The sequence below is a fragment of the uncultured Brachyspira sp. genome, from assembly GCF_910578695.1.
In the GTDB taxonomy this organism is placed as follows: Bacteria; Spirochaetota; Brachyspiria; order Brachyspirales; family Brachyspiraceae; genus Brachyspira.
In genome coordinates this window covers 1-57,671 of the sequence record NZ_CAJTQJ010000001.1, presented here as the reverse complement: position 1 = coordinate 57,671, position 57,671 = coordinate 1, and the positions used below count along the sequence as shown (strand labels likewise).

Genomic DNA, 57,671 nt, shown 5'->3' with positions numbered 1-57,671 from the left:
GATTTATTATCTTATAAAAAATAATATTAATTCGGATTCAAGAAAATGATTTATGCTAAACTTTTTTATGTATTTGCAAAATTAGGATTTTTCACTTACGGAGGCGGATATGCTATAATTGCACTTCTTTTAGGTATATTAGAAGAATATAATTGGATTAGCTCTTCAGAGTTTTCTAACCTTGTGGCAATATCTCAGATAACTCCAGGTCCTATTGCTATTAATGCGGCAACATTCGTAGGCTATAAAACGGCTGGAATTTTAGGCTCTTCAGCTGCTACATTCGGAATATTTCTTCCTGCTTTTATCATTACTATGATAGTATCAAAATTTTTTTATAAATTAAAAGATAATGAACAGTTTAACAGTATAATGAATGCTTTAAGAGTATGTGCAGTTGCTTTGATAGCTTCTGCTGTTGTAACTTTTACTAAAGATGCTTTTTTTGTAAAGCTTACAGAAACTTCTATTTTAAGAAATATTGATTTTATTCAAAGCATTTTTAAATATATCAGTCCCATAGGAATATTCATATTTGCTTTATCTATTTTTCTAAAGATAAAGAAAGTACCCATTTTGGCTATAATACTAATTTCTGCAGTTTTGGGTATAATTTTATACTAATAATATTTATATTTTTTATTACGATAATTTTAATATTTAGGAAAAATTTTTTTTATGAAATTAAAAATATATAATTTTGCCAAGATAGAAGAAGCTTGCATAAAAATAGACGGCATAACTGTAATATGCGGCGATAATGATACAGGCAAAAGCATAGTAGGAAAAGTTTTATTTTCTATATTTAATTTTTATGATTATAAAAATGTTACAATAGAAGAAGATTTAAAATATAAAATATTTAATATATTAAAAAAATTAAACTTAAAAAACAAATTTGGAGTTCCGTTTATTATTCCTAGAAATAGCCTAATAATAGATAAAATATTCGACTATATCAATGATTTATCTAATAACATATCAATAAAAAATTTAATTAGCATAATAAAAAAAAATATACAAAAAGAAGACCTTATTATACTTGATGATAAAATATTTGATGAGATAGCAGAAAATATATTAGAAATTATCTCTATGAAAAATAGTAAATTAACATTAGAGATAATGAGCGATTATTTTGATAATATTTTTGAAAGTCAGATTAATAATTTATTCAATAAAAATTCAAATGCTTTATTAGAATTAGAAATAAAAAAAGAAAAAATGAATATAGAATTTAAAAGTAACGAATGTGTAAAATTTGAGTCTGATTTTAATATTATTCATAATGCATTTTATATTGATAATCCATTTATAATTGATTATATAAATGGCGATGCTGATATTGATAATTTTATTTTAAAAAAGACTATAGATGATTTTATTACAAATAATAATAAAAATGTTTTCGATTCGATAAAAAATAAAGAAATTTTAGAAAAAGTTTATAATGTACTTGACAGTGTTATGAATGCCAAAATTATAAATAAAGATGATGATTTCTATCTGCATTATAATACAAATGATATTGAAATAAAGTTAGGAAATTTATCTGCAGGATTAAAATCTTTTGTTATAATTAAAAGACTTTTAGAAAATGGTTCTTTAAATGAAAAAGATTTGCTTATATTAGATGAGCCTGAAATACATCTTCACCCAAAATGGCAGCTTGTCTATGCGGAGCTTATTGTACTTTTACAGAAATATTTTAATTTAACTATTACTATAACTACACATAGTCATTATTTTTTGGAGGCTATAAATAGATTTTCTAAAAAACATAATATAGATGAAAGAGTTAATTTTTATATTACCGAATTAGCTGAAAATCAATGTAATGCAGTATTTAAAAATGTTAATGATAATTTGGATATAATTTATAAGAAGATGTATGAACCTTTGGAAATTTTAAATAATATGAGATATGAAGAAGAAATGGAATAATGCTTGATAATGTTATTAAAAATATAGAAAATACTATTTCTAATAAATTGATTAATTTTAATATTAATGAGTTATTGTATACTATTAAAGAAACATCCTACAGTACATCAGCTGAAATGTATATGACAGATAAAAATAATATTGTTATTAATGGAGATAAATTAAAAGAAATATACAATGGATTAGGATATTGTACTGACAGATTAAAATCTACAGATGCAATTTATATATTCAAAAATAATAAAATATATTTGATAGAATTTAAAGGCGGTTCAATAAAAAAAGAATAAATATATCAAAAAATATATGATACTTATATTTTATTAAGAGATTTAGAAATAATAACAAATTTGCAGTTTTCTTTAATAAATGTACACTACATATTAGTTTACAGTAAAGAAAGATATACAGAAAAAGAAAATAAATATCATAAAAAAATTGCTGAAAATTTAAAAAATAAAAGCAGTGATGTTTCATTTAAAAATACTACATTCTTAAATATAAATATTTTTGAAAATTATATATTTAAAGAATCTTTTGCATGTAATGAGGAAGACTTTGATAATTTTATAATTAAAGAATTTGATGCTGAAGAAATTTTAAGTAGTAAATCTTTTTGAATCTTTTTTAGCAAAAAAAGTTGTATATATAATAAATATACAATATAATTAATCAACTTTTCTAAAATAAGTTTTAATAAAGGTTCAATTTATGGATATACTTGAAAATGTGAGCGAAGTTCAGAGGGAAGGGATTCTTCATACGGGAAGTCCTTTGCTTTTACTTGCAGGAGCTGGAAGCGGAAAAACTTTAGTGATTACTAGAAAAATAGCTTATCTTATTAATGTGCTTGGAGTTCCTCCTGAAAATATATTGGCTGTTACTTTTACGAATAAAGCTGCTTATGAAATGAAGCAGAGAGTATGCAGTCTGCTTCCTGATATTAAGCCCAGCAGATTATTTATAAGGACTTTTCATTCTGCATGTCTTAGAATACTTAAAGAAAACTCGCATTTTTTAGGATATAAATCTAATTTTCTTATTTTAGATGAAAATGATAAATTATCTGCCGTAAAAAAAATAATGAAAGAAGAGAAAGTTCCAAAGAGCATAACAGCAAAATTGATTGCTAAATTTATATCGAATGTAAAAAGTGAAATGAAAGACGGTATTGTTTTTGACAGGGATATTTTTGAAAATGTTTATAAAAAATATATTGAATATGAGCTTAATGAAAATGTTATGGATTTTGATGATCTTATACTTAATACTATAAAATTATTTGAGCAGGAAAAAAAAGTTTTGAATTATTACAGAAACAGATTTAAATATATTTTGGCAGATGAATTTCAGGATACTAATTATCAGCAGTATAAACTTATAAAACTATTAACTCAGGATGCAGGAAATGATTTAACTGTTGTAGGCGATGATGATCAAAGCATATATGCATTCAGAGGTGCTAATGTTTTAAATATACTCGATTTTGAAAAAGATTATCCTAATACTAAAATAGTTCGTCTTGAAGAAAATTACAGATGTCCCAAAGATATTGTTAAGGCTGCTTTAAGCATAATAAAAAATAATACTGACAGGCATGAAAAAAATGTATTTTCTAAAAAACCTAATGAGTTTAAAATAGAAAATTGGATTTGCTATAATGATTTAGAAGAGGCTAGAAGTGTAGTTAATGAAATAGAATATTTATTTGATAATGGTTTTGAGGCTAAAGATATTGTAATATTATTTAGAACTAATAGTCAGTCTAGGGCTTATGAAAAAGAATTAAAACTTCATTCTATTAATTATAAAATAATAGGAGGAGTAGGATTTTTTGAACGCATTGAGATAAAAGATTCTATTTCTTTTTTGAGACTTATGACAGGTTTCGGTGATAATTTCAGTGTAAGAAGAACTATCAATGTACCTCCTAGGGGAATAGGAGAAAAGAGCCTAAGCAATTTTGAAACTTTTGCTGGTACTAGGAAAATAAGTCTTTATGAAGCTATAGATTATATTGATGAAGCTGGTTTGACTAAAAAAACTTCTTCAAATATAAAACAATATAAAATGATTATAGAAGAATATGCTGTAAAAATAAAAGAGGATATTATCAATGAAGACGGCATTAATATAGAGTCTTTATTTTTTAATTTTTTAAACGATATAGATTATTTTTCAATATTTAAAAATGACGGAGATGAAAGAATAATAACAGCAAAAGAAAACATTAAAGAGCTTTTTAGAGGTTTTTATGATTATAAGGCATCAGAACCTAATGCATCTCTTATAACATTTCTTGAAGAGAATACTCTTTACAGAGATATAAATACAGATGATGAAAAGGAAGATTATGTAACTCTTATGACTATTCATAATGCTAAGGGATTGGAATTTGATATTGTATTTATTACAGGTTTGGAGCAGGGCGTTTTTCCTCATTATTTTTCGCTTGAGGAAGAAAAAGGAATCGATGAAGAGAGAAGACTTTGCTATGTTGGAATAACAAGGGCTAGAAGAAAACTTTATTTAACATATTCTAAAAGACGAAGAATAAACACTGGTATAGCAGAGCAGATTCCCTCATCATTTTTAATGGAAATACCTAAAAAATTAATGCTTATTAAAGAAAAGGCTAATTATTCCAGCTATATGGATATAGATGAAGATGCTTTTGATTATTGATATTTTTTTGTATTTGTTTATATCTTCTATTAATTTTTTATTATCAATATCATTATAAGAAATAACATAGAATTTCAAAAGAGTTGGTAAATTTTAAAACTCATCTTTTAATATTCCAGAAAATAAAAAATCAAATTCTTCAATTACAGCCAAATATACATCAGAATTATATTTTCTCTATTCAATTCTCTTGAACCAAATAGTATAATTTTTTTATATCATTAATTATATTTTCATCTAACATTAATCATTTATCCTTTCTAAAAAGAAACTATTAAATAATCGCTTTATATTTTTCTATCATTTTTTTATTATGAAAAACACTTTAGTTTAGGGTATATTTATCAAGTTTTGAATACTTAAAAAAAATAATTCTTACTGTTTTTATTTAAATTTTATTTCTATTATTTAAATTTTATTTCTATTATTTATCTTTATAGTAAAATATTCATATTTATAGTAAAAGCATAAATATTGATTAAAAAATAATATGTAAAGCTATGATAAAATTACAAAATAATATCTAATAAAATTCAGTATAATTAATATTAAAAATATTTTATTTAAAGCATTTTTATTTTTGAACGATAATTAAAACGATACTTTTGATTAATGGTTTTTTTCTATGAATAAATATATAATAATAATAGCTGCTGTATTGAGTTCTTCTTTATTTGCAAATAATTTTAAAGTAATATCAAGACAGGGCACTGCATCTGTAGTAGTAAATGAAGAATATGCAGATACTGATGTTAAAAAAAGTTTTCCAAATGATTATTTCTCTATATCGACAAAAGAAGAATCCTATCTTGTAATAGATAATGGGGAAAAATCAATTATACTTATGCCTAGTTCAAAACTCACTTATGAAAATGATAAATTTAATTTGGAATCAGGCTATATTTATATAAAAAGCAAGCATAATGATGATGTGCAGATGACTATAACTAAAGAAAAAAAAAGTTATAATTTTAAGGGAAAATCTTTTGCTGTTATATCTTATAATAATGAAATATCTGTTATCACATATAATAATGCTGTAAAAATTACGCCTGAAAATTCTTTGGGTGTAAGTTATTTTTTAGAACCTCATCATAAAACTTCTGTGATGCCGATATTGAATGGTCCTTATAAAATCACAGAAAATGAAAGCTCTTTGATTGAAAATGTTTCAAGACAATTAGAAAATGAAGTTGCTAATCATTTAAATGAAGATATAGACAGATATAATTTTAAAATAATGGAAGGCACAAAAAATGAAAATACAATATACAGAGTTGTGCATCCTAAAAAAGGACCTAATATATTTTTGATAGTTCCTCATGGCAGTGAAAGAGTAGGCACTGATGTTGCTATGGAAAGAATTAATATGCCTATAAAAAGAGGAAGCATTACAATAGTGCCTATTGCTGTGCCTGAAGCATACAGATTAAATAAAAGAGCTATAGAAGGCTTAGATATAAATAATAGATTTTTCGATAAAAAAATCAGCAGAACTGATACAGATAAATTAGCAAAAGAATATATGAATATGCTAGATGAATATGATATAGATGTTGTACTAACTCTTCATGAAGGAAACGGATTTAAAGAATTTTTCGGGGATTCTATTATATATGACAGCAGAAAACTAGATGATAAAGTTATTAAAGTGTTAAATAATATAAATTCAAGAATAGAGCCTATGAAATTCAAATTCAGGCAAATGTATTATCCTATGCCTACAACTATTACATTTTATGCTGCTAAAAAGAATATAGAGGCTTTCGGTATAGAACTTACTAGAAATTTAGATTATGATAAAAAAAGAATAATTATGCATACTATACTGAGTGAATTTTTTAAGATATACGAACTTGAATAAAGTTATTAATATAATAATTTTATTTAAGTATATTAAATATATATTTTTATTTCTTTTATTATTGCTAATAAAAATTATGAGCTTTGATACTCTGCCATTCTGTGAATGTCAGACGCTCATAATTTTTATAATTTATGTGCGATATTTAATATAATCAAATATAAAAAGTAAAGCAAAAAAATATGCAGTAAATTTTAATTAATAAAAAAGAACAGAGGATTTTTTATTTCCCCTGTTCTTAATATATGAAATTCTTATGCTGCTTTGAAATCAATTGTCCCATTCCTGACCTAATAACTGACCTGATTTATCAATGTATAATTCCATCATATTATTCATCTTTACTTTATATACATTGAAATGCTCCATTTCAACAGCCCATATTTCTGCCTGAGGATAAGTTCTTTTAGCTGTTGCTATTACAGCCTGAGGAACTTGATTAAGAGGTACATACCAATCAGCAAATAAAGCTGAGGTACTTAAAACTGTTAAAGCCGACAATAAGCAAATTAATTTTTTCATATTTTTATCCTTTATTTTTTAATTTTTATTTAATTATATTAGTCGTCCCATTTCTGACCTAATAGCTGTCCGTTATTATCAATATATAATTCCATCATATTATTTAATTTTACTTCAAAAATAGTAAATTGTTTTTCTATTTTTACTATAGCAGCATTAGGATAAGTTCTTTTTACAGTATTCATAACATTAGGAGGAAGTATAGTAGAAGGTACATTTCCATAACCTTTAACTTCTTTCCAATCTCCGTTAGGGAAGAATTCTATTTGAATTCCATTTGCTAAATAAACTTCTATATCGTCCCAATCTCTTTCTATAAATGTCACTTGTGTATTAGCAAAATGCTGTTTTATAAAATTTTGTGCATTCTGAGGAATAGATGATAATTGAACTCCATAACCATACTGACCGCCTCCCTGCTGATATCCTCCTTGCTGATTTTGACTTCCATCTTGCTGAGCATAAGGATCTTGATATCCGCCCTGCTGATTTCCATCTTGCTGATAAGAATCCTGATATCCTCCCTGTCCGTTATAATACTGTGCTGTTAAAACTCCTGTACATATTGATAAAACAAAAAGTATTGATATAATTTTTTTTACGCTAGTCATAATATTCTCCTTTTTTTCTTTTTTGTAAATATAACTTTATTGTAAGTAAATTATCTTTACATTTATTATTATAGGCTAATTTTATAATAATGTCAATTAATTTTACTAATTTTTTACTAAAAATTTACATTTTTTTGCTAAAAAATTAATAAAATATATTAAAAATAAAATATTATTTTTTAATTGATTTTAATGTATAATCATTATATTATATATCAATAAAAATAATTAAATAATATAATGGTATGCAGTATGAAAAAAGTAAATTTATGTTTATTAGGGGCTTCAGGTGCAGTAGGACAGGAGATGCTTAAAGTACTTGAAGAAAGAAAATTTCCTATTAATGAATTAAGACTTCTTGGAAATAGGGAAGCAGGAAAAAAAGTTAAATTCAACGGCAAAGAATATACGATTGAAAAAACATCTAAAGATTCATTTAATAATATGGATATTGTATTAGCTGCTGTTGATTCGGATTTAAGCAAGAAATTAATTCCTTTGGCTGTTAAAGCTGGAAGCATAGTTGTAGATAACAGCAGTGCATTTAGAATGGATAAAAATGTTCCTCTTATTATACCTGAGGTTAATCCTGAAGATATTAAGCTTCATAAAGGAATAATATCAAATCCTAATTGTTCTACTATAATAGCTTTGACGGCATTAGCACCGCTTCATAAATTCGGAAAGATAAAAAGAATCATAGCTTCTACTTATCAGGCTGTTTCAGGTGCAGGCAAAGATGGTATGGAAGAGTTAGAACAGCAGATTAAAGATTATACAGCAGGTAAAAAGCTGGTTAATAAAGTATTTAAATATCAAATAGCTTTCAATTTGATACCGCAGATAGATTCTTTTGATAAAAACGGATATACTAAAGAAGAGCTTAAAATGACAAATGAAGGAAGAAAAATACTTCATTCTCCTGATATGCAGATAAGCTGTACTTGTGTAAGAGTTCCTGTTATTAGAAGCCATAGCGAATCTATTACTATAGAAACTGACAAAAAAATTACTGTTAAAAAGGCTAGAGAATTATTATCTAAAGCTAAAGGAGTAAAAGTAGTTGATGATCCTTTAAAGTTTAAATATCCTATGCCTTTATATACATCTAATCAAGACGATATATATGTAGGAAGAATAAGAGAAGATATTAGTGCTAAAAATTCACTTACATTTTGGTGTGCAGGAGACCAAATAAGAAAAGGTGCTGCTACAAATGCAGTTCAAATAGCAGAACTTCTTTTACCTGAACTTGATAAAAAAGGTGAAAATACAGCAGAAAAAAAGAAGCCTGCTTCTAAAAAGGCTGTAAAAAAAGCAGTGAAAAAATAATAATTATTTTTTGATTTTAAAAAAAGAGGATATGATAAAATATCCTCTTTTTTATATTTATGAATAATTTTCTAAGCTATAAATATATTATTATTTGATAACTTCTCTAACTTTTTCTAAAACATTTTGAGCTGATACGCCGTATTTTAATTTAAGATCTGCAGATTTTCCTGATTCTGTAAATGTATCTTGACAGCCTGCTATTTTTAAAGGGGCAGTATTTGTATGTTCGGCAAGAACTTCTGCAAAAGCACTTCCTAATCCGCCTATAATACTATGATTTTCTAAAGTTACAATACATTTTACTTTTTTTGCATACTCTAATATATTTTTAGTATCTAATGGTTTTAAAGAACGCACATGTATCAAATGATATTTAATATTATTTTCCTCTAAAAGATTAGCAGAAGCTATAGCTTGTTCAAAAGAAGAACCGTCAAAGAATAAAGCAACATCATCTCCTGTTGAATTAATAACTTTATTATTAATATCAAAATCAGCCTCTTTAGGAGAATTATATATAATAGGTACAGGCTCTCTTGAAACTCTTACATAATATAATCCTTTATTATTTAAAGCATAATTAACAGCAGATTTAACATCATTTTCATCTAAAGGAAGCAGTATATTCATATTCGGTATGCATCGCATTAAAGCCATATCCTGAGTAGCCTGATGACTTGCTCCGTCAGGACCTGCATCTAAACCTGGGTGAGTTGCTATTATTTTTACATTAGCTTTAGCATACGCAGCCTGTCTTATTTGCGTCCATACAGTGCCTGTAGCAAATATAGCAAAATTAACATATACAGGAAGCATTCCTTCCAAAGCTAAGCCTGTTGCAGCACTTAAAGAACTTTGCTCGGCTATTCCCAATTCCCAAAAATTATTAGGAAATGTTTTTGCTACATCGGCAGAAGAGGTAGAAGTACCCAAATCATTATCTATAACTATAATTTTATTATTTTTTTCTATTAAACTTGTTAAATGTTTTCCTATTATTGCTCTAGGAGCAGAAGTTTTTTCTATCTTTATCATAAATTTCATTCCTTAAATAATTATTTACATATCTAAATCTTTTTTTACTTGTTCATAATCTTTATCATTGATAGTGAGAGAATGACAATTCGGATTATTTTCTAAGAAAGAAACACCTTTTCCTTTTATTGTTTTCATAATAATGGCTGCAGGTTTTCCGCTTAATTTATCCATATTATCTAAAGCTTCTACTATTTCAGACATATTATTTCCGTCTTTTACAGTTATAACATTCCAATTAAAGCTTTTAAATTTATCCTCTAATGAACCCAAATCTATTACATCATTAACAGGATCATGCGAAGATAAGCCGTTATTGTCTATAATAGCTATGAGATTATCCAATTTGAAATGTGCCGCCTGCTGAATAGTTTCCCAAATTTGTCCCTCATGCATTTCAGCATCTCCGCATAAAGCAAATATTTTATTTTTATTATTATTGATTTTTCTAGCATAAGCCATACCCATAGCTACAGCAAGCCCCTGACCTAAAAGACCTGTATTCATTTCTGTTTCAGGTATTTTATTAATATCAGGATGTCCTTGTAAATGAGTGCCTATATGCTTTAAAGTTTTTAATTCTTCCATAGAAATAATATTTTTTTCTGCTAATATAGCATACTGCATAACAACTACATGTCCTTTTGATAAAACAAAACGGGATCTATTAGGATCTTTCAAATCATTAATATATCTGTCATAAACAGCTACTGACATATCCATAGCAGATAATGATCCGCCGAGATGAGCCACATTCTTAGAATCATAAACCATTTTCAAAAGTATTTGTCTGCATTTCTTAGCTTTTTTTTCTAATTCATCTACTGAACTCATTAAATTTCTCCTGTTTTTTATTTTTTATAAAAAGTCTGTTTCTAAAAATTTTATATTATATTTATAGAACTCAGATATATAAAATATTAATATTTCTGTATTCAATCTATATGTAATAAGTGTTTTATAAAAATAAATTAATACTTAATTTTTTATATGTATATTATATAATTTGTGATTAAAAAATCAATTTTTTTGTATTTGTTAGTAAAAAAATAATCAGTTTATTTCATCATTATCTAATAAATTATTAAATACATTTAGAAGTTCTATATGCTTATTAGTATGGTATGTATTTTTTACTTGATATTTATTTTCTTCTTTTCCTATCTCTATATATGAGTTTATAAGATTCCATCCGAAATATGCTTCTATATTATTAGGATCTTCTTCTATAGATTTTTCATAATACTGCAAAGCTTCCTTATACTCTCCTGCCTCTTCTTTTTCTTTTGCCAATTTTAAATATCCTGACAAATTATTGTTTTGCGATTTTTCCATTAACTTATTCCATTTTTTATAAATATAATTTAATAAATTGTATATTATAATTGAATTTTTTTCAAAAAATGATATAAAACTAATTATAATTTTTTTAGAGTAATTTATGCTGTACGATATTAATAAAATAAATAATAGCGAAAATATTATAAAAACAAATCAATCATTAGCAGTAATTTCTTTAGTTCTTTTAAGTTTTGCTTTAGGAACAAGCGAGTTTATAGTAATAGGTGTTTTAACCGATATATCTGAAAGTTTAAAAATTACAGAAGTTAAGGCTGGAAGTTTGGTATCTATGTTTGCCTTATCATATTCTGTATTTACTCCGTTTTCTGCAGCTATTGCGGGAAAATTCAATAGATTTCATTTTATAATATCAGCAGGCATTTTATTTATAATTGGTAATTATTTATGCTCATTAGCTTTTAATTATAGCTTTTTAGTTATTGTAAGAATGATTATAGCAGTAATATCAGGAGCTTTAATATCAGTTTCAATTTCATTCACACCATATATAGTATCAAAGGAAAAAAGACCTATGACTGTGGCTTGGATTTATTCGGGATTCAGCATAGCATCTATATTCGGAGTTCCAATAGGCACTTCTATAAGCTATAAATTCGGCTGGAGGGCATCATTTATATTTATATCCGTTTTTAGTGCTTTAATACTTATTATGATGTTTTTTAGTCTGCCTAAAAATACATCTGTTCATAAAGTTAAATTGATAGGACAGTTTATTATATTTAAAGATATAAGATTTATATTAAGTACATTTACAATACTGTTCGGAGCAGCATCTTCTTATGTTCTTTATACTTATTTAAAGCCTATATTTTTAAATTATGTTCATATACCCAATAAGTATATCAGCCTTACTTTATTTATTTTCGGCATTTCAGTTTTTTTCAGTAATTTACTTTCTGGAAAATTAGCTGAACATAAAGGCATATATAAATTAAGATTTATTTTTGCAGCTCAGTTTTTATGCATGATATTTTTACCTATTGCTTTTAATAATCCATTAAGTTCTGCTTTAATTATATTGATAATAGGTTTTTTGATGTATTTAATGAACTCTCCTGTACAGCTTAATATATTAAATTTCACAGAAATAGAATATCCTTCCTGTATGACATTAGCTTCATCAAATAACTCTTTTTCATTTAATTTCGGCATAGCATTAGGCTCTTTTATAGGAAGCGTCATATTTGATAATTACGGATTAAAATGGGTTGGTTTGGGAGGTGCTTTCCTATCATTGCTTGCTTTTTTATGCGTAATTATTCTTTATAATAATAATAAATAAACATAATAAAAATAATAAATATATATTTAATTTTTTTATTTAAAATATTCAAATTTTAATATATTATTAACTCAATTTATATATCAATAATATTAATAAAAAAATAGATTTTTATAGTAATACATAATAAAATTTCTATACTATTTATTATATCAGAAAAAATAAAAATATTGGGGGCAATAAAAATGGAATTAAAAAATTCAAAAACAGCAGAAAATCTAAAAAAAGCTTTTATTAATGAAGCTGTTACAGTATGCAAATATCTTTATTATGCTGAAAAAGCCAGAGAGGAGGGAATGGAGAATCTAGCATTAGCTTATGAGAAAGCCTCAAGAAATGAAAGGGAGCATGGTAAATTATGGTTTGAGCATTATTATGGAATTTTATCTAAAGATGAGAATTTAATTGATACTATTAATGGAGAAACTTATGAATCTTCAGAGATGTATTTAAATTTTGCAGAAATTGCTAAAAAAGAAGGCTTTAATGATATTGCTGTATTATTTGAACAAGTAGCCAATATAGAAGGCATACATAAGATAATGTTTGAAAATTTTTTAAAAGGAGATGAAAGTCATTCATCAAAACTGCAATGTCATAAATGCGGATATATTCATAATGAGGAAAAATCTCCTAATAAATGTCCTGTATGCGAGCATTATACAGTAGGCGGAATCAATTAAAAAATTATATTTTACGGAGGATAGCATTGTGTATAGGAAAAGATATGAATTTTTATCAGAAATAATAGGCTCTATGATTATAGCATTATTCGGCTTAGGAGTTGTTGCTTCTGTAGTTATAGGCAGTAATGGTGCGGCTATTAATATACATATAGCTTGGGGATTAGCTGTAACATTTGGAATATATGCATCTGGAAAAATAAGCGGAGCACATTTGAATCCTGCTGTTACATTGGCATTAGCTGCAACAGGGAGATTTCAATGGGCTAAGGTTTGGTATTATATATTAGCTCAGATGATAGGATTTTTTATCGGTGCTGCTATAGTATTTGCTGTTTATTATGGAAAATGGATAGAAATAGACCCTTATTTTGAAAATACAGCAGGAGTATTTGCAACTTTTCCTGCAGTTTCAGGATTTTTATATGGTTTTGTAGACCAAGTAGTAGGAACATTTCTTTTGGTATTTTTAATATTAGCTACAGGAGATGCAGATAACATTCCTGCAGGCTCTAATTTAGGTCCTATAATCGTAGGCTTAATAATTATTGCTATTGGCATGTCATTTGGGTTTATGCATGGATATGCTATTAATCCTGCCCGTGATTTAGCACCAAGACTTTTTGCTGCAGCAGCAGGGTTTAAAAATAACGGATTTACCGATGCTTCTAATATATGGCTTGTTCCTGTAATTGCCCCTATAGTCGGAGGTGTATTAGGAGCTATTATTTATGATTTTACAATAGGCAGAATATTTGCTAAAAAATAAAATTTAATAAATTTTATAAAGGAGTTTTAATTATGGCAAAATATGTAGTTGCAATAGATCAAGGCACAACAAGCAGCAGAGCTATAGTATTTGATTATTATCAGAATATTGTATCTTCTGCCCAGAAAGAATTTACGCAAATTTATCCTAATGAGGGCTGGGTTGAGCATAATGCTTCTGAAATTTGGGCTACTCAGTTCGGAGTTTTGCAGGAAGCTATACAGATTGCAGATATTAAGCCTGAAGAGATAGCAGCTATAGGTATTACAAATCAAAGAGAAACTACTGTTGTATGGGATAAAAATACAGGAGAGCCTATTTATAATGCTATAGTTTGGCAATGCAGAAGAACAGCTTATATATGCGATGAATTAAAGAAAAAAGGATTTGATTCATATATAAGAGAAAATACAGGTTTGGTGATTGATGCTTATTTTTCAGGCACTAAAATAAAATGGATACTAGATAATGTTTCAGGCGCCAGAGAAAAGGCTGATAAAGGAGAATTACTTTTCGGTACAATAGATACTTGGCTTGTATGGAAGCTAACAGGCGGTAAAGTTCATATTACAGATTATACTAATGCATCAAGAACTATGATATATAATATTAAAGAACTTAAATGGGACGAAAATATTTTAAAAGAATTGAATATACCTATAAGTATGCTTCCCGAAGTAAAAGATTCTTCTTGCATTTACGGATATGCTAATATTAATGGAAAGGAAGTACCTATATCAGGAATAGCAGGAGATCAGCAGGCGGCATTATTCGGACAGGCTGGATTTAATAAAGGGGATACTAAAAATACTTATGGTACAGGAAGTTTTATCCTTATGAATATAGGAGAGAATTTTATATTAAGCAAAAACGGACTTATTACTACTATAGGTATAGGATATAAAGGAAAAATAGAATATGCTTTGGAAGGTTCTGTATTTATAGCGGGTGCTGTTATACAATGGCTTCGCGATGAATTGAGACTTCTTAATGATGCAAAAGATACTGAATATTTTGCATCAAAAGTAAAAGATACAAACGGCGTTTATTTAGTGCCTGCATTTGCAGGGCTTGGTGCTCCTTATTGGGATATGTATGCAAGAGGCTGTTTGATAGGCATTACCAGAGGAGTTAATAGAAGCCATATAATAAGAGCTGCCGAAGAGGCTATTGCATATCAAAGTAAAGATGTTATAGACGCTATGGCGGCAGACAGCGGAGTAAAACTTTCTTCATTAAAAGTTGATGGAGGAGCATGCAGAGATAATTTTTTAATGCAGTTTCAATCTGATATTATAAATACAAATGTTCTTCGCCCTAAAATTATAGAAACTACTGCTTTGGGTGCTGCTTATTTGGCTGGGCTTGCTGTAGGATTTTGGAAAGATAAAAATGAGATTGCAGACAGCTGGAAATTAGAGAGGGAATTTAATCCTTCGCTTTCTGAAGAAGATAGAAATAAAAAATATATGGGCTGGAAAAAAGCAGTTGAGAGATCAAGAGACTGGGCTTTATAATTAAAAAAATAAAGGAATATATATTATGTATGATATACTAATAATAGGAGCAGGAGTATCAGGCACTTCATCTGCTAGAGAGCTTTCAAGATATAAGGCAAGTATATGCGTAGCTGAAAGGGGAGAGGATGTTTGTTCAGGCACTTCAAAATCAAACAGCGGAATAGTGCATGCAGGCTTTGATGCTAAGGAAGGTTCGCTTATGGCTAAACTTAATGTTTTAGGCAATAAGATGATGGAAAAAATAGCGAATGATCTTGATGTGCCTTTTAGAAGAAATGGTGCTTTGGTAGTATGCAGTAATGAAGAAGATATGCCTAATTTGACGGCTATATATGAAAGAGGAATAAAAAATGGAGCTGAGGGGCTTCAAATATTAAGCAGAGATGAAGTTCATAAAAAAGAACCTAATATTAATGATAATATATATGCCGCATTATATGCTCCTACAAGCGGTATAGTGGATCCTTTTATTTTGAATATTGCTTATGCTGAAAATGCTTATGCTAATGGAGCGGAGTTTAAATTTGATACTGAAGTTATTAATATTAAAAAACTTTCAGACGGAACATTTGAGGCAGAAACTAATAATGGAATCATAAAAGCAAAGTATATTATTAATGCTGCTGGTGTTTATGCTGATAAATTTCATAATATGATGAGTAAAAATAAAATACATATTACTCCAAGAAGAGGAGATTATATACTTCTTGATAATGAAGTTAATAATTTAGTAACTTCAACAATATTTGCACTTCCTACAAAACTTGGAAAAGGTATTTTGGTTACTCCTACAGCTCATGGCAATATAATGCTCGGTCCTACTGCTATTGATATAGAAGATAAAGAGGGATTAAATACAACTGCCGATGGGCTTAATCAGATTATAGAAAAATCAAAAATGACTGTAAAAAATATTCCTTATAATAAAGTTATTACTTCATTCTGCGGGCTTCGTCCTCATGAGGATAATCATGAATTTATAATAAAAGAACTTGAAGACTGCGAAGGATTTTTCGATTGTGCAGGAATAGAATCCCCAGGTCTTGCATCTTCTCCTGCCATTGGTGTTATGGTAGCTGATATTGTAAGCAAAAAAGCTAATTTTGAAAAGAAAGAAAATTTTATAGAAACAAGAAAGGGTATAACTCATTTTAATTCTCTTTCCAATGATGAGAAAAATAAACTTATAAAAGAAAATCCTTTATACGGACATATAATATGCAGATGCGAAAAAATTACTGAAGGCGAGATAATAGAAGCTATAAAAAACCCTATAGGAGCTAAATCTATTGACGGAGTAAAAAGAAGAGTAAGAGCGGGGCTTGGAAGATGTCAGGGAGGATTTTGTTCTCCTAAAATAATAGAGATATTAGCACGCGAGCTTAATGTTTCTCCTATAACTATTACTAAATGCGGAAAAGGTTCTGAAATAGTTATAGGATATAATAAGGAGTAAAAATGCAGTATTATGATGTAGTTGTTATAGGCGGAGGACCTGCAGGACTTGCTGCAGCTATTTCTGCAAAAGAAAACGGCATAGATAATTTGCTTATGCTTGAACGCGATGAAGTACTTGGAGGCATACTCAATCAATGCATACATAACGGCTTTGGGCTTCATAGATTTGGAGAGGAGCTTACAGGACCTGAATATGCTTATAGATTTATAGAAAAACTTATTAATTTGAATATAAGCTATAAACTTAATACTATGGTTTTGGATATAGCTGTTAATGATGATAAAACAAAAAAAATCACATATATAAATAAAGAAGAAGGCTTAATTGATATAAATACTAAAACCGTAATACTTGCTATGGGCTGCAGGGAGCGTTCAAGAGGGGCTTTGAATATACCCGGATTCAGACCTGCAGGTATATTTTCTGCGGGTGCTGCTCAGCATTTAGTTAATATTGAAGGATATATGCCCGGAAAAGAAGTTGTTATACTTGGTTCAGGTGATATAGGTCTTATTATGGCTAGAAGAATGACTTTTGAGGGTGCTAAAGTAAAAGTAGTAGCTGAAATACTTCCATTTTCAGGAGGGCTTAAAAGAAATATAGTTCAATGCTTGGACGATTTTAATATACCTTTAAAATTAAGTCATACAGTTATTGATATTAAAGGAAAAGACAGGCTTGAAGGCGTTACAATAGCTAAAGTTGATGAGAATATGAAGCCTATTAAAGGTACTGAAGAATATTACTCCTGCGATACTTTGCTTTTATCTGTAGGGCTTATACCTGAAAATGAGCTTTCAAAGGGAATTAATGTTGATATTAATCCTATAACTTCAGGTGCTATAGTTAATGAAAGTTTGGAAACTAATATTGACGGAGTATTTTCCTGCGGCAATGTACTTCATGTTCATGATTTAGTTGATTTCGTATCTGAGGAAGCTGAAACTGCAGGAAGAAGTGCTGCTTCTTATGTTCTTAAAAATAAAAGAAAAGATGATAAAATCTCAATTTCTTTGAAATGTTCAAGCGGAGTAAGATATACTGTTCCTTCTATGATTAATACGCAGAATATAGATGATTATGTTATGGTAAGATTTAGAGTAAGCAGTATATTTAAAAATAAATTTTTAAATGTTTATTTTGACGGCGAGAGACTGATACATAAAAAGCATTTGATATTTGCTCCTGGAGAAATGGAAACTGTGAAGCTTGATAAGGCTATGCTGTCAAAAAAAGATTTGAAAACTATAGAATTTAAAATAGAAGATAATTAATTTTTAGGAGATGATTAATGAATAAAACTATAAGATTAATTTATCCTCAATGGCAGGGAGGCATAATATCTAATTGGATAAAAGAATTAAAGCCAGAAGACTCATCAAGAGGTTATTATATAGGAGCGAAATTGCTAAGCATACTTGCACCTCAAAATGATAATCATAAAAGTATAGAAGTGCCTGTTTCTTTGGATATAGAAAACAGAGAAATAAAAAACGGTATTATAGACTATGATTTTATATTATCTCAGACTAAAAATGCATTGGATATTTTAAATAAAAATAATCCTGATAAAATAATAACTTTCGGAGGCGAATGTTCTGTAAGTGCAGTGCCTTTTACATACTTAAATAAAAAATATGATAATGATACAGCTGTAATTTGGATAGATGCTCACCCTGATATTACTTTGCCTGAAGATAATACTTATGCAGGATATCATGCTATGGCAGTTAGTGCCTTAATGGGGTACGCTGATAAAAATATAAGCTCTATGCTTCCAAGCAGAATTTCGCCTGATAAAATATTATTTGTAGGTCTTAGAGATTGGGAAAGAGATGAGATAAAAAAACGTCAAAAAGAGTACGGAATAAAACATTTCTCGCCTAAAGAAACAGAAAGTTCAAGCGAATGTATAATAAAATGGATTAAAGAATTAAAAGTTAACAAAATTTTAATACATTTTGATTTGGATGTGCTTGATCCTAATGAAATAATAGCAGCTGTAGGCGTTGTCCCTAATGGAATGAAAATAAATGAAGCTGTAAGAATTATAAATGATATTGCAAAAGAGAAAGAAATTGTAGGTTTTACTATAGCTGAGCATATTCCTAGAATTGAAATAATGCTTAAAAATATGATGGCTGATTTGAGTTTATTTAATTAATTATAATAACTAAAAATTATAGAATTATAGAATTATAGAATTAAAGAATTAAAGAAAAATAAATAGTAGTATTAAAGAAAAATAAAAGGAAATAAAATTAATATGGAAAAAAAAGAATTAACTTGTATATGCTGTCCTATGGGCTGTGATTTGTCTGTAGAGTTGGAAGGAACTAAAGTTATGAGTATAATAGGTAATACCTGCAAAAGAGGCGAAACTTATGCCAGAGATGAAATAGTACATCCTGTAAGAATGGTTACTTCTATAGTAAAAGTAAAAAACGGAAAGTTAAAAATGCTTCCAGTAAAAACTAAAGAGCCTATAGACAAAGCAAAAATTAATGAATGTCTTGAGGCTTTGAAAACTGTAGAAGTTAAAGCTCCTATTCATATTGGAGATATTGTAGTAAAAAATGCTGCAGGCGTTGATATAGTTGCTGCTAGAAATGTAGATAATATAGAGTAAGTTTAATTTTTTATTTATAATTAATACTCATTTATTGACATTAATAGGTTAGTATTATATAATAAAAATATGATTATTATAAGTCTACAGTCTACAGTCTACAGTCTACAGTCTACAGTCTACAGTCTAATTTTTATAAAAAATATAAAATCATATTATTCATCTGGGATAAATTTATATTTTGCTATTGCATCTAAAAATGCAGTATCTTTTTTGTATTTTCTATTTTTTATTCATTATAAATTTATAATAAAAACCAAAGGATAATAAATATGTGGAAAGATATTTGGGAGAAAAAAGGAAAAGATATTGATTATTCTAATTTAACTCTATCAGATTTAATATCTATTGATGGTTTTGATTCATCTGGTAAAGTACTAGATGCTGATAGTTGGGTAGCGTATGCAAAACATGTTTGTATGAGTGTTAATGATATTAATAATAAAAAAAGTATATTAGAAATAGGATGTGGAGCAGGAGCTTTTTTAAAAGCTATGGAATCTTTATTAAATAAAGAATCAAAAATATATGGTATAGATTATTCTCAAAATCTTATAAATATAGCTAAACTTATTTTTAATGCGGAAAACTTTAATTGTATAGAGGCTATTGATATTGATAGATTATACAAAAATGATTATTTTGATTTAATATTTTCAAATAGTGCCTTTCAGTATTTTAAAAATAAAGAGTATGCTTTCTTACTTATTGATAAGTTATATAATTTGCTTCAAGTAAATGGGGATTTAGTATTATTGGATTTAAATAACATAGAAAAAGAGAGCGAATACCATAAAATTAGAATGGCTGGAATGACTAAAGAAGAATATGAAAAAAAATACTCATATTTAAATCATTTATTTTTCAGTGAAGAAGAAATATTTAGTTATATATCACATTTAGGTTTTAGAAAAATTATTATTGAAGAGCAAAATGTAAAAGGATATTCAAATAATGAATTAAGATTTAATATATTTGCATTATCTAAAAAATAAGCTTATTATTTCCTATATTTAAGAATATTAAAGAAATATGGCAATGATAGAGCATTTAAAGTTTTCGTATATAGGACTTATATTTTTGATATTACTATTCATACCAAATATTATTTATTTAATTAAAAAGCCTTATAAATATGTTTTTGAAAGTGAAAATGAAAATAAAATATTAAAGATACTTGAAAGATTAGGGCAATTTTTAACTACAATATGTCTTTTAATTTTTGATAATTCTAATACAAATCATACTTATTATCTTATTTCGGCATTTTTATTAATGCTTATGTATGAATACTGTTGGATACGCTATTTTTATAGTGAAAGAAAACTATCAGATTTTTACAGAAGATTCTTAATTTTTTATATAGGAATTTTCATTCTGCCTATTATGTCATTTTTAATGCTTGCTATATATGGAAAAAATATATATCTTTTAATTTCTGCTGTAATATTAGGTATTGGACATATAGGAATACATATACAGCATATAAAAAATATTGGAGTAAAATACAAGGAAAAGAATATGAACAAAAATTTTGAAAAAGAATTTAGTAAAGTAAAGCATTTGCTTGTACCTAATTTTGATTTGGATAAGCCTTTTAGAGATAAAAAATTTAATGATACAGAACTTGATATATTGGATATAGGGGAAATTAATTTAACAACAGGAAAAATAATAGCCTGCGATCCTTTAGCTTATTTATATGAAGATGACATTTCTCCTTTTATTCAAACTGTAAAACCTGATAAGTATAAAGTAACTCTTCTTATAATAAAAGATGAAGAGAGAATTTCTATGATTAAAGTTTCTTTCTCTGATAATAAGCCTAAAAGATATGAGCTTGCTGTATCTGGCGAAGAAAATTTATCTGAAGCAGAAGAAGGAGATTTTTTCGGATATCCTGTAGATGCTGGTATGGGCTGTGTATGCGATTATGAGGCGGCTAAAAAATATTTGGAATATGAAAAAAAACTTGAAGAAGAAAGCGGAGGAAATTTTGACAATAGATATGATGATTTATTTGCAGATTTATTAGAAGATAATGCTAAAAAAAATCCTAAATATCAGTCTCAATATGGCGATTGGCTTAATTGGAATATTCCTGAAAGTGATTTGAATATAGTATTATTTTCAAGCGGTTATGGAGACGGTTATTATCCTTCATATTTTGCTTATGATGAAAATGATGATATATGTGCTTTTTATACTATATTTATTGATTTGCAGGAATAATAATTGAAGAATAATTAAATAATAATTGAAGAATAATTAAATAATAATTATTAAATTGCTTCATAAATAGCTGACAATTAGTTTCGCTGTTTATAATAATTAATATTTAAGCAGTAATTAAATATAAAATCTGTACAGCATTTATTTTATATTATCTTCTTTGTCTTTATTATTATCTTTATCATCTTCTTTATCTTCATCATATACATATATGCTGCTTATATAATCCCTATTTAAAAAGAATAAGGCAATAATAATTTTAAAATATATATCAAATATATGAAGTACTATCATAGCAATAAAAAATGATAATAAATTCTCTCTATTTTCTATAGAAGCTGGAAAAAATGTTATTGCAAATACCTGCTGAAAAAAGAATATAAATCCCAATATAAATAATGTTTTAAAAAATTTCGGCTTTACTAAGTAATATGAATATCTTAAAGCATTTATTCCCCAAGTATGCCTTAAAGTACAAATATTTTTGAAAAATACAAAAAATACTATTAATGCTATACCTGGAACTATAAAAAATGTAAGCCCTAGAAATACCAATACAAAATATATAAAAGCTGTAAATAATGCAGGAATTAAAAATTTAAAACTTTTTATAATAGCCCAAGAAGCACTTTTAATACTTCCATAAATTAATCTCTCTGTTAATAATGATACCGATATAACAGATATAGTATCTAAAAACCAAGAAAATAATATATTTATATAAAAGCCAATTGCAGCATCATTTCTTAACCAATCAGCCAATTCATTCAAATTTTTCATATTTGCAGCATCAATGGCTGGTATAGGAAAATATATTCCTATTAATATTAAAGGCAGAGAATATATTAAAGCTAATATTAAAAAGTTAGCAAAATTATATCTAAATAAAGAAAAAGAAATAGTAAACAAATCTAAAGTTTCAAATTCTCTTTTTTCTAATTCCTTTCTTAAAGATGACATAAACTTCCTTATAAAAATAAAATGTATCTTTTATTATCAATATATTTAAATTAATTATTATTTAATGCTCATAATTTTTTTGTATAAATCATCAAACATTTTTAGTACTTCAATGCTCTCAGATAGATTTTGTAAATAATTATCTATATTATCATAGTTTATTGATAAAAACTCATCAAAGAATTTTTTACCTCTTCTTATGTTTGAATCTTCTGGTATATAAATGTTGCCTTTCATTTTTTTATTATTAAAGAAAAACAAAATAGGCATAATTTTTCTTGTTTTAAACTCATTAGAAAGATATGCAAAAGTCTTTATAAATTTTCTATTAATATCTACAAATTTACCAGTATCATGATCATCATTGTATTTAATTTCAAGATAATAAATAATACTAGTTTCTTTATCTTCAAAAAGCAAATCTATATCATGTTCAAATGAATTATTTATATTTTCTGTATTATTTTTTATATCATTTAGTATTTCTTTTTGCAAATTCTTAAATGCATTTTCCAATTGCTCATAAGTATTGAAAGCAGTTTGACAATCTGTTATATAATTATCTATTCTAGTTTCATTAGACTTAGAAATTTTAAATTTATTGCTTTTCTTACCGCTGTATTCATCTATAATTTTATACTTTTCTTCATTAGATATTATTATTTTCATAAGCTCTTCAATAAAATTTCCGAATTGTATATTCATACTTTGAAGTAATCCGCCGAATATTCTATATCTTTTTGGTATGAAATGCATTTTTAGATTATGTTTAGAATTAAGTTTATCTATTTTATCTTTACTGCTTGATTTTTTTATAATATTGCATACTGCTTCATTTATAATATTTTTTATATTAATATTATCATTCATTATTATCCCCTGCATAAATGTATCTTAATTCATCTATAGGCATAAATGCATCGTTATAATATGTATAAAAATAATTCCAGCCATTATATTTTGATAAATTCTGTAATTTAGCACTCATTTGATGTATAGAAAAATTTCCAAGTTCATTTTCAACATTTCCATTTTCTTTTAATTGACAAATTTCATCTCCTTTTTTTGTATATAGCTTTTGATTAGGCTTTAAATATCCTTTTTTTATAAGAGCCTTTATAGATACTTTAGGAGGTTTTACTTCATAATCAAGATTTATTAAATTTGTCATTTCTATCTCTGTATTTTTTATACGCTCTTTAGCATAATAAATATATTTATCCTCTCTTTCTATTCCTATATAATTTCTTGATAATTTTTTGGCAATAGCACCTGCAGTGCCTGTCCCAAAAAAAGGATCTAATACTATATCATAAGGTTTTGAAGAAGAAAGAATAATTTTAAATAAAAGTTCTTCAGGTTTTTGCGTAGAATGTACTTTATTTCCATATTTATCTTTTAATCTTTCATTTCCTGTACAAAGAGATATATTCCAAACACTTTTATCTTGTTTATCATTATTTAAATGCTTCATAGTTTTATAATTGAAAGTATATTTTGTATTTTTGTTTTTACCGCACCATATTAGTGTTTCATGAGCATTGCAAAATCTAGTGCCTTTGAAATTTGGAACAGGATTAGTTTTGCTCCATATTATATCATTTAATATCCAAAAACCTAAATCCTGCATTATTTTTCCTATTCGGAATATATTTTGAAATGAACCTATCACCCAAATACTTCCTGTAATTTTTAATATTCTTCGGCATTCTTTTAACCAATTAGCAGAAAAATTATCATAATCTTCAAAGCTGTCAAATTTATCCCATTCATCATCAACGCCATTAAATTTACTTCCATTAGTTCTTAAAAGTTCTCCTTCTGTCTGCATATAATAAGGAGGGTCTGCAAATATTAAATCTATGCTGTCATTTGGTATTTTTTTTAATTCTTCTATCGAATCGCCTTTTATAATTGTATTTTTTATATTATCAATTACATACATTTTTATATAAAAACCTTAAAATGAAAATGTGATATTATTTTAACTTATAGTAATTTAAATTACAAATATATTTTATTATATAAAAAGTATTTATAAATTTTATTAAATTAGCCTTTTATAAAACTTATTTTAAAAGTAATTCAAATAAAAGTATAGTATTTATTAAATAATTATATTTTTATTAAAAATTATTAATAGCATCTATTATTTCAGCACATTTCATATACATTCTAGGTATATGAAAAGGTCCTTTATACATATTTCCTTTTAAGTCAGTGGATATTCTGCCGTCTCTATGTAAATATCCGAACCATTCGCCGTATTTTTCATCAATGAATTTTTTAGTATATTCTTTAACCATATTATGTTTTTCTAAATATTTATTATCCTTAGTAAAATAATAGCAGTATAAAGCAGCAATGGCAGCTTCAGTTTGAGGCCACCAAAATTTCATATCATGATGATATTCGCTTTTAGGCTTTCCAAGTACATCCATATATTGAATAATACCGCCGTACTCTTTATCCCAGCCCCATTCCCACATCCAATCAAATATTTTAAGTCCTAATGCTTTTAATTTTTCATTATGATTTCTCTCTATTGATTCTCTTAATATAAACCATGATGATTCTATAGCATGGCCTGGGTTTAATAATCTTCCTTCAAAATGATCTTGCAAAGTGCCGTCTGCATTGCATTGTTCAAGTACTGCTTTTTTATCTTCGTATAAGAATAATTGTATATTAGATAGAAGATTATCTATGTATTTATTATAATAATCTTTATTTTCAGAATCCGCCTTTCTTAATTCCTGAATAGTAGCAAGCATTATCATAGGAGGTCCGAAAGCTATAGAAGGTCTGTTTTCTGAATTGAATTTAGGTATTAGAAGTTTGTCTTTTTGATATCTGTCTATATTATCTAATATATCTCTCGCCTTTTTAATATAGCTTTTATCTCCGCTTGCCCTTGAATATGCAGCCATAGCTATTAAGCAGAATGTTTCTGAATAGTAGTATCTTAATCTCTTTATAATAGGCTTTCCGTCTTCTGCAACTCTGAAAAACATTCTTCCGTCGCCTGCTCTGTCAAAACAATATTTCTCTAAAAAATCTATTCCTGATTTTGCCGCATCAATATATTCCTGTTTCTGTTCAAAGTCAGCATAAAGAGTTGATAATACCCAAGCAAATCTTCCTTGAAACCATACAGATTTATCAGTTTCTATAATACCGCCTTTTCTGTCTAATGCTGTATAGTATCCTCCGTATTTATTATCAAGTCCGTTCTTTAGCCAAAATGGTATAATATTGTTTTTTAACATATTAAGGTATTCGTCTTTTAACTTCTTTAAATTACTCATAAAAATTCCTTTAGATTACTTATAAAAATTATTTAGAATCAAAATAAGATTTTCTGTTAATATTAACAGATTGATATTATAAAATCAATAATAAAAAATATTTTTTGTTTTATAAGACTTATAAAATTTTTCTTTTGAATATTATTAATTGACTATTTATGCATATATTATATAATTATAAAATATTATGATAATTTTTATGCTTTAATAGTTTTATAATGAAATAAAGTTTTAAATTTTTATGGAAAATAAGAATAATAAAGAATATTATGCAGAAATAAATGAAGAAGATATTGAAATATTAGGTGAAGACGGAATATACAGAAAGTATAAAGCATATAAAAAACATCAAAAGAAGAAAAATAAATTAACATATTGGATTTTATTTATTTTGGCTGTAATTTATACTTTTTCTCCTATAGACTTGATTCCAGACAGAATACCTATAGGAAAATTAGATGATATACTGCTTTTATCTATAGCATTATATTACGGCTTAAAGAAAGCTGATTTTTCTTATAACCCCATTATTAATACAATAATAAAAAATATTATATTATCCATAGTTATTACTAGCTTTGTTATGATGATAATAATATATTTTCTTGCTGTATTATTTTGATAATAATTATACGGAGTTTTTATTATGGAGAGAATAGCATCTAATAATATAAAAGAATTAAAAGATAATGAAGTATTTGTATTCGGAAGCAATACTCAGGGGGCACATAGCGGAGGAGCTGCCAGATTTGCAATGAATTTCGGTGCTGTATACGGACAGGCATTCGGGCTTCAGGGAAAAACTTTTGCTATACCTACAGTCGATTATACTAAAAGCGGTAAAATGTCAGTATCTGAAATAAAAAAATATGCTGATAAGTTTTTGGAATTTACTTTGGAGCATAAAGATTTGAAGTTTTTAGTAACTGAGATAGGCTGCGGCATAGCAGGTTTTAAAGTTGAAGAAATGGCTGAGCTTTTCAGAGAAGCTTTAAAATCTGATTATGATAATGTATATCTTCCTAAAAGATTTATAGATTATTTAAAAAGCTGAAAAATTACATTTTTATAATTAATTTGTTTTATTATAATGTATTATATATAAGCATAATAATTAAAAAAATGATTATAATGATTAAAAAAATGAAATATTTATTATTAATAACTTTATTATTTATATTTTCCTGTGCTGAAAATAATCCTGTAAATAATTTAAATGGCATACTTTCAAAATATGAAGGAATATATCAAGGAAAAGGTAAAAAGGAATCTATTTATTATGGCACTTCTGAAGAAAAAGATATTACCTTAATAGTAAATAAAGATTCATCAGTAATATTTAAATCTGATTTCTTAGAGTTTATTTTTGATAATATTTCAAAGATAGATGATAAAAGTTATTTTTCTATGAAAAATGAAAGCAATTCTTTATTGATATTTTCTATGACATTTGACGGAAATGAAAATGTAAATGTTTCTTTGATTATACAAGAGGCAGATGAAAAATACACAGCTGATAAACTGACAAAGAAAGTTTATTAAATTATAAATAAAAAAGCCCCTTATTTAAGGAGCTTTTTTTGTTTATTTTATAACATAAAATATTATTTTTTTATTGATTTATTTCCGTCTTCTTTACTGCTCATCAATGCTTCTTCTGCTTTAAGCATTCCCTGAGTTTTTTCTGCTTTATTGAGATTTGCATTATCAGTTTTTGAAATTTCACTTTGAGAAGCATTATTCATCTCTGTCTCAATAGCAGCTCTCATATCTCCGAATTCATTATTAACTCCGTCAGAATTATCTTCATCTCCTGAAGGTCTTATAATATTAGCTTTATCTATTAAAGAAGATTCAAATACTTTAGAAGCCTCATCTTCGCTTTGTGCTTCTCTAATACTTGAAACAGCAGCAGTCTCAGAAGCCATTAAATTGCCGTTTGAATGTACTATCATAACATCTTCAGGACGAACAGTTATAAGTCCGCTATCTGTTCTTACGGCAAGGGCTACGCCTGTATCATTTTCCATAACCATTTCAACAGGTCCTAAGAATCTGTTTCCAGCCTCGTCCATAATTTCAACACTTTTACCAAGCATAGAATAACCTGTTTGGCTTGAATAAAAATTTTTCATAGATTCAAGATTTTTATTAACTTCAGTCATCTGTTCTAATGAAGAGAATTGTGCTAGCTGTGCTATCATATCTTTATTATCCATTGGAGAAAGAGGGTCCTGATGGCTCATTTGTGTTGTAAGGAGTTTCAAAAAAGCATCTTTACCTAAAGAGTTTTGCGTAGGATCTCTCTCAAAATTATGCTGCAAATTGAAAGCACCTACTTCCTGTTTTAGTATTTTTATTTCTCTGTCTGACATTCTTAAAGCATCTGCTGATATCATTTATACACTCCCTTGCAAAATTATTTTTTATATTTTTTATTATATAAACCTAATAAACATATTAAATAAGCAAATTCAATTTTCTTTCAGGCACTATATATGCCTTTATATCCGTTTTTATCTCTTCAATGCTGTCTGCATTTTCAGAAGCAAATCTATTTTGTATATTTGCTAATTCTTCTTCAAATCCTCCGTCATTATGCATATCCTGTCTAAGCATTACATCAAAGCCTTCTATATTAATACCTATTTCGCTCAATGAAGTTATAACCGTATCCAAATTTTTAGTGAAGATATCTTTAATATCTGCATTATCAACAAATATTTTTCCTATTAAATTATCTCCGTCCATACTGATTTTTAATCTTATTTTTCCTAAATATTCAGGATTAAGACTCATCAATACTTCGCTCTTTCCATTATTAACAGCAACCTGTGCTTTTTCTACAAGTCTGCCCATTAAATCTTGGAATTTTATCATATTATCAGCAATATTTGTGCTATTATGAGTTTTTGATACATTATTATTATAATGATTATATCCTTTTAAATTGGCACTGTCTGGGGAATCTTTCATATTTATTATTGTAAGTTCTACACCTTTATCATCTGAAATGGTATTATTTACAGTGCTGTTATTATTTTTAATTTCAAGAGTATCTTTTTTATCTGCATATTTATTTTCTATATGCATATCAATATTATTATTAATATCTTCTATATTTATATCGTTAATATCTTTATTTATATCATTAATATTTTTTGTTTCTATATTTTTGTCATTATCTTTATTTGAAACTATTTTTATTTCTTTATTATCAGAAGAGTTAATATTATTTATTTCAATGCTTTCTTTATTATTTTCAGTATCTTCAGTTAAGAGCATTTTATCATCATTTTCTATCATAGCCTTTAGATTTTCTAAAGATTCTATTAAATCTTCCAATTCTTTTTTATCATCTTCGCTTAATTCTTCAGCATTTAAAGATTCTATCTGTTTTTTAATATTTTCTATCTCTTCAGAATTTTTTGTATTTATTTTTTTATCTGTTTTAGCAAATATATTTTCTTCAGCATTAATTTCTTTATTATTTATTTCTTTATCTTCTTTGATTTCAGTTTTTTTGTTATTAAAAGTATTTTGTAAAATGAGTTTTGCTTTTTCTTTTGTTAAAGCTAACTTTTCTTTAGCAGATATATTATCATCAGTTATATTTTCTTCAGTATCATTACTTTCATTATAGGAAATATTTATCTCATCAGTTTGATTTTCAGTTTTTTCTTCTTCAATTTTGGCAGCTTTTTTATCATCAGTTTTATTTGAATTATTATCTATTTCATTATTTATTTTATTATCTTGGCTTTCTTTAGAATATTCCTGCTTATTAGCTTCTTCTGTGCTGTATATATTATAATCATCATAGCTATTATAATTTTCTACTGCTGCATTGCTTTCTTCATAGTTCTTTTCTTCATATTCATATTGTATATGTTTTTCTATTTTATTAGAAACACTTGAAGAATAGGAATAATCCGTTTGCATTTTATTTAACATATTAGCAAAAGAATCATCATAGCCGTAATTATTTGAACTATATGCATTATTATTTGATGAAACATTAGAATCAGCAAAAGATAATGAATTTCCTAATCCGTTTATCATAATTTACTTCCTAATTTATTATTACTATTATATTGATATTCGGAAGTATAAAAATTTACTTTATAAAAAAATGATATGCTATTGACAAATTATAAAAAAAGCATATAAGAATATTATGCTTAATATAAACAATAAATATTTTAATATTTCAGTAAATAAAAATAATACTCAAATCAAAGACGGTGATATTGTAAGATATTCTATAATGAGAAAATTGGATAATGATAGGGCATTAATAAATATTATGGGAAATAAATTGACAGCATTATTCAAAAATGGTATGACTGATAAGGGATTTGCTCTTGTAAGTAAAAAAAACGGAGAGATAACTTTAACGATACTTAAAAATGCAGAAAGTTTGAAAGAGGCTAGAGAAAGCATACAAAATAAAAATAATCAAAATAATCAAAATGTATTAATTGATATAATAAAAAATAATTCAGAAATTTCTTCTATGCTTTCTCAAAAAGGCATAAAACCAAGTAATGAAAATATCAGATATTTTGAAACTATATTAAAATATCTTCCTGATTTGGATATTAATAAAAAAAAGTTTATATTAAATGCAATGTCTAACGGAGTATATTTAACAGTAAAAGAAATAAATAGCTTTGGAAATATTTTTAAACAATTTAATGATATTATTAATGCTATAAAAAACTCTAACAAAAATACTGAAATAACCGAAATATTAGTAATGCTTGCTGACAGTGTTATTCATAGAAATGATGCTGATACAGCAGAAGATTTAAATAACTATATAAATACAAATGCTGATTTTAGTATATGGTTTATGCTCTTTGATATGCTTCAAGGCGAATTATCTTCTGATAATTCTGATATGATTACATTGCTTTTGAAAATTTTATCTTCAAATAAGAAGAATAGAAATTTGAAAGAGCCTGTATTTATGTTTCCTATGCTGTTTATGATAGATGATGAATTAAAAGAGGTATTGCTTTATATAATTAAAGATGATAATAATGATAAAAATAATAAATTTAGTTTTGTGATGTATGATAATGATAAAGAAATATGTAAAATAAATATCATAAAAAATGAGAAATATTTATTAACTATTCAATTATTTTCTAAAAAATTGTATAATAAAGTTAATAGTATTAAAGAAAATTTGTATATGGACTTGAGTAAATTTGATAATATAGATATAAAAATAGATTATGCAGGATAAAAAAAATATGAGAAATGAAAATATAAAAAATGCAGCGGCTCTATTATATAATAGAGAAATAAATAATGCTCCTATAGTTATATCTAAAGGAAATAATTATTTAGCAAGAAGAATGGTTGATATTGCAAGAAAGCATAAAGTACCTATAGTTTCTGATGAAGATACGGCTAATCATCTTATGCAGTTGGAAATAGGCGAGGAGATACCTTATTCGCTTTATGAGGCTGTGAGTATAATATTAAAATATATATATAAATTAAAGGCAGAATAAAGAATGGCAAATTTAAGTAAAATAAATATTAAAGATATAAAAGCTAAGGCAGAGAAAAAAGATATATATTTGTATAATGACTTTTTAGCATCTACAGGATATGTTGATATTAAGCCTAGTGATATGGAAAGATTTCAGAAATGGGATTTGAATGAAGTATTTATAGAAGATAATGCATCTTTGGATATTGAAGTTTCTGCTGATTTTGATAAGTTTTTAAGAGAATATAAAGTATTTAAGAAAATATATTTAAATATTATCAAAAAAACTAAAAATAATTTAGGCGGATACAGACATAATAATTTAGTTAATATTAATGAACTGAATGAGATTATAGATGAAATTTTGGACATAGTAAATAGAAATTTAAGCAGCGTGCTTCAGATTTTAAATTTAGGTAATCTGCCTAAAGTTGATGAATATTATATCAGGTCTTTGAATGTTTCTTTGATATCTATGATTATTGGGCGTGCAATGAAATTTTCAGAAAATAGGGTAAAAAAATTAGGTTTAGGAGCTATGCTTTATGATATAGGCTTGGTAAAAGTTCCAGACCATATTTTAGATAAAGTAGGAACATTCACAGCTAATGAATATGCCGAGATAAAAAAACATACTGTTTACGGCTATAAAATTATGAAAGGAAGTTTTAGGTTTGAAGAAGATTTAGCTATGATATCTCTTATGCATCATGAATATTTTAATGGAAAAGGTTATCCTAGAGGACTTTCTGGAAATCAGATAAATTTATATTCAAAGATAGTAAGCGTAGCACATGCTGTAGAAAAAATGATGAAGCCTATGAGAATATCAGCAACTAAATCAAAATCTAATAATAAATCTGCTTTCAGTATGCTGGTTGAAAAAAGTGACAGTATGAAGAAAAAAGATGTATATTTATATGATGCTGTTAAAGAAATTATGAATGGTTCTAATACTAAATATGATCCTACTATATCAAAAATTTTTGTGAGTATATTCACTATATATACTATAGGAAGCATAGTATTATTAAATGATAAGAGAAAAGGGCTTGTTTTTGCAGTTAATCCTAACTTGCCTATAAGACCTGTAATAAAAATAGTTTCTAATGAAAATGGAGAGTTTATTAAAGACGGAGAAACAATTAATTTATTAGAAACTAATCAGTTTTTTATAACAGGCATAGTTAAAGATAATAATTTTTTACAGGAGGTACAAGCGAATTTATTAGATACAGAAGAAGAAAAATAATATAAAAAATGACTGACAAAAAAATTATAGGCAATCTAGGAGAGGATATTGCCTTAAAATATCTCGAAAATCTTGGATATACTTTGATAGAGAGGAATTTCAAAGGAAAGAAAACAAGAGGAGAGATAGACTTAGTAATGACAAAAGGAGTTGTTATTGTGTTTATAGAAGTTAAATATCGAAGACAGGGAAGTTTTGGATATGCAGCTTACTCAATATCAGAACATAAAAAGAAAAAATTATATGAGACAGCTGAAGAATACTTAATTGAAAAAGGATTAAGTTTTAATCAAAAATGTTCCTTTGGGGCAGTTCTAATAGACGATACCCATTATAACCGTAATATATCTTTTATTGAAGATATTTTTATTTAGCAGGGGTATCGATATGAAAACAGCAGTAAAAATTAACCCTGAAAAAATAGATCTATATAAGAAAAAATTAAAAGATGGAAAGTATATAGATAAAGCTATAGAAAGATTGGCAGGACATTTAATAAGTGCGGTAATAGACTGATAATTTCAGCCGAATTTAACGGATTTTTTATGGATATAATTAAACGAGGAAAAACCACTCTTTTGCTGGAAAGCGATAATCTAAAAATTTTATCGGATAAATTAGATATAAATTTTGAAAATGCCGTAAAAGAGTTATTTAAAATCAAAGGCAGAGTAATAACATCAGGAGTAGGAAAAAGCGGGCATATAGCAAGAAAGGCGGCAGCTACTTTTGCTTCTACAGGTACTCCCAGCTTCTTTGTTGACCCTAATGAATGTATGCATGGCGATTTTGGTATGATTACTAAAGATGATTATTGTCTGCTTTATTCTAAAGGCGGAGAATCCCGTGAGATTATAGAGCTTGTTAATTGGCTATGCAGACAGAATGTGCCTTATATAGCAATTACAAATGAAATAAATTCAACTCTTTCTAAAAATGCTGAAATAACATTACTTACTTATGTTAAAGAGGAAGCATGTCCTTTAAAATTAGCACCTACTGTAAGTACTACAGCATCATTAGCTTTATCTGATGCTTTGGCTACAGCTATAATGGAATTAAGAGGCTTCAAGTCTGAAGATTTTGCTATATTTCACCCAGGAGGAAGTTTGGGAAGACAATTAGCAAAAGTAAAATCTATTATGCATACGGAAAATCTGCCTATTATCAATATTAATGCAACATTGAATGAAGCATTATTCAAAATAATAGAATGCAAACTTGGAATAGCTATTGCTGTAGATGATTCTAATAAATTAAAAGGCATTATAGTAGACGGGGATTTAAAAAGACTGCTTGTAAACAATGATAATATAAAAGATATATTGTCTAAAGAAGTTAAAGATATAATGAATACTTCTCCTAAAGTAATTTATGAAGATACTTTAATCGGAGAAGCACTTCATATAATGGAAGGAAAAATTACTAATTTAGTAGTAATTAATAATGATAACAATCCTATCGGCATAGTTCATATACATGATATTTTAAAGATAAAGGCTTTCTAATTTTTTAGAAAATAAGCATTATTGATTATAGTAAATAATGCCTTAATAAAAAAAATATAATAAAAAATTAATAAACAATCTAATAAAAAACAATGTACTTAAATTATTTATTTTTTATTTTTAATTATAATATTTTTTATTTAACTTAAATTAATAAATTTTGTTATAATAATCAAATTAAAATATCAATACAAATAAATATTTTTAATAAAATCAAAATTAAAATTACATTAAGAATAAAGTAAAAATAATAAAAAAATAAATTAAAAATATAATAAAGAAATAAAGTAAAAATATAATAAAGAAATAATGAAAAAAAATAAAAAAATATTCTTATTATCATATACAGCATTTATATCTGCAGTAATTTTATTTATTGTTATTTTTTCTATTCTTGGGAATATTGAAAGAGCCGGCTATTTATCAAATTTTAATCATATATTAGAAAATAAATATTATTTTACATTAAAGTTTAAGAGCAGTATTTTTAAAAATAATAAAATATATAAAGTTTATCCTAATACAAATGAAATGCCTAATAATGTTATAAATATAAAATGGAGCGGAAGCTATTATGGTAATTTAGTTCTTGATAATTCTAATATTCAATTAAAAGAAAATGAAAGAATAGAAAATATTAAATATAAATTGAAATTAAAAAAAGATGTATTTTTATTTTTGATTTTTATTATAATTATTTTTCCTCTATTTTATTTTTATATAATACCTAATATATATTATCATTATAAATCTTATATATTTTTATTTATACTAAATTCTTTTTTATATTTAATGACATTAAAGTTTATAATGCCTTCATTTTCTATGATAAAGCTTAATTTTAATATATATGATTTTTTATATTCGTATATATTCATAATGACTGCATATAATCTGCTTGCATACTATCCTTTAAATATAGATAATATAAAAAATATAAGAATAATACTTACATCTTTATTTTGTATAATATCTATATTTTCATTTTTTGTGATAGAATCAATTAGCCTTACGGTTCTTAATATGGTGATATTATTTTCTGATATGCCTAATCTCTATGCATCGCTTATAACGGTTCTTCCTATACATTTAAAAATTATTACTATCATAGCGAGCATATTATATTTTTCTTCTGTATTAATCTTTGTATTATTATTTATTTTTAATATATACAAAATATTTATAGAAAGAAGTAAAATATTATCTTTAGTTATGACTGCTTTTATAGTATTTACTTTATTTTATTTATTTTTTAAGCCTAATAATATAGATATATGGAGTATAGATTTTTTAAGAAATGCAAATAAAAAAGGTATAATAAATACTATTAATTACAGAATAAATTATGACAGACTTAATAATATAAAACCAAGCAGAGAGCTTGTATTAGAATCTATTAATTTATTAAAGGAATATGAAGCAAAAAGAGATGTATCAAAACTTTATTTAAAATCTACAAAAAATATTTTTGATGAAATAAAAAAGTTAGAAAATAATATACATTCTGTTTTAATTAATATTTCAAATTATAACAGCAATGAAAAAATAGATTATAATTATATAAAAGAATTAAAAAATAATCATTATAGTATATATACAAATTTGTCAGATGATTTAGAAAAAATAGAAAAATTAAAGAAAGATTTAAAAAGAGATGTTTATTTAATACTTTTAGAATCCTTTTATGATTATTCTCATTTTTCAAATCTCTTTGATAAAGATCCTTTTAGTAAAGAGTATAGAAAATGGGCTTACTTATCAGGAAAAACAGCACCTAATATCAATAACGGAAGTTTTTATGCTAGGCTTTCATCTCTTACAGCTTCAAGTCCTTTATATCCTAAAACACAGTCAAAAAAAATAGAAAATACCCTGCCTGATTTACTTTCTAAAAACGAATATAATACTATAGCTTTGGAAGAGGCACTTAATACTTATAATTTAAAAACCTTTTATCCTTCAATAGGATTCAAATCTCAAATATTCGGTTTAGGAACTACAAATATCAATACATATTTAAGTACGAATATTAATAATTTAGAAACTCCTATATTTGTTTTAGGCTTTACAATTTTAGGGCATACGGATTCTCATTTATCCAATGATTTGAATTTTGCTGAAAATAATAAAAAGTTTTTAGATAATTTTAAAGGAAATGATAAGCTTCATATAATAGAGACTATTGATAATTCTGCAATGACGGCATTAAACATTATAGATATAAGAGATACAATTTTAAAACATTCATCAAATGCGATTATCATATTTAAGCATGATCATCTTTATCCTTATTTAAAAGCAATAATAGAACGCTCAAGTTTAGATGAAAAAATAAAAACAAATTTTCTTAATGATTATAAGCCTTCTCCGATACTTATTTGGGACGGAACTAACGGAGCATACAAAGTGTCTGAAAATTTCACTCCTGAAAATATACCATTATTTATAGCTGTTAATTTGAATATTGATTACACAAACAGCATAATATCTCTTTTATATAAAGAAGAAATTGATGATATAATAAGCACTTATAATAGATTTTATTATACAGCAAATGATTCTCAGGCAGATAAAAGCATAGCATCAAACCTATCAATATTTAAATATGAAAATGCTCAAAGAATATTATCGCAGGATATTTTTCAAGGCAGGAAGTATTATTATGATTTAATTAAATAGCTGTTTAGTATTGACTATATATTTATTTATGCTATAATATTTCGTAAGTATTTAGGTTTTTTAATATGACTCACAACACAACACAACACAACACAACACAACACAACACAACAATCAAAAAATTATAATACCCCCTATATTTTTTATAGGCATACTCCTCTTTTGCAAAATTCTGCATTTGCAATATTTATGCTCAGAGGTATATAGTATATGGGTATAAAGAGTAAGTTTCATAATATATTTCAAAAAAATAAAAAATTTATTATTATATATACAGCTGTCATATTAATTATTATAATATCATTATTATCTCTTTCTATATTAGGAAATATTCAAAGAACAGGCTATTTATCAGGATTCAGTAAAATTTCAGATGATTCTTACTCTTGTAAAATTAATTATTACGGCAATAAAGTATTTAGACATAGTGATATTTATGGAGTATACCCTTATTTTATAAATAATGATTATTCATATAAAGCAAATGATAATAAAGGGACTCCTTTCGGAAACTTATTTACACAAAAAGAACTTCAAATTGATGATAAAATAGATATACAATACAAGCTGAGATTAAAAAATAATATAGTATTTTTATCTTTTATATTTTTAATATTACTTCCAATTTTATATTTTTGCATAAAACTAAATATTATAAAATATTATATTTTACTTTTTCTTATAAACTCTTTTGCTTATTATATAATACCTATAATACTTAAACAATTTTCTATATCTTTAATTAGATGGCATTATGCTGATATCATTTTATCATATATATTTTTAATTACAGCATTTAATCTTCTTAATAAAAAACTTTTATATACATTATTATTTGAAATTATTAATATATTTTCATTTTTTATAATTGAGCCTCTAGCACTTACATTTCAAAATAAAATACTTTTGTTTAGAGATATTCCTTATTTATATCCTGCCCTTATAATATCATTGCCTTTAAAAATGAAAATTATAACTGTAACAGCAACTATAATATATTTTTCAATTATTATATTATTAATATCATTATTTGTTTATAATTTAATAAAAATGAAAAGAAAAAAAGCTGTTTTTATAACGGTAATTATTTTTATATTTGCGGTATTTTTCAGAAAACAGAACTTAGAAATGTGGCAGACTGATTTTGTATATTTCAGTAATAAAAACGGAATAATAAATACAATAAATTACAGAATAAATTATGACAGATTAACAACTATTAAGCATTCAAAAGAAGATGTATCAAATGCTTTTAAATATTTAAGAAATATAGAAAATGAAAGAAATTATTCTAATTTGCTTACTCAAAACACTATAAATAGTAATAGAGATATATTTTTAATATTTTTGGAATCTTTTTATGATTATTCGCATTTTACAAATTTGTTTGAAAAAGATCCTTTTCCTAAAGAATATAGAGATTGGGCAGATAATTCAGGAAAAATACCTCCGAATTACGGCGGCGGCAGTTTTGATGCAAGGCTTTCAGGACTTACTTCTTCAAGTCCGCTTACTCCCAAAGTACAAAATAAAAAAAATGAATATACTTTGCCTCATATATTATTTGCAGCTGGATATAATACTATAGCTTTGGAGGAGGCTCAAAATACATATAATCTAAAAACTTTTCTGCCTTCTATATATTTTAATGAAATAGTTTTCGAATTAGGAACTAAAAATATGAGTGAATATTTGAGTACTAATATACAAAACTATATACCGCCTATATTTGTATACGGCTTTACTTATTTAGGACATGCAGGGTCTCATGCAGAAAATGATTTTAATATAAAGAAAAATAATGAAAAGTTTTTTTCTCATTTTGAAAATGCAGATAATCTTATAGAAACAATGGATAATTCTGTTATGACTGCCTTTGAAGTGATAAAAACTAAAAATATCATTCTTGAATATTCCCCCAATGCACTTATAATATTTAAGCATGATCATTTGTATCCTTCTCTTAGAAATATAATAGAAAACTCTTCTATAGATAATGATATAAAAATGAGCTTTTTAAATGATAGCAGTCCAAACCCGATACTTATTTGGGACGGAACTAACGGAGCATATAAAGCCCCTAATAATTTTGTTCCTGAAAATATACCTATGTTTATAGCTTTAAATGCCGGTATTACTAATTACAGAAGCAGTGTTATTTCTTTACTATACAAAGAAGAAATTGACGGCATAATAAGTACATATCATAGATTTTACAAAGTTACTAATGATGCTTTATTTTTAGAAAATGATATCAGTAAGGATTCTGAAATATATAAATATGAAAATGCTCAAAGAATATTATCTCAGGATATTTTTCAAGGTAAGAAGTATTATTATGATTTAATAAAAGAGCTTACTAATAATTAACTTTTATTATATATCTTAAATTAAAAATGATATTGATAAAATATTTACTAAGATTTATAATATTAAAGATAATTTTTAAGGAGTTTTATAATATGCGTTTTTTTATAGATACAGCAAATGTTGATGAGATTAGAAAAGCCAATGATATGGGAGTTATTTGCGGTGTAACTACTAATCCTTCTTTAATAGCAAAAGAGGGAAGAGATTTCAAAAAAACTATAGAAGAAATTACATCTATAGTTGACGGACCTATATCGGGTGAAGTGAAGGCTGATACTGTAAAGGCTCAGGATATGATAATTGAAGCTAGAGAAATAGCTAAAATACATAAAAATATGGTAGTAAAAATACCTATGACAGATGAAGGCTTAAAAGCTGTAAAAGTTCTTTCTAAAGAGGGCATTAAAACAAATGTCACTTTAATATTTTCAGCAAATCAGGCACTTCTTGCAGCGAGGGCTGGGGCTTCTTATGTATCTCCCTTTATAGGAAGACTTGATGATATATCTGCAGACGGTATTGAGCTTATTAAAACTATTTCAGAAATATTTGCAGCTCATGCAATAGAAACAGAAATAATATCTGCAAGCGTAAGACATCCTATACATGTTACAGAATGTGCATTGGCAGGTGCCGATATTGCCACTGTGCCTTATAGCGTAATACTTCAAATGATTAAGCATCCATTAACAGAACAGGGAATAGAAAAATTTAAAAAAGATTATGAAGCAGTTTTCGGCAAATAATTTTTTTTATTTTTTATAATCAAATACAAAGGGGGAAATATTTTAATATATTTCTCCTTTTTTATAATTTCAAAATATTTATAAAGTTTTATTAATACTTAAAAAATAAAATAAAAAACTATCTTTGACAAGATTATATATTTATGATATATTAAAAAAATATATATTATTAAAATAATCAAATTTGTCGCCGGATAAATTTTTTTTAAAAATGTTTGTATTCATACCGTAGGCCTTAGAAAGTATGAACGCAAACATTTTTTTATTATGGAGTATTTCTATGAGTTTATTAAAGTTATTTATTAAATATGTATCTTTAAATATACTTGGAATGATAGGCTTATCTTGTTATATACTTGCAGATACATTTTTTGTTGCAAGAGCAATAGGTGCGGACGGACTTACTGCTTTAAATATTGCTATACCTATTTGCAATTTTATTAATGGAACAGGATTAATGCTAAGTATGGGCTCTGCATCTAAATATGCTGTATTAAAAGCACAAAATAAAAATGATGAGGCGAATATTATATTTACTAATTCTTTAATTTATATATTGATAATATCTTCAATTTTTATAATGATAGGAATTTTATTTACATCGGATATTGCTTATATATTCGGAGCAAGAGATAATATTCTTGATATGTCAAGCATATATGTAAAGATAAGTCTTTTATTTTCTCCAATGTATATGTTAAATCATCTTCTTCTTGGATTTGTAAGAAATGATAATCACCCAAAACTTGCTATGACTTCTATGCTTATGGGAAGTTTATTTAATATTATTTTTGATTATATATTTGTATTTCCTTTGAATATGGGCATATTCGGAGCTGCCTTATCTACAGGATTTTCTCCTATTTTAAGCATATTCGTATTATCATTTTTATTTATCAAAAAAAAATATACTTTTTCTATAGTAAAGCCTAGAATTAGTTTCAGTAAATTTTTTGAAGTATCATATCTTGGAATATCTTTTTTAATAACTGAAATATCTTCAGGTTTTGTTATGATAGCTTTTAATATAATCATATTAAATATAGCAGGCAATACTGCAGTTGCTGCTTATGGAATAACTGCAAATATTTCTTTAGTAATTATAGCTATATTTACAGGAATGGGGCAGGGCATACAGCCTATAATTGGTATGAATTATAATAATTTATCTAATATAAATAAAATATATAAATATGCTTTTATTTTATTATTTTGTATTTCGGCTTTAGTTTATATGACAGGCTTTGCATTTGCAAATGAAATAACTTATATTTTTAATAAAGATAATATTGAAGAACTTCAGAAAATATCTGTTAATGGTATTCGTTTATATTTTACAGCCTTTATATTTGCAGGATATAATATTATTACCTGCGTATATTTTTCTGCTATTGATAAAGCTAAGCCTTCATTTATAATATCAATTTTAAGAGGTTTTCTATTGATAATGCCTTCAATATTTATTTTATCATTTTTATTTAAGATGACGGGTGTATGGATTTCTTTTACAGTATCGGAATTTTTAACTAGTATTTTTTCTTTTATATTTTTTATAAATTTTAATAAGCGTAAAAAATATTAAAATTGATTATTTTTTTTCTGATATATAATAACTGCATTAAATAAATGGATAATTTTATTATCAAACATAGGTAATTAATGAAGGAATTGACTAGACTATACAGAAAGATATCAATTGTATTATTCTTTATTTTAGCTTTATTTTTAAAAATACTTTCTATGCTGGGAGAAAAAGAAAGGATAGGATATTTAAAAAGCTTTTATTTAAATGCAGATAAAACTTTAGAAATAAACTCTATAGAGATAGAAGATATAAATAAATATAAAATAGAAGATAATAGTTTAGAAAATTATATACTTACTAATAAATCTATTAATAAATATAGTTATTCCTCAAAACTTGAATTTTATAGTAAAATATTTAGAAGCAGTGCTTTATATGAAGTTTATATAGATACTAATAAAGTGCTGGGAGATAATCATTTTATTAAAGAAATAAATATGGAGTCTCAAGGAAAACCTAGAATAAATTTAGTTTCGAGCAAAATAATAGATTTTGAAAAAATAGATAATATATCTTACAGCTTAAGCATTAAGAAATCATCATCATACATTATGTTTTATATAACTCTATTTATTGCTATTATTATTTATTTATTAATTTTATATTTTCGCTGAATTTAATTTTATGACATCAAGTATATGTATAATTAAAAAAAGCCTGCCATTTGTATAAACAGCAGACATTCATAATTTTTTTATTTTTTAAGTTAAGAAATTATATTTTTTACAGCATCTCTTCCTGCATTTAGTGCTTTTTCATTTGAAGGCAGAAACTCTTTTTTACGCTCTCCGAATACTTTTAAAAATGCTTTCTGAACACTCTCAAAGGATACTATATTATGAAGTGTAAGCAAAGCTCCGAGCATTACCATATTTGCAGATTTTGTATTTCCTATATCCTCTGCAATTTTATTAGCCTCAATATAAGCTGTTTTTATATCATCTCTTGAAGATTTTTTTTCTATCAAAGATGAATTTATAAGGAGTATGCCATTAGAAATAATATCTTTTTCAAATTTAATAAGCGAAGGCAGATTCATAATAACAGCAGCATTAGCATCATGCGAAATAATAGGAGAGCCTATAAGTTCATCGCTTATAATAACAGAACAGTTTGCAGTACCTCCTCTCATTTCAGGACCATAAGAAGGACACCAAGTAACATGCTTATCTTCAATCATACCTGCATAAGCTATCATCTGCCCCATAGACATAATACCCTGTCCGCCGAATCCTGCAAAAATTATTCTCTCTGTACTCATATAATAACTCCTTAAATATTAACCGTCATTTCTAAAATTGCCAAGAGGATAATGAGGAATCATATATTCTCTTATCCATTTATGCGATTCTGTAGGCGATATTCCCCAATTAGTAGTACAGCTTGTAAGCATTTCTACTATAGAAAATCCTTTTCCTGCAATTTGATTTTCAAACGCTTTTTTAGCAGCCATTTTTGCCTTTCTAATATTGGCAGGGCTGTCTAATGAAACCCTTTCAACAAAAGAAGCCCCCTCTATAGTAGCAAGCATTTCGCATACTCTTATAGGCTTTCCTGCTTTATGAAAATCTCTTCCAGCCTGAGTTGTAGTTGTTCTCTGTCCTTCTAATGTAGTAGGAGCCATCTGCCCGCCTGTCATTCCGTAAATGGCATTATTCAAAAATATTACAGTAATGTTTTCGCCTCTTGCAGCAGCATGTATTATTTCAGCTGTACCTATAGCAGCTAAATCTCCGTCACCTTGAAGAGTAAAAACTATACTGTCTGAAATAGCTCTTTTTATTCCTGTAGCAACTGCAGGTGCTCTTCCATGTGCTGCCTGCTGCATATCGCAGGAAAAATATTTAAAAGCAAGTACAGAACAGCCCACTGAAGCTATTCCCACAGCCCTTTCTAATACCCCAAGTTCTTCTAAACATTCAGCTATTATCCTTTGAGAAGTTCCATGCATGCATCCTGGACAATAATGTGTTCTTTCATCGCTTAATCCCTTAGATTTTTCAAATACTATCATATCAAACCTCCTGCAAAACTTCTTACATTATCTATTATTTCATTAGAAGTGGGTACTAATCCTCCTGCTTTTCCATAAAATTTAACAGGCACTTTGCATTCTACTGCAAGTTTTACATCATCAACCATCTGCCCCATACTCATTTCAACACTAACATACATCTTGCAATTAGGATTATCAAATGCCTTCACAGGAAAAGGCCATAAAGTTTGAGGGCGAATCATACCTGCCTTTTTGCCTTCTTCTCTTAATTTATCAACAACGCCCCTTACAACTCTTGACATAGTGCCGTAAGAAACAAATATTAATTCAGCATCATCAGTATAATATTTTTCAGCTCTTGCCTCTTTTTCTTTTATTTCATCATATTTTTTCTGCAAATGTATATTATGCTCATACAATAATTCAGGCTCTAAATAAATAGAATTAATTATATTATTTTTTTCTCTTCTGCCTCTTTTTCCGCATGCAGCCCAAGTCTTTTCTTTAATTTCATATTTGGGTTTATATACTATATCAACAGGCTCCATCATCTGCCCAATATATCCGTCAGCAGCAACATAAACAGGAGTTCTGTAATAATCAGCAATATCGAAAGCCTCCATTATCATATCAGCTGCTTCCTGCAAGTCAGCAGGTGCTAAAACAGGACAATTATAGTCTCCGTCGCCTCCTCCCTTAGTCATCATATTATAATCACTTTGAGCAGGCTGTATGCTACCAAGTCCCGGACCTCCTCTCATAACATTAAGTATAACAGCAGGAACTTCTGATCCTGCAAGATATGATATTCCTTCCTGTTTTAAAGCTATTCCGGGAGAAGATGAAGAAGTCATAGCCCTAACTCCTGCACCTCCTGCACCATAAACCATATTAATAGCAGCTACCTCGCTTTCAGCCTGTACAAATGCTCCGCCTGATTCATACATAGCTTTAGACATAAATTCAGGTATTTCATTTTGAGGTGTTATAGGATACCCAAAAAAGCATTTACATCCTGCTGCAATAGCTGCAGTAGCCATAGCTTCATTTCCTTTCATCAATGTTCTAGCCATTATTTCGCTTCCTCCTTATCAAGTCTTTCTACCGTTATGCATAAGTCAGGACACATCATAGCACAATTAGCACAGCCTATGCATTTCTCCATATCGCTAACAGCTGCAGGATAATATCCCCAAGAATTCATATTTTCTTTATCTAAATACAATATTTTAGTAGGACAAATAGATATGCAGTTGGAACATCCCTTACATTGTTCTCTATCAATATCAATTCTGCCTTTAGCCATATTTACTCCTTAATTATTGATATTAAACTTTATTACAATAGTAATATACATAAAAATAATACTTTGTCAAGAAATTATTAATAATGAAGTGAAAATAAATATAAGTTAATAAATAATATTTATAATATACGGCAATAACTGATTAAATAAAAAATATCATATATATAATAATATTTATATATATTTTTTTAGCACTTATAAATAGATAATAAAAATTAAGTATATAAAGATTAAAAAATAAAAATGGTTTTGTATTATTAATAAAATAAAAAAGGCTTATAAAATAATTAATATTTTATAAGCCTTATAATTTTATTTTGGTAAAGAGTAAAAATCATCTATTATATGGTTACAGCTATTATGATTATAATTTTTAGCATTATCTTCATAGAATCTATTTTTTTCTATGATAGTTAATATACCAAATATAGATGAATACGGATGAGATGTAAAATCTTGAGCATTTTTATCTAAAAGTTCTGATATAAATAAATGCCCTAATTCATGTGCTATTATAACCCTAATCTGTCTTATATACTCTTTATTGTCTTTAGTATTATCATATTTAGGGTATGATATTTTTGCAAATTTTCCTTTTATATGTTCAATTTGACCAAAATAATTTAATTTCTCATCCATAAATGGTTTTAATAGTATTATAAACAATGGATTTTTTGTTTTTTTTCTGATAAGGATTTCAAATAATCTTATAATATGTGCCAAATATTGACTTTCTACTATATTTTGACATTCTTTCTCAAAATATTTTTTAAATATTTGAATATCATTAAGATTGACATTAAATTTTTTAGATATATATTCTAAAATATTGCTATCTATTTTAAAATCCTTATGCATTTAATTCTTTTTCTCCATACTATCATATATTTTTAAAATAGCCCTAATATCTTCATCAAAAAAAGTTTCTAATTTTGCTTTATATTTGTCTTCAGGGCTAATATATTCAGAGGAATAATCAGTATCAGGATTGCCGATAAGACTATTTAAATATTTAGTTTTAATATCAGTATCATCTATATTATTATTATTAAAAACTAACTCTACCTCATTTTTATCTTTACACTTTTTTAGTTCATCAAGAATTTTTGAGTCTAATTCATCTTGATTATACATAAAAACTCCGATTTAATTTTTAAACAAATTAACAGCCTCATCTTTAGCACTATTAACCGCAGTAACAACAGAAGAAGAAGATATAGTAGCACCGCTTATAGCAGCTATTTCAGCCTCCTTAGCTTCTTCAGGTTTTATTCCTTTAACAACAGCTAAAGAAAGAAGAGAGCTTTTGTCTTTAAATTGATTTCTAAAAGCAGTCTCAGTTACTTTGGCGCCAAGTCCCGGAGTTTCAGCCTGTTCAGTAATGACTATATCAGTAATTTTAGTGATATCAGCATCAAAACCAACTAGAACTTTAATTTGTCCGTTGTATCCTCCTGCAGAAGAAAGCATAGCATAACCTACTACAGTACCGTCTGATTTTTTACCGACATAATATGTATAAGCAGAATTTTCAGTTAAAGGTCCTTCAAGCTCATCAGCATTTTCTATAACAGCTTTAACACCATTAATTACAGTTTTTTCATTATTTGCTATAATATCCTTTTCAAAAGAAGAATATATAAATGAAAGCAGAAAACCTGCAAGCAATGCTGTCATTGTCACTGAAATAACAGCAGAATAACCAACTTCTTTTTTCATAATTATTTACCTCCATCTTTTTGTGCATTAGCTTTATTAATAGCAATTAACTCTTTTTTACCAACAGGCATAGGGCGTGTAAGCATAGCAATTAAAGGCATAAACATATTTCCTATAAGTATAGAATACATCATATATTCAGGAGAAGAACCGAATGCTCTTAATATAGCAAGTACAGAACCTATTAAAACAGCATATATCCAAGCACCTAAATGACTTGAAGGGCAGGTAACCATATCAGTAGCCATAAAGAATGCACCAAGTGCGAAACCGCCTGCTAGCACTTGATATATAGGAGATGGTATTTTTCCGGGCATCGCTAAGCAAAGAAGCAGACTTACAAAAGCTAATGATATAAACATTCCAAGAGGAATTCTCCAATCTATAGTTTTAGTAATTAATAAATATATTCCGCCTATTAAAAGCAAAAGGAATGAAGTTTCGCCTATAGCACCTGCTGTACTTCCTAATAACATTTGTAAATAATAATGAGATTCTATTTGTATTTGAGAAGCTAAAGAACCTCCGAAATCAACAGCATTAAATTTTAAGAAAGTTAAAGGTGTTGCTGAAGTCAAGGCACCTGCAGCATCTAAAGCCTGAGTTGCTCCTGAAACAGTTAAATTTAAATCCTTAACTATATTTTCAAATACTCCTAAAAAAGGAACTCTTGCAGGAGGAGTGTAAATAGTCATTTGTGCAGGGAATGCTACCTGTAAAAAAGCTCTTCCAACTAAAGCAGGGTTGAATATATTAGAACCTAATCCTCCGAAAACTTCTTTTGCAAAAACTATAGCAACAACACTTCCTATTACAACCATAGTTACATTAGATGCAGGAGGAAGAGTCATAACCAAAAGTATAGCAGTAACGATTACAGCATAATCCGGAAGCAGAGGTTTTTTTCTCACTTTTTTTACTATTACAGTAGAAAGTATGCAGCTTATAATTGCAGCTAAATATAGTACAATAACTTTAGCACCGAATAATATTACACTATATATAACAGCAGGCATAAGAGCTATAATAACTCTTAACATTATCTTATTGGTAGTATCTCCATCTTTTACATGCGGAGATGATTCTGTATAAAATTTCATTATTATCTCCTTAATTATCTTCTTAATAAGTCTTTACCAAATCTAATCCACTGAACCAAAGGTATTTTTGAAGGACATATATAAGTACAGCAGCCGCATTCAAAACATGTTGCTATATCATAATCATTCAATTTATCTTTGATTTTTGCTTTAGCAGTATGAGCCATTTCAGTAGGAGACAATCTTAGAGGACATGCATTACCGCATCTTCCGCATTTAATACAAGGATATTCTGTTTCTTTAGGTAATTTATCTTTATTCAAGAAAAGCAAAGAGTTAGTACCTTTATTAACGCATTGATCAAGGCTAGGTATGCTTGCACCCATCATAGGACCTCCTGCAATAACAAGCACATTTTCAGCAGTAATACCTCCGCATTCTTCTGCTACATGCGAAATCGGAGTACCTAAAGGAAGCCATATATTTTTATGTTCTTTTATAGCATCGCCCGAAACAGTAACTAGTCTTTCTATAAGAGGCTTATCTTTAGCTACCGCTTCATATATAGCATAAAGAGTTGCAACATTTACAACTATAACGCCGATATCTATAGGAAGTTTGCTTACAGGCACAAATTTTCCAATTACAGCTTCTATAAGAGTTTTTTCTGCACCTTGAGGGTATCTGAGCCTTAAAGGTATAACTTCTACATTATGCTCTTTACCTATTTTAGCCATTTCTTCTATTGCTTTAGGCTTATTATTTTCTATTCCTATGATAGTTCTTTTTATAGAAGGTATAATTTTTCTTAAAATTTCAATACCTTTGAATAAATCCTGAGTATATTCAAGCATAAGTCTGTAATCGCTTGTAATATAAGGCTCGCATTCTACTCCGTTGATTATTAAGGTATCTCCGCCGCCTTTAGCAGCACCATCAACTTTAACATGGGTTGGGAAAGTAGCTCCGCCCATACCAACTATACCTGCTTTCTGAATCTTTTCGGACATTTCTTCTGCAGACATAGACATATAATCTGAACTTTCGAAATAAGACAAATTATTAGCACTGCTGTCAATATTGATAAGCAAAGCATCAGCTCCGCGTCCTAAAGGCGGAGGAGCAATCTCTGCAGATGCTATCGTTCCTGTTACAGATGAATGAACATTACCTGAAACATAACCATTGGCTTCTCCTATAAGTTCGCCTCTCTCTACTTTTTCCCCTTTCTTCTTTAGCATCTTAGCTGGAGCACCTATATGCTGAGACATAGATATTAAAATGCTTTTAGGGGGATTGGATAAAGTTGATGAAGATATATCAGCTGTATCCTTACTGTCATGCGGATGGACTCCACCAAAACGAAATTTAGCTAATTTCATATTATCAATCCTTCACTAATTAAATTATTAAACACTATTAATAATTATAATAGTATTAATTTATAGAAACTACAGCTACGGATTTTGTATAACCGCTTCCATAGCCGCATATAGCTACCTTACTGTTTTTCTTTATAAAACCATCTTCTAAAGCCATAGATAATGCCACTCCAGATGAAGCACTTAAAGATGAATTGGCATTTACCATTTTAGAATATACTATATCTTCATTTACAGATAAAGCATTAACAAAAGCATTATATGAATCTTTTGTAGAATAAGATGGTATATAAAAATTAGGATTTATATTATTGGAAGATAAAATATCTTTAACATATAATCCTGCTTTTTTAGCTTCTTCTTCAAAAATACTGCTGTTTTTTATAGAAATAAAATGTTCTTTATTTAATACACCCTCTTTAGTATAAGGCTTAGCAGTTCCTCCCATAGGAATATAACAATTTTCTAAAGCACTTCCGTCAGTTACAGAGTCAACAAAATCTATTTGAATATCAGATTTTTCATTAGTAATCAGAGCCGCCACGCTTGCATCATCAAATCTATTTTCATCATCGCATATATAAAATGATTCTGTGGCAACTACCAATATATTTTTATATCTATTACTTTCAATAAAAGCATAAGCTAGTCTTAATGCCGATAAAAACCCTGTAAAGTCGCTTTCTATATCAAAAGAAAAGGCATTAGAAGCTTTAATTTTTCCTGATAAAATACAGGCAGTAGAAGGATAAACATAATCTTTAGTAACTGTAGCACAAATGATAGCATCTATATCATTAGGACTAATATCTTTAATAACTTCATTTATTGGAATTAATGCCAAATCTGAGGCTGCCATATTAGTTTTTTTATTTTTATAAACACTCTTACAAGATTTAATATATACCATTACAAAATTCCTCTATAAAATTATATATTTAAAAAATTCTTAATTTATTAAAAAATTCTTCTTATTAAATTTATTAAAAAATTCTTCTCTTAGCTCCTGAATCGTGAAGTTCTTTCGCTATTTTTTCATTTACTTTTGCATCCAAAAATTTATACATATTAAGTACAGCATTTTTTATACCTGTACCGCTGGTTTTTCCATGTCCTACAAAAGCACCGCCATTTAAACCAAGCAGTATAGCAGAACCATAAGAATCAGAACTCATTTTAGATTTTAAACTGCCGAATACAGGCTTCATCATAAGTCCTCCCATAACACTTACAGGATTCTTCTTTATTTCGGATTTCAGCATACTTACAATTAAAGATGCTGTTCCTTCTATAGTCTTTAATACTATATTTCCGTCAAAACCGTCAGCTACAACTACATCAACTACATCGGATTTCAGCATATCATTAGGTTCTATATTGCCTATAAAGTTTATTTTTTTCATTTTTTGAAATCTTTCAAAAAATTTCTTAGTATCAGCATTGCCTTTAGAATCCTCTTCCCCTATATTAAGAAGTCCTACTCTAGGATTATTTATTTTTAAATATCTTTTTGCAAATACTCTTCCCATAACAGCAAACTGAACAATATAATCAGGAGTACAATCTACATTAGCCCCCATATCTAACATACAGAACTCGCCGTTAATTTTTGGAAGCGTAGATACAAGAGGGGGACGCATAACACCTTTTATACGGCCTACCTCTGTGAGAGCTGCCGCCAAAGTAGCACCTGTATTACCAGGAGAAAAGAAGCCTTCTGCTTCTTTATCTTTAACCAAACGAGCAGCCAATAAAACGGAGGCGTTTTTTTTATGTTTTATGCCGTTAGCGGGGCTTTCATTCATATCTATAACTTCATCAGTATGTCTGATATCTATTCTTTTATGATCGCATTTTGCTTTAGATATTGCTTTTGATATTTTTTTTTCATTGCCTACCAAGATTAAATTAATATCTTTATTTTCGGATAATGCATTTAAAACGCCTAATACCAATTCTTCTAAAGGTTTTTCTCCGCTGGCTACATCTATGGCTAAATTCATAATAATTCCTAAATTATTTTATTATCCTGCATTCTGAGTTTTCGGAGCTTTAATAACTCTGTCTTTATAAAAACCGCATTCAGGGCATATTCTATGAGGCATTCTTTCTGAACCGCATTGAGGACATATTGATAATGAACCCAAAAATCTTTTATCATTAGCAGCTTGTCTTGATCTTTTTTTGGCTTTTGATTTTCTATGCTTTGGTACAGCCATTTTCATCTCCTTAAAAAATAATTTATTTAATTATACAATTATCAAAATTTAAGATAACTATAACTAGTATACAATACAATTTTAAATTATCATACTATGAAGTACGAATTTTGTCAAGCGAAATTAACATAATATAAAATCTATTTTCTTATTATATTACTATATTTTAATATTAATGAACTTTTTTATACCAAATTTCATATTATAACAGCATCATTATATTTATTAATTGAAATTAGTTAAAATTTGATGCATTAATAAAAAATATTTTTTATAAAATCAGATTTTTTTAATTTAATAAAATTTATATAATATATTTGCTATTATATGAAATAATAAATATAAACTATTAAATATTTTTGGAATGTGCAAAAAAGTATATATTATGTCCTGCAGCCCTCATCTTTTCTTCATAAAGCGTAACTCCATATCCTTCCAATTGATGAACATATTCACTATTTAAAATATTTTTGAAATTATCTGATTCTTTATACAATATATTCATTATCTCTAATGCATAATTATCATCATCGGTTACAGAATAAAATATACCGTTATCTTTGAGTATAGGATGCATTTTATTTAGAAAATTTTTATTAAAAATTCTTCTATGGGAATGCTTCTTTTTGGGCCAAGGATCTGGGAAATTTAAATATATTTTATCAAAAAAATATTTTCCATTTAAATATTTATCTATAACATTATTAGCTTCGCCGAATATTATAGTAAGATTTTTAATATCTCTTTTATAAGCCTTTGATACAGCTTTTTTAGCAGCCTTATAAGAATATTCAATACCTACAAAATATTTATCTCTATTATTCATAGCAAGCTCAACTATAAACTTACCGTTTCCGCATCCTATTTCTAATTCTATTATATCATAACCTAATAATCTTTTTTGCAATTCATTTTCTATAAATGAATTATCTTCGCTGTTAAAATCATCTAATAAGTATTTACTCAGTATATCTTCATTAAGATTTAAATTTCTCAATTATTATTCTCTCCAAATTATTATGATAATGATATATTACTTAATTTTTATGTCAATATTTTATAATAAATGACTTATAAATATTTATATATTTTATATAATAAAAAATAAAATTTATAATTATGTTTTTTATTATATATATTATAAATTTAAAAATCACTAGGACGGAAAGTGAAAATATTTTTTAAAACTTTATTTATATACCTGTAAAATTTTTTTTTTTAATATTTGTATTATTAAAACATAATAAATTGATTAAAATACAGCCTTCATAGCAATATAATATCTTCCGTCAGTAGAGCCTTGAAAACCAAAGTATATAGGATCAAATTTTAAATAGAGAGAATATTCAAAACAAAATAAATCTTTACTCATATCAAATTTATTTTTATTATCATCATCATAATTTACAGGTATATAAAATAAAGGTCTTACAGCAATATTAATCATTTTCCATTCAAATCCAAGTTCAAATTTCAAATAATGTGCATCATTATCTCTCCAAGTATATTCTCCAAGCATATTAATCCATATTTGATTATTAAGCAAAGGAACTCTTCCCATAGCAGATAATTGTACTAAATGATGAGTTTTATTATTTAAATTTTCTTCATAAAAATTTTTGAATTTATCAGGGGACAGAGAATTTTTATTATTATACTGATATAGAAATTGGGCTTTGAAATAATCTCCGTTAATTTTGAAAGCAGCAGCTAAAGGATTTGAATCTTTTGAATACCCCTGCGAATATGATAATTCATAATAATACCCTATAAATCCTGCTCTGAAACCCATTTCATTATTAATTCTAGGCAAATACCAATGCGGAGCAAAATCTTCAGATTCACTGTCAATAACGGAAGGAAGCAGCATAAATGTAGAACCATTAATATCATTAACAGCCTTCATTCTGAAAGATAATAATATTCTAGTTAAGGCAACAGCCTCTATACCTGCATCATATAATCCTATATCTCCTCTGGCATCATTTTTATTAAACACATCAAATTTAGAAGTCATAGTTACAAAAGGAGTGGCGGAAAATATCCAATCAAAATGAAAGCTCTTTCCAATAGATAAATACATATTAGGCATACTGAAATGTCCGCTTTTCAAATTTACGCCTATTATAGTATTCATATGAATTTCTATAGTTGAAAGCTCATATAATAATCTTGAAGAAAAAGAAGTTTTTAAAGCTGATTCTCTTTTATGGCTTTCATGTATATAGTCAAAAGGCATATAGCTTTTTGTAGGTCTTACAGGCTCAATTCCTATATAGGGCCATACATTTACTATACCTTTTAATAGTTTTTGTTCTTTCTCTGTATATGGAGATTGTCCGTAAACTATTGAACAAATTATTATTAAATTTAATGCTATTAATTTTAATATTTTATTCATATTTAATATTTTATTCATAATAATAAATACTGCTGTTTCGCTTAATTTTTTATATAATTATTTTATTTTAACATATAAATAAAAAATTGACAATTGAATTTATATGTGATATAATTTTAAATAGTTTTTTTTGGAGTTAAAAATTGAAAGAATTTACTATTTTAGAAGAAAAATTAAAAGATTTTTTAGATGAATATCAATCAATTTTATTTGATAATAAGGAATTATTAAAAACAATAGAACAGCTTAAATCAGAAAAAGAAGAATTAATAGATACTTTGACAAAAGCAAGAGACAGCTTTAATATGCTCAAAGATGAAAAAACTATTTTGGAAGCAGATAAAAGAAATGCTACAGATAATTATAATTCCATAAAAGAAGATAAAGATAATTTAATAAAACAGTTAGAAGCTACTAGAATAGAAAGAGATACTCTAAAACATAATTTAGAAAATTTAGAAAAAGATTCATCTTCTTTGCTAGAAGAAAATGATAATTTAAAAAAAGAATTAGACAAAGCAGTGAGAACAATAGATGATTTAAGCAAAGAAAACAATGAACTTCAGGAAAAATTGAGTATTTTAATAAATAGAATAGATAATGTAAGAAAATCTAATTTTGAATCTAATAAAAATCATCATGCATCAGTAGTCAATAATAATACAGAAAATTTTAATAATAATTTTAATAAAGAAAATAATGCTATTGAAAATGATATGAAAGATAGAGAAGAAGAAATTAAAGAAATTAAAAAAGAGGTGAAAGAAATTAAAGAAGAGATATCAGAAATAGAAGAAGAAATTTCTGATATAGCAGAAGAAGAAAAAATAAATGATGAATATGAAGAATATAAAACGGAAATTAATTCAAATGATAATACAGCGGAAATAAAAGACATAAAAAAAACTTCAAATATTAAGGTTACAGAAGATGAAGATCCTTTCAGCAATGCATCTGATTCCAGCTGGGATAATGATATAAAATCTTTAGAGGAAGAATCAAAAGAATTAAATATTGAGGAAACTGAAGAAATTGCTGATAAAGAAGATAATTATGAATTTGATATAAATGAAGATGATCAGTATATGTTCGGAGATGATGAAGAAGAGGAGTTTTTCTTTGATAATAAATCAAAATAGAGAATAAATCAAAATAATTATAAATAGAATAAATCAAAATAATTATAATAGGTAATAATTATGGATAATATTGTAGAGGTAAATATATACGGCAGAATATTGAGTATAAAATCTCAAGATGAAAATACTGAATATTTAAAAGAAATTGCTGAGTTTGTAAATGATAGTATGAATGATATATCTGAACATTATGGTTCTAATTATCCAAGAGATACAATAGCAATACTTGCCTGTCTTAATATAGCAGATCTTTTAAAAAGAGAAATAGCAAGCAATAAAGCAGGTAATGATACTTTATTAGCTTTTAAAGAAAGCATAGCCTTAAGATCTAATGAGCTTATAAAACTTATAGATGAAACAAAAGATTCTGATTCTAAAGAAGCAAAATAATTTTTTTTATTTAATTAAATATTTATAGCTGACAGCCAAATCTATTATAAATTCAAGCTTATTATTTTTATATTTTTTGCTGAAATCAGATTCAGCTTTTATAATTACTGCATTTAATAATTAAATAAATAATTATTTTACAAAGTTATTTTTCAAAAATGAATTAAACTGACTTCTGGAATAAACAGTAATTTTTTCATTATGACTTGCATAGCTTTTAGCACTGTTTGATAATCTTACAGGAAGAATTAATATTCCGTTTTTAGCACCAGATTCATTTACCATAAGCAGAAAATCCCTAATTATAAGTTCTCCAACCTCTTTATTTTTCCATCTTTTTATAGAAATTAAAGTTAATTCTTTTTTGCTTTTTCCATTAGGATATGCTAAATAATTAACATCATCTCCATATTCATAACTTATAACATTATCAGAATATTCCTGCAGTATTGAATATGATAACTTATTTTTTATAATATCCTGACATAGCTTTTTAAAATTACTCTTGCTTAATGAATATATAACATCTATATCATTGATTCTTTTCTGCTTATTATCATCAGATAATTTTTGTTCAGTATTATATTCCTCTAGTAATTTATCAATATTCATTGTATTTTCTACAGCAACTAAAGAATTAATATGATCAAAATTACTAAAATTAGCCTCCCATAAACTAAGCACATTTTCCCATGTAGCTATTAATTCAGTATCTACATATTTATCATATCTTTCATTTGCATATTTTTCATCGTTTAACTTCATAGTATTTCTTAATTTGGTTAATTGATTAAATGCCTTATTAACTTCATTAAGATATTTAAGCACTTTATCCAAAAAGTAAACACTATATTCAAGCATATGATAAGAGTTTAATTTTGAAAAATATCTTATAGAAGAATCTATATCTTTTAAGAAATAAGAATAAAAAGCAAAATCAAATAAAATACCTGCATATTTTTTATCTGTACTGCTGTCTAAATCATATAAATTTATCATTTTTTTGTATGAATCAATAAATCTTTGATTATCAGAAAGCTTATATAATGTGTACATATACATTCTATTAATATGCAGTCTATGTTCATCGCTTATTTTATTATTAGATAATATTTGCTGCATAAATTTAATTGCTATATTAAGCTCATCAACTGAAATATACATATATACTAATAAAATTTCTAAATTACATATTTCTGATTTATCTGCATTTTCATTTGTCATTTTTTTATACAATGTTTCCAAAAATGTTATAGATTTTTTATGATCTTTTATCATAAAGAAAGATAATGCTGCTACTTTTAGCTCTTCTATACCTAAATCTTTTTTTGAGGCTATTATTTTATTAAAATGTTCGCATGCTAATTTATATTTACCTTCTTTTCCTAATATATAGCCTAATTTAATAGAATAGTATGTATTATTAGGCTCAGCTTTTGCAATTAGAAGAGAATATTTAAAACTTTTTTCTTTATCTTCTAACTGCGAATATCCTATTTCTAATTTTTTGTATATTTCTATTTCATTTATGCCGTTATTTTTGAAATATCTATTTTCTATAAGTTTTTCATATTTCTCTAATGCTTTATCTAAACTTCCATATTCTTCTTCCAGAACTGCCAGCTTATATAATGAATCAAAGTCATTTTCATTTTCTGCTATATTCTTTTCCAATTCTGTCATTAATTTTTTTGTATTTTTTTTAGGCTTATTCTTATTTTTTGAGAATATATTTTTTATCATTATAATTGTAGCTATCAATATAGCTGCAAATATTGAAGCTATTATGATGTATAGAGTCATATCATTCATTATTTTATCCTATATTTTTTATATTGTATTAATTATACAAAAAAATAAAAAAGTTTAAATATATTTTTATCATTTTTATTAAATACAAATATAATATAGAATCACTTTTTTGCAATGAGCTTTTTTATATTTTTATAATTACTGCTTTAGGAATTGTTTATGCTTTTGTATTAATTTTTTATATGGTAATTTGCTTAATACTATATTATAACTTTTATATTTTTGTATATTTAATTATTAATGAAGTTGTCAGCTATTATTAAGCGAGTTTATAGCTAGCAACAATAAAACTAGTAATTTTTTAAATGCTAGAAAGCTAAATATAAAAATTATGAGCGTCTGACATTTACAAAATGGCAGAGTTTATTAAAAATAATAATAAAAAAGCGAGCCGAAGCCAGCAAATAAATTTATTTATTTG

The 57,671-nt window shown here is 26.6% G+C and carries 60 protein-coding genes (1 of these 60 running past the window's edge); 34 read left to right on the top strand and 26 right to left on the bottom strand.

Annotation, left to right across the window (positions count from 1 at the left end; translation table 11 throughout):
- The 7 genes from QZ288_RS00300 to QZ288_RS00270 form a co-directional block, all read left to right on the top strand.
- Positions 1-49, top strand: partial view of a chromate transporter gene (locus tag QZ288_RS00300; RefSeq protein WP_295153745.1) — the final stretch only. The gene continues 554 nt to the left of window position 1, outside the view; only the last 49 of its 603 coding nucleotides appear in the window; its start codon lies off the left edge, out of view; it ends in the stop codon at positions 47-49.
- A complete protein-coding gene (locus QZ288_RS00295) occupies positions 46-624 on the top strand; it encodes a chromate transporter (RefSeq protein ID WP_295153743.1) in 579 nt (192 codons plus the stop codon). The genes QZ288_RS00300 and QZ288_RS00295 overlap by 4 nt, the downstream gene beginning before the upstream one ends.
- 54 nt (positions 625-678) lie before the next feature.
- Complete coding sequence (locus tag QZ288_RS00290; protein ID WP_295153741.1) at positions 679-1,944, top strand: AAA family ATPase; 1,266 nt, start codon at positions 679-681, stop codon at positions 1,942-1,944.
- Positions 1,944-2,234, top strand: coding sequence for a hypothetical protein (locus QZ288_RS00285; RefSeq protein WP_295153740.1), 291 nt, complete (start codon positions 1,944-1,946; stop codon positions 2,232-2,234). Before QZ288_RS00290 ends, QZ288_RS00285 begins: the two co-directional genes overlap by 1 nt.
- Positions 2,235-2,294: 60 nt before the next feature.
- On the top strand, positions 2,295-2,564 hold the full coding sequence (locus QZ288_RS00280; RefSeq protein WP_295153738.1) for a hypothetical protein: 270 nt from the start codon (positions 2,295-2,297) through the stop codon (positions 2,562-2,564).
- A 91-nt stretch (positions 2,565-2,655) separates the two neighbouring features.
- Entirely contained in the window at positions 2,656-4,629 is a 1,974-nt protein-coding gene (locus QZ288_RS00275) for a UvrD-helicase domain-containing protein (protein ID WP_295153736.1), read from the top strand.
- Between the two features lie 625 nt (positions 4,630-5,254).
- On the top strand, positions 5,255-6,493 hold the full coding sequence (locus QZ288_RS00270; RefSeq protein WP_295153734.1) for a hypothetical protein: 1,239 nt from the start codon (positions 5,255-5,257) through the stop codon (positions 6,491-6,493).
- Between the two features lie 270 nt (positions 6,494-6,763).
- Here QZ288_RS00270 and QZ288_RS00265 read toward each other — a convergent pair whose 3' ends face one another.
- Together QZ288_RS00265 and QZ288_RS00260 are read right to left on the bottom strand one after the other, a co-directional pair.
- Positions 6,764-7,015 carry a PepSY-like domain-containing protein gene (locus tag QZ288_RS00265; RefSeq protein ID WP_295153732.1) on the bottom strand — a complete coding sequence of 84 codons (252 nt, stop codon included), beginning with the start codon at positions 7,013-7,015 and terminating at the stop codon, positions 6,764-6,766.
- A 38-nt stretch (positions 7,016-7,053) separates the two neighbouring features.
- A complete protein-coding gene (locus QZ288_RS00260; protein ID WP_295153730.1) occupies positions 7,054-7,626 on the bottom strand; it encodes a PepSY-like domain-containing protein in 573 nt (190 codons plus the stop codon).
- A gap of 252 nt (positions 7,627-7,878) precedes the next feature.
- On the opposite strand from QZ288_RS00260, the gene QZ288_RS00255 reads away from it, so the two are divergent.
- Complete coding sequence (locus QZ288_RS00255; RefSeq protein ID WP_295153728.1) at positions 7,879-8,958, top strand: aspartate-semialdehyde dehydrogenase; 1,080 nt, start codon at positions 7,879-7,881, stop codon at positions 8,956-8,958.
- Positions 8,959-9,048: 90 nt separating this feature from the next.
- On the opposite strand, the gene QZ288_RS00250 is transcribed toward QZ288_RS00255, so the two are convergent.
- The 3 genes from QZ288_RS00250 to QZ288_RS00240 form a co-directional block, all read right to left on the bottom strand.
- Entirely contained in the window at positions 9,049-9,996 is a 948-nt protein-coding gene (locus tag QZ288_RS00250) for a transketolase C-terminal domain-containing protein (protein ID WP_295153726.1), read from the bottom strand.
- A 24-nt stretch (positions 9,997-10,020) separates the two neighbouring features.
- The gene (locus QZ288_RS00245; protein ID WP_295153724.1) at positions 10,021-10,830 is read right to left on the bottom strand and encodes a transketolase; all 810 of its coding nucleotides are present in this window, start codon (positions 10,828-10,830) and stop codon (positions 10,021-10,023) included.
- A gap of 219 nt (positions 10,831-11,049) precedes the next feature.
- Positions 11,050-11,331, bottom strand: a complete 282-nt coding sequence (locus QZ288_RS00240) for a tetratricopeptide repeat protein (protein WP_295153721.1) — start codon at positions 11,329-11,331, stop codon at positions 11,050-11,052.
- Between the two features lie 106 nt (positions 11,332-11,437).
- Between QZ288_RS00240 and QZ288_RS00235 the strand changes: the two genes are divergently transcribed.
- The 10 genes from QZ288_RS00235 (at position 11,438) to QZ288_RS00190 (ending at position 21,932) form a co-directional block, all read left to right on the top strand.
- Positions 11,438-12,640 (top strand): MFS transporter, encoded by a 1,203-nt coding sequence (locus QZ288_RS00235; protein WP_295153719.1) that lies wholly within the window; start codon positions 11,438-11,440, stop codon positions 12,638-12,640.
- 185 nt (positions 12,641-12,825) lie between these two features.
- Positions 12,826-13,323, top strand: a complete 498-nt coding sequence (locus tag QZ288_RS00230; RefSeq protein ID WP_295153717.1) for a ferritin family protein — start codon at positions 12,826-12,828, stop codon at positions 13,321-13,323.
- Positions 13,324-13,351: 28 nt separating this feature from the next.
- Entirely contained in the window at positions 13,352-14,092 is a 741-nt protein-coding gene (locus QZ288_RS00225) for an MIP/aquaporin family protein (protein WP_295153715.1), read from the top strand.
- A 32-nt stretch (positions 14,093-14,124) separates the two neighbouring features.
- Entirely contained in the window at positions 14,125-15,609 is a 1,485-nt protein-coding gene (gene glpK, locus QZ288_RS00220) for a glycerol kinase GlpK (RefSeq protein WP_295153713.1), read from the top strand.
- Between the two features lie 25 nt (positions 15,610-15,634).
- Entirely contained in the window at positions 15,635-17,068 is a 1,434-nt protein-coding gene (locus QZ288_RS00215) for an NAD(P)/FAD-dependent oxidoreductase (RefSeq protein ID WP_295153711.1), read from the top strand.
- A 2-nt stretch (positions 17,069-17,070) separates the two neighbouring features.
- A complete protein-coding gene (locus QZ288_RS00210; RefSeq protein WP_295153709.1) occupies positions 17,071-18,345 on the top strand; it encodes an FAD-dependent oxidoreductase in 1,275 nt (424 codons plus the stop codon).
- Between the two features lie 17 nt (positions 18,346-18,362).
- On the top strand, positions 18,363-19,235 hold the full coding sequence (locus tag QZ288_RS00205; protein ID WP_295153707.1) for an arginase family protein: 873 nt from the start codon (positions 18,363-18,365) through the stop codon (positions 19,233-19,235).
- A gap of 102 nt (positions 19,236-19,337) precedes the next feature.
- A complete protein-coding gene (locus QZ288_RS00200; RefSeq protein ID WP_295153705.1) occupies positions 19,338-19,700 on the top strand; it encodes a DUF1667 domain-containing protein in 363 nt (120 codons plus the stop codon).
- A gap of 272 nt (positions 19,701-19,972) precedes the next feature.
- Positions 19,973-20,695, top strand: coding sequence for a class I SAM-dependent methyltransferase (locus tag QZ288_RS00195; RefSeq protein ID WP_295153703.1), 723 nt, complete (start codon positions 19,973-19,975; stop codon positions 20,693-20,695).
- Positions 20,696-21,221: 526 nt separating this feature from the next.
- Complete coding sequence (locus QZ288_RS00190) at positions 21,222-21,932, top strand: DUF4241 domain-containing protein (RefSeq protein ID WP_295153925.1); 711 nt, start codon at positions 21,222-21,224, stop codon at positions 21,930-21,932.
- A 141-nt stretch (positions 21,933-22,073) separates the two neighbouring features.
- Here QZ288_RS00190 and QZ288_RS00185 read toward each other — a convergent pair whose 3' ends face one another.
- From QZ288_RS00185 to QZ288_RS00170, 4 genes are all read right to left on the bottom strand, one after another.
- Positions 22,074-22,892, bottom strand: a complete 819-nt coding sequence (locus QZ288_RS00185; protein WP_295153701.1) for a hypothetical protein — start codon at positions 22,890-22,892, stop codon at positions 22,074-22,076.
- 57 nt (positions 22,893-22,949) lie between these two features.
- On the bottom strand, positions 22,950-23,762 hold the full coding sequence (locus tag QZ288_RS00180) for a HinfI family type II restriction enzyme (protein ID WP_295153699.1): 813 nt from the start codon (positions 23,760-23,762) through the stop codon (positions 22,950-22,952).
- Complete coding sequence (locus tag QZ288_RS00175) at positions 23,755-24,837, bottom strand: site-specific DNA-methyltransferase (protein ID WP_295153697.1); 1,083 nt, start codon at positions 24,835-24,837, stop codon at positions 23,755-23,757. Before QZ288_RS00175 ends, QZ288_RS00180 begins: the two co-directional genes overlap by 8 nt.
- A gap of 181 nt (positions 24,838-25,018) precedes the next feature.
- On the bottom strand, positions 25,019-26,200 hold the full coding sequence (locus tag QZ288_RS00170) for an AGE family epimerase/isomerase (protein WP_295153695.1): 1,182 nt from the start codon (positions 26,198-26,200) through the stop codon (positions 25,019-25,021).
- A gap of 241 nt (positions 26,201-26,441) precedes the next feature.
- Between QZ288_RS00170 and QZ288_RS00165 the strand changes: the two genes are divergently transcribed.
- The 3 genes from QZ288_RS00165 (at position 26,442) to QZ288_RS00155 (ending at position 27,742) form a co-directional block, all read left to right on the top strand.
- Complete coding sequence (locus tag QZ288_RS00165; RefSeq protein WP_295153693.1) at positions 26,442-26,822, top strand: DUF1232 domain-containing protein; 381 nt, start codon at positions 26,442-26,444, stop codon at positions 26,820-26,822.
- A 24-nt stretch (positions 26,823-26,846) separates the two neighbouring features.
- On the top strand, positions 26,847-27,254 hold the full coding sequence (locus QZ288_RS00160; protein WP_295153691.1) for a hypothetical protein: 408 nt from the start codon (positions 26,847-26,849) through the stop codon (positions 27,252-27,254).
- An 89-nt stretch (positions 27,255-27,343) separates the two neighbouring features.
- Positions 27,344-27,742: a hypothetical protein gene (locus tag QZ288_RS00155; RefSeq protein WP_295153689.1), complete on the top strand. Its 399-nt coding sequence runs from the start codon at positions 27,344-27,346 to the stop codon at positions 27,740-27,742.
- Positions 27,743-27,804: 62 nt separating this feature from the next.
- On the opposite strand, the gene QZ288_RS00150 is transcribed toward QZ288_RS00155, so the two are convergent.
- Positions 27,805-28,599 (bottom strand): flagellar hook capping FlgD N-terminal domain-containing protein, encoded by a 795-nt coding sequence (locus tag QZ288_RS00150; RefSeq protein ID WP_295153687.1) that lies wholly within the window; start codon positions 28,597-28,599, stop codon positions 27,805-27,807.
- A 61-nt stretch (positions 28,600-28,660) separates the two neighbouring features.
- A complete protein-coding gene (locus QZ288_RS00145; protein WP_295153686.1) occupies positions 28,661-30,262 on the bottom strand; it encodes a flagellar hook-length control protein FliK in 1,602 nt (533 codons plus the stop codon).
- A gap of 115 nt (positions 30,263-30,377) precedes the next feature.
- Between QZ288_RS00145 and QZ288_RS00140 the strand changes: the two genes are divergently transcribed.
- From QZ288_RS00140 to QZ288_RS00090, 11 genes are all read left to right on the top strand, one after another.
- Positions 30,378-31,454 (top strand): hypothetical protein, encoded by a 1,077-nt coding sequence (locus QZ288_RS00140; protein ID WP_295153684.1) that lies wholly within the window; start codon positions 30,378-30,380, stop codon positions 31,452-31,454.
- Between the two features lie 7 nt (positions 31,455-31,461).
- Complete coding sequence (locus QZ288_RS00135) at positions 31,462-31,725, top strand: EscU/YscU/HrcU family type III secretion system export apparatus switch protein (protein ID WP_295153682.1); 264 nt, start codon at positions 31,462-31,464, stop codon at positions 31,723-31,725.
- A 3-nt stretch (positions 31,726-31,728) separates the two neighbouring features.
- The gene (locus tag QZ288_RS00130) at positions 31,729-32,958 is read left to right on the top strand and encodes an HD-GYP domain-containing protein (protein ID WP_295153680.1); all 1,230 of its coding nucleotides are present in this window, start codon (positions 31,729-31,731) and stop codon (positions 32,956-32,958) included.
- An 8-nt stretch (positions 32,959-32,966) separates the two neighbouring features.
- Entirely contained in the window at positions 32,967-33,332 is a 366-nt protein-coding gene (locus tag QZ288_RS00125) for a YraN family protein (RefSeq protein ID WP_295153678.1), read from the top strand.
- A gap of 13 nt (positions 33,333-33,345) precedes the next feature.
- Positions 33,346-33,474: a hypothetical protein gene (locus QZ288_RS00120; RefSeq protein ID WP_295153676.1), complete on the top strand. Its 129-nt coding sequence runs from the start codon at positions 33,346-33,348 to the stop codon at positions 33,472-33,474.
- Positions 33,475-33,503: 29 nt separating this feature from the next.
- Complete coding sequence (locus QZ288_RS00115) at positions 33,504-34,466, top strand: KpsF/GutQ family sugar-phosphate isomerase (RefSeq protein WP_295153674.1); 963 nt, start codon at positions 33,504-33,506, stop codon at positions 34,464-34,466.
- A gap of 309 nt (positions 34,467-34,775) precedes the next feature.
- On the top strand, positions 34,776-37,145 hold the full coding sequence (locus QZ288_RS00110; RefSeq protein WP_295153672.1) for a hypothetical protein: 2,370 nt from the start codon (positions 34,776-34,778) through the stop codon (positions 37,143-37,145).
- Positions 37,146-37,355: 210 nt separating this feature from the next.
- Positions 37,356-39,515: a hypothetical protein gene (locus QZ288_RS00105; RefSeq protein WP_295153670.1), complete on the top strand. Its 2,160-nt coding sequence runs from the start codon at positions 37,356-37,358 to the stop codon at positions 39,513-39,515.
- A 92-nt stretch (positions 39,516-39,607) separates the two neighbouring features.
- Positions 39,608-40,261 (top strand): fructose-6-phosphate aldolase, encoded by a 654-nt coding sequence (gene fsa / locus QZ288_RS00100; RefSeq protein ID WP_295153668.1) that lies wholly within the window; start codon positions 39,608-39,610, stop codon positions 40,259-40,261.
- A gap of 280 nt (positions 40,262-40,541) precedes the next feature.
- The gene (locus QZ288_RS00095) at positions 40,542-41,843 is read left to right on the top strand and encodes an MATE family efflux transporter (protein ID WP_295153666.1); all 1,302 of its coding nucleotides are present in this window, start codon (positions 40,542-40,544) and stop codon (positions 41,841-41,843) included.
- A gap of 77 nt (positions 41,844-41,920) precedes the next feature.
- Complete coding sequence (locus QZ288_RS00090; protein ID WP_295153664.1) at positions 41,921-42,460, top strand: hypothetical protein; 540 nt, start codon at positions 41,921-41,923, stop codon at positions 42,458-42,460.
- 92 nt (positions 42,461-42,552) lie between these two features.
- On the opposite strand, the gene QZ288_RS00085 is transcribed toward QZ288_RS00090, so the two are convergent.
- From QZ288_RS00085 to QZ288_RS00020, 14 genes are all read right to left on the bottom strand, one after another.
- A complete protein-coding gene (locus QZ288_RS00085) occupies positions 42,553-43,107 on the bottom strand; it encodes a 2-oxoacid:acceptor oxidoreductase family protein (protein ID WP_295153662.1) in 555 nt (184 codons plus the stop codon).
- An 18-nt stretch (positions 43,108-43,125) separates the two neighbouring features.
- Entirely contained in the window at positions 43,126-43,860 is a 735-nt protein-coding gene (locus QZ288_RS00080; protein ID WP_295153661.1) for a thiamine pyrophosphate-dependent enzyme, read from the bottom strand.
- Positions 43,857-44,915 (bottom strand): 3-methyl-2-oxobutanoate dehydrogenase subunit VorB, encoded by a 1,059-nt coding sequence (locus tag QZ288_RS00075; protein ID WP_295153659.1) that lies wholly within the window; start codon positions 44,913-44,915, stop codon positions 43,857-43,859. Before QZ288_RS00075 ends, QZ288_RS00080 begins: the two co-directional genes overlap by 4 nt.
- Positions 44,915-45,148, bottom strand: a complete 234-nt coding sequence (locus QZ288_RS00070; protein WP_295153657.1) for a 4Fe-4S dicluster domain-containing protein — start codon at positions 45,146-45,148, stop codon at positions 44,915-44,917. The genes QZ288_RS00075 and QZ288_RS00070 overlap by 1 nt, the downstream gene beginning before the upstream one ends.
- 312 nt (positions 45,149-45,460) lie before the next feature.
- A complete protein-coding gene (locus QZ288_RS00065) occupies positions 45,461-46,006 on the bottom strand; it encodes a hypothetical protein (RefSeq protein WP_295153655.1) in 546 nt (181 codons plus the stop codon).
- Entirely contained in the window at positions 46,007-46,282 is a 276-nt protein-coding gene (locus QZ288_RS00060; protein WP_295153653.1) for a hypothetical protein, read from the bottom strand. It lies immediately after the preceding gene.
- A 12-nt stretch (positions 46,283-46,294) separates the two neighbouring features.
- The gene (locus tag QZ288_RS00055) at positions 46,295-46,867 is read right to left on the bottom strand and encodes an FMN-binding protein (RefSeq protein ID WP_295153651.1); all 573 of its coding nucleotides are present in this window, start codon (positions 46,865-46,867) and stop codon (positions 46,295-46,297) included.
- A gap of 2 nt (positions 46,868-46,869) precedes the next feature.
- A complete protein-coding gene (locus QZ288_RS00050; protein ID WP_295153649.1) occupies positions 46,870-47,967 on the bottom strand; it encodes an RnfABCDGE type electron transport complex subunit D in 1,098 nt (365 codons plus the stop codon).
- Between the two features lie 14 nt (positions 47,968-47,981).
- Positions 47,982-49,289 (bottom strand): electron transport complex subunit RsxC, encoded by a 1,308-nt coding sequence (gene rsxC / locus QZ288_RS00045; protein WP_295153647.1) that lies wholly within the window; start codon positions 49,287-49,289, stop codon positions 47,982-47,984.
- 55 nt (positions 49,290-49,344) lie between these two features.
- Positions 49,345-50,199, bottom strand: a complete 855-nt coding sequence (locus tag QZ288_RS00040) for a 3-oxoacyl-[acyl-carrier-protein] synthase III C-terminal domain-containing protein (protein WP_295153645.1) — start codon at positions 50,197-50,199, stop codon at positions 49,345-49,347.
- 73 nt (positions 50,200-50,272) lie between these two features.
- On the bottom strand, positions 50,273-51,292 hold the full coding sequence (plsX, locus tag QZ288_RS00035; protein ID WP_295153643.1) for a phosphate acyltransferase PlsX: 1,020 nt from the start codon (positions 51,290-51,292) through the stop codon (positions 50,273-50,275).
- Between the two features lie 21 nt (positions 51,293-51,313).
- Positions 51,314-51,508, bottom strand: coding sequence for a 50S ribosomal protein L32 (gene rpmF / locus QZ288_RS00030; protein ID WP_295153641.1), 195 nt, complete (start codon positions 51,506-51,508; stop codon positions 51,314-51,316).
- Positions 51,509-51,857: 349 nt separating this feature from the next.
- On the bottom strand, positions 51,858-52,505 hold the full coding sequence (gene trmB / locus QZ288_RS00025; RefSeq protein WP_295153639.1) for a tRNA (guanosine(46)-N7)-methyltransferase TrmB: 648 nt from the start codon (positions 52,503-52,505) through the stop codon (positions 51,858-51,860).
- A gap of 255 nt (positions 52,506-52,760) precedes the next feature.
- Positions 52,761-53,909, bottom strand: coding sequence for a hypothetical protein (locus QZ288_RS00020; protein ID WP_295153923.1), 1,149 nt, complete (start codon positions 53,907-53,909; stop codon positions 52,761-52,763).
- Between the two features lie 143 nt (positions 53,910-54,052).
- On the opposite strand from QZ288_RS00020, the gene QZ288_RS00015 reads away from it, so the two are divergent.
- Both QZ288_RS00015 and QZ288_RS00010 read left to right on the top strand, forming a co-directional pair.
- Positions 54,053-55,048: a hypothetical protein gene (locus QZ288_RS00015; protein WP_295153637.1), complete on the top strand. Its 996-nt coding sequence runs from the start codon at positions 54,053-54,055 to the stop codon at positions 55,046-55,048.
- A gap of 60 nt (positions 55,049-55,108) precedes the next feature.
- Positions 55,109-55,438 carry a cell division protein ZapA gene (locus tag QZ288_RS00010; protein WP_295153635.1) on the top strand — a complete coding sequence of 110 codons (330 nt, stop codon included), beginning with the start codon at positions 55,109-55,111 and terminating at the stop codon, positions 55,436-55,438.
- Between the two features lie 132 nt (positions 55,439-55,570).
- Here the strand turns inward: QZ288_RS00010 and QZ288_RS00005 are convergent, their stop codons facing one another.
- Positions 55,571-57,250 carry a restriction endonuclease gene (locus QZ288_RS00005; protein ID WP_295153633.1) on the bottom strand — a complete coding sequence of 560 codons (1,680 nt, stop codon included), beginning with the start codon at positions 57,248-57,250 and terminating at the stop codon, positions 55,571-55,573.
- Positions 57,251-57,671 lie beyond the last annotated feature (421 nt).

Coding starts and splice junctions, on each gene's coding strand:
- QZ288_RS00040 (WP_295153645.1), bottom strand. CDS start 50,199: ATGGTATATATTAAATCTTGTAAGAGTGTTTATAAAAATAAAAAAACT.
- QZ288_RS00115 (WP_295153674.1), top strand. CDS start 33,504: ATGGATATAATTAAACGAGGAAAAACCACTCTTTTGCTGGAAAGCGAT.
- QZ288_RS00295 (WP_295153743.1), top strand. CDS start 46: ATGATTTATGCTAAACTTTTTTATGTATTTGCAAAATTAGGATTTTTC.
- QZ288_RS00155 (WP_295153689.1), top strand. CDS start 27,344: ATGAAATATTTATTATTAATAACTTTATTATTTATATTTTCCTGTGCT.
- QZ288_RS00130 (WP_295153680.1), top strand. CDS start 31,729: ATGGCAAATTTAAGTAAAATAAATATTAAAGATATAAAAGCTAAGGCA.
- QZ288_RS00245 (WP_295153724.1), bottom strand. CDS start 10,830: ATGAGTTCAGTAGATGAATTAGAAAAAAAAGCTAAGAAATGCAGACAA.
- QZ288_RS00075 (WP_295153659.1), bottom strand. CDS start 44,915: ATGGCTAGAACATTGATGAAAGGAAATGAAGCTATGGCTACTGCAGCT.
- QZ288_RS00275 (WP_295153736.1), top strand. CDS start 2,656: ATGGATATACTTGAAAATGTGAGCGAAGTTCAGAGGGAAGGGATTCTT.
- glpK (WP_295153713.1), top strand. CDS start 14,125: ATGGCAAAATATGTAGTTGCAATAGATCAAGGCACAACAAGCAGCAGA.
- QZ288_RS00110 (WP_295153672.1), top strand. CDS start 34,776: ATGAAAAAAAATAAAAAAATATTCTTATTATCATATACAGCATTTATA.
- QZ288_RS00290 (WP_295153741.1), top strand. CDS start 679: ATGAAATTAAAAATATATAATTTTGCCAAGATAGAAGAAGCTTGCATA.
- QZ288_RS00195 (WP_295153703.1), top strand. CDS start 19,973: ATGTGGAAAGATATTTGGGAGAAAAAAGGAAAAGATATTGATTATTCT.
- QZ288_RS00080 (WP_295153661.1), bottom strand. CDS start 43,860: ATGATAGTATTTGAAAAATCTAAGGGATTAAGCGATGAAAGAACACAT.
- QZ288_RS00095 (WP_295153666.1), top strand. CDS start 40,542: ATGAGTTTATTAAAGTTATTTATTAAATATGTATCTTTAAATATACTT.
- QZ288_RS00235 (WP_295153719.1), top strand. CDS start 11,438: ATGCTGTACGATATTAATAAAATAAATAATAGCGAAAATATTATAAAA.
- QZ288_RS00140 (WP_295153684.1), top strand. CDS start 30,378: ATGCTTAATATAAACAATAAATATTTTAATATTTCAGTAAATAAAAAT.
- QZ288_RS00255 (WP_295153728.1), top strand. CDS start 7,879: ATGAAAAAAGTAAATTTATGTTTATTAGGGGCTTCAGGTGCAGTAGGA.
- QZ288_RS00185 (WP_295153701.1), bottom strand. CDS start 22,892: ATGTCATCTTTAAGAAAGGAATTAGAAAAAAGAGAATTTGAAACTTTA.
- plsX (WP_295153643.1), bottom strand. CDS start 51,292: ATGAATTTAGCCATAGATGTAGCCAGCGGAGAAAAACCTTTAGAAGAA.
- QZ288_RS00085 (WP_295153662.1), bottom strand. CDS start 43,107: ATGAGTACAGAGAGAATAATTTTTGCAGGATTCGGCGGACAGGGTATT.
- QZ288_RS00250 (WP_295153726.1), bottom strand. CDS start 9,996: ATGATAAAGATAGAAAAAACTTCTGCTCCTAGAGCAATAATAGGAAAA.
- QZ288_RS00010 (WP_295153635.1), top strand. CDS start 55,109: ATGGATAATATTGTAGAGGTAAATATATACGGCAGAATATTGAGTATA.
- QZ288_RS00180 (WP_295153699.1), bottom strand. CDS start 23,762: ATGAATGATAATATTAATATAAAAAATATTATAAATGAAGCAGTATGC.
- QZ288_RS00050 (WP_295153649.1), bottom strand. CDS start 47,967: ATGAAATTTTATACAGAATCATCTCCGCATGTAAAAGATGGAGATACT.
- QZ288_RS00135 (WP_295153682.1), top strand. CDS start 31,462: ATGAGAAATGAAAATATAAAAAATGCAGCGGCTCTATTATATAATAGA.
- QZ288_RS00170 (WP_295153695.1), bottom strand. CDS start 26,200: ATGAGTAATTTAAAGAAGTTAAAAGACGAATACCTTAATATGTTAAAA.
- QZ288_RS00165 (WP_295153693.1), top strand. CDS start 26,442: ATGGAAAATAAGAATAATAAAGAATATTATGCAGAAATAAATGAAGAA.
- QZ288_RS00090 (WP_295153664.1), top strand. CDS start 41,921: ATGAAGGAATTGACTAGACTATACAGAAAGATATCAATTGTATTATTC.
- QZ288_RS00210 (WP_295153709.1), top strand. CDS start 17,071: ATGCAGTATTATGATGTAGTTGTTATAGGCGGAGGACCTGCAGGACTT.
- QZ288_RS00190 (WP_295153925.1), top strand. CDS start 21,222: ATGAACAAAAATTTTGAAAAAGAATTTAGTAAAGTAAAGCATTTGCTT.
- QZ288_RS00060 (WP_295153653.1), bottom strand. CDS start 46,282: ATGTATAATCAAGATGAATTAGACTCAAAAATTCTTGATGAACTAAAA.
- QZ288_RS00240 (WP_295153721.1), bottom strand. CDS start 11,331: ATGGAAAAATCGCAAAACAATAATTTGTCAGGATATTTAAAATTGGCA.
- QZ288_RS00150 (WP_295153687.1), bottom strand. CDS start 28,599: ATGATATCAGCAGATGCTTTAAGAATGTCAGACAGAGAAATAAAAATA.
- QZ288_RS00160 (WP_295153691.1), top strand. CDS start 26,847: ATGGAGAGAATAGCATCTAATAATATAAAAGAATTAAAAGATAATGAA.
- QZ288_RS00105 (WP_295153670.1), top strand. CDS start 37,356: ATGGGTATAAAGAGTAAGTTTCATAATATATTTCAAAAAAATAAAAAA.
- QZ288_RS00205 (WP_295153707.1), top strand. CDS start 18,363: ATGAATAAAACTATAAGATTAATTTATCCTCAATGGCAGGGAGGCATA.
- QZ288_RS00145 (WP_295153686.1), bottom strand. CDS start 30,262: ATGATAAACGGATTAGGAAATTCATTATCTTTTGCTGATTCTAATGTT.
- QZ288_RS00175 (WP_295153697.1), bottom strand. CDS start 24,837: ATGTATGTAATTGATAATATAAAAAATACAATTATAAAAGGCGATTCG.
- QZ288_RS00065 (WP_295153655.1), bottom strand. CDS start 46,006: ATGCATAAGGATTTTAAAATAGATAGCAATATTTTAGAATATATATCT.
- QZ288_RS00005 (WP_295153633.1), bottom strand. CDS start 57,250: ATGAATGATATGACTCTATACATCATAATAGCTTCAATATTTGCAGCT.
- QZ288_RS00070 (WP_295153657.1), bottom strand. CDS start 45,148: ATGGCTAAAGGCAGAATTGATATTGATAGAGAACAATGTAAGGGATGT.
- QZ288_RS00215 (WP_295153711.1), top strand. CDS start 15,635: ATGTATGATATACTAATAATAGGAGCAGGAGTATCAGGCACTTCATCT.
- QZ288_RS00125 (WP_295153678.1), top strand. CDS start 32,967: ATGACTGACAAAAAAATTATAGGCAATCTAGGAGAGGATATTGCCTTA.
- QZ288_RS00285 (WP_295153740.1), top strand. CDS start 1,944: ATGCTTGATAATGTTATTAAAAATATAGAAAATACTATTTCTAATAAA.
- rsxC (WP_295153647.1), bottom strand. CDS start 49,289: ATGAAATTAGCTAAATTTCGTTTTGGTGGAGTCCATCCGCATGACAGT.
- QZ288_RS00200 (WP_295153705.1), top strand. CDS start 19,338: ATGGAAAAAAAAGAATTAACTTGTATATGCTGTCCTATGGGCTGTGAT.
- QZ288_RS00120 (WP_295153676.1), top strand. CDS start 33,346: ATGAAAACAGCAGTAAAAATTAACCCTGAAAAAATAGATCTATATAAG.
- rpmF (WP_295153641.1), bottom strand. CDS start 51,508: ATGGCTGTACCAAAGCATAGAAAATCAAAAGCCAAAAAAAGATCAAGA.
- QZ288_RS00260 (WP_295153730.1), bottom strand. CDS start 7,626: ATGACTAGCGTAAAAAAAATTATATCAATACTTTTTGTTTTATCAATA.
- QZ288_RS00230 (WP_295153717.1), top strand. CDS start 12,826: ATGGAATTAAAAAATTCAAAAACAGCAGAAAATCTAAAAAAAGCTTTT.
- QZ288_RS00020 (WP_295153923.1), bottom strand. CDS start 53,909: ATGAATAAAATATTAAAATTAATAGCATTAAATTTAATAATAATTTGT.
- QZ288_RS00055 (WP_295153651.1), bottom strand. CDS start 46,867: ATGAAAAAAGAAGTTGGTTATTCTGCTGTTATTTCAGTGACAATGACA.
- fsa (WP_295153668.1), top strand. CDS start 39,608: ATGCGTTTTTTTATAGATACAGCAAATGTTGATGAGATTAGAAAAGCC.
- QZ288_RS00270 (WP_295153734.1), top strand. CDS start 5,255: ATGAATAAATATATAATAATAATAGCTGCTGTATTGAGTTCTTCTTTA.
- QZ288_RS00265 (WP_295153732.1), bottom strand. CDS start 7,015: ATGAAAAAATTAATTTGCTTATTGTCGGCTTTAACAGTTTTAAGTACC.